The organism is Thermodesulfobacteriota bacterium (genome assembly GCA_035559815.1).
Lineage (GTDB): Bacteria > Desulfobacterota_D > UBA1144 > Nemesobacterales > CSP1-2 > DATMAT01.
Genome location: DATMAT010000029.1, coordinates 1 through 57,671 on the forward strand (window position 1 = coordinate 1; position 57,671 = coordinate 57,671).

57 protein-coding genes, 1 pseudogene and 1 riboswitch (1 of these 59 running past the window's edge) are annotated in these 57,671 nt (G+C 44.8%); of the genes and pseudogenes, 34 read left to right on the plus strand and 24 right to left on the minus strand.

Annotation, left to right across the window (positions count from 1 at the left end; genetic code table 11):
* Positions 1-301: 301 nt before the first annotated feature.
* The 13 genes from VNN20_08255 to VNN20_08315 all read left to right on the plus strand — a co-directional run bounded on the left by VNN20_08255 (position 302) and on the right by VNN20_08315 (position 11,947).
* Complete coding sequence (locus VNN20_08255) at positions 302-1,282, plus strand: aliphatic amidase (protein HWP92172.1); 981 nt, start codon at positions 302-304, stop codon at positions 1,280-1,282.
* A gap of 276 nt (positions 1,283-1,558) precedes the next feature.
* Entirely contained in the window at positions 1,559-2,506 is a 948-nt protein-coding gene (locus VNN20_08260) for an AAA family ATPase (protein ID HWP92173.1), read from the plus strand.
* A gap of 100 nt (positions 2,507-2,606) precedes the next feature.
* Positions 2,607-2,798: a hypothetical protein gene (locus VNN20_08265; protein ID HWP92174.1), complete on the plus strand. Its 192-nt coding sequence runs from the start codon at positions 2,607-2,609 to the stop codon at positions 2,796-2,798.
* A 37-nt stretch (positions 2,799-2,835) separates the two neighbouring features.
* Entirely contained in the window at positions 2,836-3,489 is a 654-nt protein-coding gene (locus VNN20_08270) for a hypothetical protein (protein ID HWP92175.1), read from the plus strand.
* Between the two features lie 47 nt (positions 3,490-3,536).
* Complete coding sequence (locus tag VNN20_08275; GenBank protein HWP92176.1) at positions 3,537-3,854, plus strand: hypothetical protein; 318 nt, start codon at positions 3,537-3,539, stop codon at positions 3,852-3,854.
* Between the two features lie 11 nt (positions 3,855-3,865).
* Entirely contained in the window at positions 3,866-4,468 is a 603-nt protein-coding gene (locus VNN20_08280) for a DsbA family protein (protein HWP92177.1), read from the plus strand.
* Positions 4,468-4,878 (plus strand): biotin/lipoyl-containing protein, encoded by a 411-nt coding sequence (locus VNN20_08285; GenBank protein HWP92178.1) that lies wholly within the window; start codon positions 4,468-4,470, stop codon positions 4,876-4,878. Before VNN20_08280 ends, VNN20_08285 begins: the two co-directional genes overlap by 1 nt.
* 29 nt (positions 4,879-4,907) lie before the next feature.
* The gene (locus tag VNN20_08290) at positions 4,908-5,048 is read left to right on the plus strand and encodes a hypothetical protein (protein ID HWP92179.1); all 141 of its coding nucleotides are present in this window, start codon (positions 4,908-4,910) and stop codon (positions 5,046-5,048) included.
* Between the two features lie 93 nt (positions 5,049-5,141).
* Positions 5,142-5,336: riboswitch (cobalamin riboswitch) on the plus strand.
* 77 nt (positions 5,337-5,413) lie between these two features.
* A complete protein-coding gene (locus VNN20_08295; GenBank protein HWP92180.1) occupies positions 5,414-7,288 on the plus strand; it encodes a TonB-dependent receptor in 1,875 nt (624 codons plus the stop codon).
* A 213-nt stretch (positions 7,289-7,501) separates the two neighbouring features.
* Positions 7,502-8,971: a hypothetical protein gene (locus VNN20_08300; protein HWP92181.1), complete on the plus strand. Its 1,470-nt coding sequence runs from the start codon at positions 7,502-7,504 to the stop codon at positions 8,969-8,971.
* Between the two features lie 254 nt (positions 8,972-9,225).
* The gene (locus tag VNN20_08305; GenBank protein HWP92182.1) at positions 9,226-10,170 is read left to right on the plus strand and encodes a cobalamin-binding protein; all 945 of its coding nucleotides are present in this window, start codon (positions 9,226-9,228) and stop codon (positions 10,168-10,170) included.
* A gap of 133 nt (positions 10,171-10,303) precedes the next feature.
* A complete protein-coding gene (locus VNN20_08310) occupies positions 10,304-10,948 on the plus strand; it encodes a hypothetical protein (protein ID HWP92183.1) in 645 nt (214 codons plus the stop codon).
* A gap of 12 nt (positions 10,949-10,960) precedes the next feature.
* A complete protein-coding gene (locus tag VNN20_08315; GenBank protein ID HWP92184.1) occupies positions 10,961-11,947 on the plus strand; it encodes a DUF1152 domain-containing protein in 987 nt (328 codons plus the stop codon).
* A gap of 31 nt (positions 11,948-11,978) precedes the next feature.
* On the opposite strand, the gene VNN20_08320 is transcribed toward VNN20_08315, so the two are convergent.
* From VNN20_08320 to VNN20_08335, 4 genes and pseudogenes are all read right to left on the minus strand, one after another.
* Complete coding sequence (locus VNN20_08320) at positions 11,979-12,269, minus strand: hypothetical protein (GenBank protein ID HWP92185.1); 291 nt, start codon at positions 12,267-12,269, stop codon at positions 11,979-11,981.
* Positions 12,270-12,525: 256 nt separating this feature from the next.
* Positions 12,526-12,734: pseudogene (locus VNN20_08325) on the minus strand (type II toxin-antitoxin system HicB family antitoxin).
* A 146-nt stretch (positions 12,735-12,880) separates the two neighbouring features.
* The gene (locus VNN20_08330; protein ID HWP92186.1) at positions 12,881-13,786 is read right to left on the minus strand and encodes an AEC family transporter; all 906 of its coding nucleotides are present in this window, start codon (positions 13,784-13,786) and stop codon (positions 12,881-12,883) included.
* A gap of 333 nt (positions 13,787-14,119) precedes the next feature.
* Positions 14,120-14,320 (minus strand): hypothetical protein, encoded by a 201-nt coding sequence (locus VNN20_08335; GenBank protein HWP92187.1) that lies wholly within the window; start codon positions 14,318-14,320, stop codon positions 14,120-14,122.
* Between the two features lie 123 nt (positions 14,321-14,443).
* Between VNN20_08335 and VNN20_08340 the strand changes: the two genes are divergently transcribed.
* The gene (locus VNN20_08340; protein HWP92188.1) at positions 14,444-14,842 is read left to right on the plus strand and encodes a PPOX class F420-dependent oxidoreductase; all 399 of its coding nucleotides are present in this window, start codon (positions 14,444-14,446) and stop codon (positions 14,840-14,842) included.
* A gap of 132 nt (positions 14,843-14,974) precedes the next feature.
* On the opposite strand, the gene VNN20_08345 is transcribed toward VNN20_08340, so the two are convergent.
* Together VNN20_08345 and VNN20_08350 are read right to left on the minus strand one after the other, a co-directional pair.
* Positions 14,975-15,952, minus strand: a complete 978-nt coding sequence (locus tag VNN20_08345) for a beta-ketoacyl-ACP synthase III (GenBank protein ID HWP92189.1) — start codon at positions 15,950-15,952, stop codon at positions 14,975-14,977.
* 65 nt (positions 15,953-16,017) lie between these two features.
* Complete coding sequence (locus VNN20_08350) at positions 16,018-16,485, minus strand: hypothetical protein (GenBank protein ID HWP92190.1); 468 nt, start codon at positions 16,483-16,485, stop codon at positions 16,018-16,020.
* A gap of 209 nt (positions 16,486-16,694) precedes the next feature.
* On the opposite strand from VNN20_08350, the gene VNN20_08355 reads away from it, so the two are divergent.
* The 4 genes from VNN20_08355 to VNN20_08370 all read left to right on the plus strand — a co-directional run bounded on the left by VNN20_08355 (position 16,695) and on the right by VNN20_08370 (position 19,742).
* Positions 16,695-16,877 carry a hypothetical protein gene (locus VNN20_08355; GenBank protein ID HWP92191.1) on the plus strand — a complete coding sequence of 61 codons (183 nt, stop codon included), beginning with the start codon at positions 16,695-16,697 and terminating at the stop codon, positions 16,875-16,877.
* A 434-nt stretch (positions 16,878-17,311) separates the two neighbouring features.
* Positions 17,312-17,827, plus strand: a complete 516-nt coding sequence (locus VNN20_08360) for a hypothetical protein (GenBank protein HWP92192.1) — start codon at positions 17,312-17,314, stop codon at positions 17,825-17,827.
* 168 nt (positions 17,828-17,995) lie between these two features.
* Positions 17,996-18,442, plus strand: a complete 447-nt coding sequence (locus tag VNN20_08365; protein ID HWP92193.1) for a helix-hairpin-helix domain-containing protein — start codon at positions 17,996-17,998, stop codon at positions 18,440-18,442.
* Positions 18,443-18,710: 268 nt separating this feature from the next.
* Positions 18,711-19,742, plus strand: coding sequence for an LLM class flavin-dependent oxidoreductase (locus tag VNN20_08370; protein HWP92194.1), 1,032 nt, complete (start codon positions 18,711-18,713; stop codon positions 19,740-19,742).
* Between the two features lie 367 nt (positions 19,743-20,109).
* Here VNN20_08370 and VNN20_08375 read toward each other — a convergent pair whose 3' ends face one another.
* The 3 genes from VNN20_08375 to VNN20_08385 form a co-directional block, all read right to left on the minus strand.
* Positions 20,110-22,152, minus strand: a complete 2,043-nt coding sequence (locus tag VNN20_08375; GenBank protein HWP92195.1) for an adenylate/guanylate cyclase domain-containing protein — start codon at positions 22,150-22,152, stop codon at positions 20,110-20,112.
* Positions 22,153-22,333: 181 nt separating this feature from the next.
* Positions 22,334-23,044 carry a carboxypeptidase regulatory-like domain-containing protein gene (locus VNN20_08380; GenBank protein HWP92196.1) on the minus strand — a complete coding sequence of 237 codons (711 nt, stop codon included), beginning with the start codon at positions 23,042-23,044 and terminating at the stop codon, positions 22,334-22,336.
* A 205-nt stretch (positions 23,045-23,249) separates the two neighbouring features.
* Entirely contained in the window at positions 23,250-24,734 is a 1,485-nt protein-coding gene (locus tag VNN20_08385) for a porin (GenBank protein ID HWP92197.1), read from the minus strand.
* 107 nt (positions 24,735-24,841) lie between these two features.
* Between VNN20_08385 and VNN20_08390 the strand changes: the two genes are divergently transcribed.
* Positions 24,842-26,158, plus strand: coding sequence for a hypothetical protein (locus VNN20_08390; GenBank protein HWP92198.1), 1,317 nt, complete (start codon positions 24,842-24,844; stop codon positions 26,156-26,158).
* Between the two features lie 163 nt (positions 26,159-26,321).
* Positions 26,322-27,425: a biotin--[acetyl-CoA-carboxylase] ligase gene (locus tag VNN20_08395; protein HWP92199.1), complete on the plus strand. Its 1,104-nt coding sequence runs from the start codon at positions 26,322-26,324 to the stop codon at positions 27,423-27,425.
* 197 nt (positions 27,426-27,622) lie between these two features.
* Here the strand turns inward: VNN20_08395 and VNN20_08400 are convergent, their stop codons facing one another.
* Positions 27,623-28,309, minus strand: coding sequence for a hypothetical protein (locus VNN20_08400; protein ID HWP92200.1), 687 nt, complete (start codon positions 28,307-28,309; stop codon positions 27,623-27,625).
* A gap of 496 nt (positions 28,310-28,805) precedes the next feature.
* On the opposite strand from VNN20_08400, the gene VNN20_08405 reads away from it, so the two are divergent.
* Positions 28,806-28,997, plus strand: coding sequence for a hypothetical protein (locus VNN20_08405; protein HWP92201.1), 192 nt, complete (start codon positions 28,806-28,808; stop codon positions 28,995-28,997).
* A gap of 52 nt (positions 28,998-29,049) precedes the next feature.
* Here VNN20_08405 and VNN20_08410 read toward each other — a convergent pair whose 3' ends face one another.
* Genes VNN20_08410 through VNN20_08420 form a run of 3 tightly spaced genes read right to left on the minus strand, consistent with a single transcriptional unit; the run spans position 29,050 to position 31,008 of the window.
* A complete protein-coding gene (locus VNN20_08410) occupies positions 29,050-29,391 on the minus strand; it encodes a hypothetical protein (GenBank protein HWP92202.1) in 342 nt (113 codons plus the stop codon).
* A 12-nt stretch (positions 29,392-29,403) separates the two neighbouring features.
* Positions 29,404-30,438, minus strand: coding sequence for a tetratricopeptide repeat protein (locus VNN20_08415; GenBank protein ID HWP92203.1), 1,035 nt, complete (start codon positions 30,436-30,438; stop codon positions 29,404-29,406).
* Between the two features lie 42 nt (positions 30,439-30,480).
* The gene (locus tag VNN20_08420; protein ID HWP92204.1) at positions 30,481-31,008 is read right to left on the minus strand and encodes a hypothetical protein; all 528 of its coding nucleotides are present in this window, start codon (positions 31,006-31,008) and stop codon (positions 30,481-30,483) included.
* 894 nt (positions 31,009-31,902) lie between these two features.
* Here VNN20_08420 and VNN20_08425 point away from each other — a divergent pair.
* The 10 genes from VNN20_08425 (at position 31,903) to VNN20_08470 (ending at position 41,650) form a co-directional block, all read left to right on the plus strand.
* Positions 31,903-32,493 carry a prepilin-type N-terminal cleavage/methylation domain-containing protein gene (locus tag VNN20_08425; protein HWP92205.1) on the plus strand — a complete coding sequence of 197 codons (591 nt, stop codon included), beginning with the start codon at positions 31,903-31,905 and terminating at the stop codon, positions 32,491-32,493.
* A 522-nt stretch (positions 32,494-33,015) separates the two neighbouring features.
* On the plus strand, positions 33,016-33,609 hold the full coding sequence (locus tag VNN20_08430) for a prepilin-type N-terminal cleavage/methylation domain-containing protein (protein HWP92206.1): 594 nt from the start codon (positions 33,016-33,018) through the stop codon (positions 33,607-33,609).
* A 167-nt stretch (positions 33,610-33,776) separates the two neighbouring features.
* Positions 33,777-34,706, plus strand: a complete 930-nt coding sequence (locus tag VNN20_08435; protein HWP92207.1) for an ABC transporter ATP-binding protein — start codon at positions 33,777-33,779, stop codon at positions 34,704-34,706.
* Positions 34,703-35,116 (plus strand): GxxExxY protein, encoded by a 414-nt coding sequence (locus VNN20_08440; protein ID HWP92208.1) that lies wholly within the window; start codon positions 34,703-34,705, stop codon positions 35,114-35,116. The genes VNN20_08435 and VNN20_08440 overlap by 4 nt, the downstream gene beginning before the upstream one ends.
* Positions 35,117-35,170: 54 nt before the next feature.
* A complete protein-coding gene (locus VNN20_08445; GenBank protein HWP92209.1) occupies positions 35,171-35,974 on the plus strand; it encodes an ABC transporter permease in 804 nt (267 codons plus the stop codon).
* Positions 35,975-36,292: 318 nt separating this feature from the next.
* Positions 36,293-37,357: a hypothetical protein gene (locus VNN20_08450; protein HWP92210.1), complete on the plus strand. Its 1,065-nt coding sequence runs from the start codon at positions 36,293-36,295 to the stop codon at positions 37,355-37,357.
* A gap of 432 nt (positions 37,358-37,789) precedes the next feature.
* The gene (locus tag VNN20_08455) at positions 37,790-38,503 is read left to right on the plus strand and encodes a lytic transglycosylase domain-containing protein (GenBank protein ID HWP92211.1); all 714 of its coding nucleotides are present in this window, start codon (positions 37,790-37,792) and stop codon (positions 38,501-38,503) included.
* 53 nt (positions 38,504-38,556) lie between these two features.
* The gene (locus VNN20_08460; protein HWP92212.1) at positions 38,557-38,832 is read left to right on the plus strand and encodes a GIY-YIG nuclease family protein; all 276 of its coding nucleotides are present in this window, start codon (positions 38,557-38,559) and stop codon (positions 38,830-38,832) included.
* Between the two features lie 365 nt (positions 38,833-39,197).
* Positions 39,198-40,100, plus strand: coding sequence for an LLM class F420-dependent oxidoreductase (locus tag VNN20_08465; GenBank protein HWP92213.1), 903 nt, complete (start codon positions 39,198-39,200; stop codon positions 40,098-40,100).
* A 470-nt stretch (positions 40,101-40,570) separates the two neighbouring features.
* Complete coding sequence (locus VNN20_08470; protein HWP92214.1) at positions 40,571-41,650, plus strand: carbon-nitrogen hydrolase family protein; 1,080 nt, start codon at positions 40,571-40,573, stop codon at positions 41,648-41,650.
* Between the two features lie 60 nt (positions 41,651-41,710).
* Here VNN20_08470 and VNN20_08475 read toward each other — a convergent pair whose 3' ends face one another.
* The 6 genes from VNN20_08475 to VNN20_08500 form a co-directional block, all read right to left on the minus strand.
* The gene (locus VNN20_08475) at positions 41,711-43,264 is read right to left on the minus strand and encodes a nicotinate phosphoribosyltransferase (GenBank protein ID HWP92215.1); all 1,554 of its coding nucleotides are present in this window, start codon (positions 43,262-43,264) and stop codon (positions 41,711-41,713) included.
* A gap of 219 nt (positions 43,265-43,483) precedes the next feature.
* On the minus strand, positions 43,484-44,269 hold the full coding sequence (locus VNN20_08480) for a hypothetical protein (protein HWP92216.1): 786 nt from the start codon (positions 44,267-44,269) through the stop codon (positions 43,484-43,486).
* Between the two features lie 57 nt (positions 44,270-44,326).
* Entirely contained in the window at positions 44,327-45,217 is an 891-nt protein-coding gene (locus VNN20_08485) for an EamA family transporter (protein ID HWP92217.1), read from the minus strand.
* Between the two features lie 121 nt (positions 45,218-45,338).
* On the minus strand, positions 45,339-45,716 hold the full coding sequence (locus VNN20_08490; protein HWP92218.1) for a hypothetical protein: 378 nt from the start codon (positions 45,714-45,716) through the stop codon (positions 45,339-45,341).
* Between the two features lie 211 nt (positions 45,717-45,927).
* Positions 45,928-46,800, minus strand: coding sequence for a transglycosylase SLT domain-containing protein (locus VNN20_08495; protein ID HWP92219.1), 873 nt, complete (start codon positions 46,798-46,800; stop codon positions 45,928-45,930).
* Positions 46,801-46,885: 85 nt separating this feature from the next.
* Positions 46,886-48,313 carry a response regulator gene (locus VNN20_08500; protein ID HWP92220.1) on the minus strand — a complete coding sequence of 476 codons (1,428 nt, stop codon included), beginning with the start codon at positions 48,311-48,313 and terminating at the stop codon, positions 46,886-46,888.
* A gap of 162 nt (positions 48,314-48,475) precedes the next feature.
* Between VNN20_08500 and VNN20_08505 the strand changes: the two genes are divergently transcribed.
* The 3 genes from VNN20_08505 (at position 48,476) to folD (ending at position 51,600) form a co-directional block, all read left to right on the plus strand.
* Positions 48,476-49,732: a Glu/Leu/Phe/Val dehydrogenase gene (locus VNN20_08505; protein HWP92221.1), complete on the plus strand. Its 1,257-nt coding sequence runs from the start codon at positions 48,476-48,478 to the stop codon at positions 49,730-49,732.
* 93 nt (positions 49,733-49,825) lie between these two features.
* On the plus strand, positions 49,826-50,641 hold the full coding sequence (gene thiD, locus VNN20_08510) for a bifunctional hydroxymethylpyrimidine kinase/phosphomethylpyrimidine kinase (protein HWP92222.1): 816 nt from the start codon (positions 49,826-49,828) through the stop codon (positions 50,639-50,641).
* A 104-nt stretch (positions 50,642-50,745) separates the two neighbouring features.
* A complete protein-coding gene (gene folD, locus VNN20_08515; protein HWP92223.1) occupies positions 50,746-51,600 on the plus strand; it encodes a bifunctional methylenetetrahydrofolate dehydrogenase/methenyltetrahydrofolate cyclohydrolase FolD in 855 nt (284 codons plus the stop codon).
* 430 nt (positions 51,601-52,030) lie between these two features.
* On the opposite strand, the gene VNN20_08520 is transcribed toward folD, so the two are convergent.
* The 5 genes from VNN20_08520 to VNN20_08540 form a co-directional block, all read right to left on the minus strand.
* Positions 52,031-52,789: a fumarylacetoacetate hydrolase family protein gene (locus VNN20_08520; GenBank protein ID HWP92224.1), complete on the minus strand. Its 759-nt coding sequence runs from the start codon at positions 52,787-52,789 to the stop codon at positions 52,031-52,033.
* Positions 52,790-53,575, minus strand: coding sequence for an enoyl-CoA hydratase-related protein (locus VNN20_08525; GenBank protein HWP92225.1), 786 nt, complete (start codon positions 53,573-53,575; stop codon positions 52,790-52,792). It lies immediately after the preceding gene.
* A gap of 721 nt (positions 53,576-54,296) precedes the next feature.
* Complete coding sequence (truA, locus tag VNN20_08530) at positions 54,297-55,034, minus strand: tRNA pseudouridine(38-40) synthase TruA (GenBank protein HWP92226.1); 738 nt, start codon at positions 55,032-55,034, stop codon at positions 54,297-54,299.
* Positions 55,035-55,209: 175 nt separating this feature from the next.
* On the minus strand, positions 55,210-56,139 hold the full coding sequence (locus VNN20_08535; protein HWP92227.1) for an ABC transporter permease: 930 nt from the start codon (positions 56,137-56,139) through the stop codon (positions 55,210-55,212).
* A gap of 18 nt (positions 56,140-56,157) precedes the next feature.
* Positions 56,158-57,671: the 3' portion of an MXAN_5808 family serine peptidase gene (locus VNN20_08540; protein HWP92228.1), read on the minus strand. The gene runs 1,402 nt beyond the window's last position; the window shows 1,514 of its 2,916 coding nt (coding positions 1,403-2,916); the start codon falls outside the window, past its right edge; it ends in the stop codon at positions 56,158-56,160.

Consider the following 57,671-nt stretch of genomic DNA (forward strand, 5'->3'; position numbering starts at 1 on the left):
AACTTCCCAAGACCAGAAGCGGCAAGATAATGAGGAGGCTGCTAAGGGATATAGCCGAGGGGAGAGCGCTGGGGGATACGACGACACTGGCCGACCCGGCGGTGGTTAGACAACTAAAAGATAAGTACGAGGATAAGGAAGGGTGATCATTAAACATACTTCTTTTGTAGGAGGTGATGCAGAGAAACCAAAATATGGTTTTAGTCTAGTGGTGAAGGGGCATCTATGGCTCTTTGATCCTTATTTAGTATTTGGGGACTTATGTCTCTTACTCAAAATTCAAGAAAGGAGGTAAATAACCATGCCTGTAGGAACAATATCATCATCAAAAGATACGGTGGGTGTAGCCGTTATTAACTACCAGGTGCCAATTTGTGAATCCAAAGATGATGTCATTAAGAATTGTAATCGCATGGCGTCGTTTATGGATGGTATTAAAAAAGGCTACCCTGGTTGTGATCTAATCATTTTCCCTGAGTATTCTACTCAAGGATTTCATCCCGTAAAGTGGCGTGATCTTACGACCACAGTTCCTGGACCCGAAACCGAGATATGGGCTGATGCATGCAAAAGAAACAAAGTCTGGGGCGTATTCTCAATCACAGGCGAGGAAAATCCAAAAGGAAATCCTTTCAACACATTTATCCTGATGAACGACAAGGGTGACATCGTGCTTAAATACCACAAGATTCTTCCCTGGGTTCCAATGGAACCTTGGTATCCTGGAGATGAGACAATGGTCGCGGATGGTCCTAAGGGACTAAAGATCGGAGCGATAATTTGCTATGACGGAAACCATCCCGAAATCGTCCGTGATACGGTCATGAAGGGTGCAGAGTTGGTAATCAGGATTCAGGGTTATATGTATCCATCCAAGGAACAGCAGAGAATGATTTCACAGGTTCGTGCATGGGAAAATCTAACATACTTCGCTGTAGCCAATATGGCAGGGCGTGACCTTGTTTATTCATACTTCGGTCATTCAAATATCGTAAACTTTGATGGAACGGTGCTTGCAGAATGTGGAACTGGTCCTGACGAGGTACAGTATGCACTTCTTTCAGTCTCCGCGATTCGCGATGCAAGAAAGAACTGGACTGCAGAAAACCACCTTTTTAATACCCTCCATCGTGGGTATACAGCGTTACCACCCGATGGGGTTGCCGAGTGTCCTTATGACTTCTATAAACTCTGGGTGAAAAACCCTGCTAAGGCAAAAGAACTGGTCGAGTCGCTCACGCGCACCACTGCTATTCCTAAAGAAGAAGCAGCAACGGCATAAAATATAAAGGGAGAAAAGTAGGCTCTAAGAATTAGGACTCGAGGCTGATACTTTTTCCGGGTGTAAGGAAAATCGAGGGGACAAGAGTTGGCTCTTGTCCCCTAAAATGGAGGTGTTATTTTACCTTTAAATGGCGTAGAGTTATAATTATAATTATACTCATTTAAGCTTCTCAAGAATTGAAAGCGAATTATGGATTATAAAAAGGTAATCGAACACTTAAGACAACGGATTATTAGCCAAGACGAAGCTATAAACCGAATAGAAGAAGCATTAATGATCGCAGAAGCGGGGCTCAATGAACCGGATAAAGCTTTATGCGTTCTTCTATTTCTCGGACCAACTGGAGTGGGAAAAACAGAGACCGTGAAGGCTCTTGCCGAAGCAATACATGGGGAATCCAGTGCATATTGCAGAGTCGATATGAGCGGTTTTTCTGAGAGGCACTATGCGGCATCTTTTTCCGGTTCGCCCCCCGGATATATTGGAAGTAGAGAAAATAATACGATACTAGACAAAAATAAAATTGAAGGAAGATTCGGCAAGCCCGGGATTCTTTTATTAGACGAGGTCGAAAAGGCCCATCCTGTGGTTCATCAAACACTTCTTCAGATCTTTGACAATGCGCTTCTTCGTCTTTCTAGCGGCACGGAAGAAATCCGATTCACAAACACAATTGTAATTATGACGAGTAATGCTGGCTCTGAAGCCTTGAAAGCAGTCGCAGACCATCACGAGTCTTTTAACCAAAGAGCTGACCGTGGTGAAAAAAATGTCGGAATTGACTGGGAGCTTTCACGCAAGCAGATTGCTATGGAGGCACTCGAGCGCACGTTCAAGCCCGAATTTATAAACAGGATAGATGGAATTATAGTTTTTAAATGGCTAAGTCACAATGATCTGATGCGGATTCTTGATATTCAAGTACATGAACTAAATAAACGGCTTCGGAGATACCATAGCTTTCATATTGAGCTTACTCTAGGAGCAAAACAATTTCTCATTAAAAAGGGCTTTGATTTAAAATACGGAGCCCGACCACTAAAAAGAGCTTTACGCCATTACCTACACCAGCCCTTAGCCCGTTTAATTATCGAGGAAATTTTACCACGTAACAGTAAAATAGTAGTCGAAAACGCCGGTGATCAACTTGAATTTGAAGTGATTCCTCCAGAGACTACATCTTTAGAATCAGAACCCACCGTCCTAGAGCTTAAAAGATAATTTAAGCACGAATCTGCGAAAACTATCTGTTTTCTAGGAGAGACTAATGCCTATTTGTCCTAGGTGTCAAACATTAATGATTTGTAGCAAGAGAATTTCTGTGGCAGGGATAGAAAACAAAGAGATTGAATGGATCTGTGAATTAGACAAAATCCAAGCAGAAATAAGGCATCCTGTCCAGTATGTTTACATTGTAATAGGTGATGAGGAAGAGATAGAGGGTAAAAGAAAAAGAGTCATTGAAAAGCAAATAAGCGGGGCAGAACTCTTTGTATACTATGAATTTCTTTAGAAGCTAAATTTATTCTCCATATGAAATGGAGGAAATCATGGATAAGAAAGTAAGCCTACCATTAGATGATGAGCGTTATCAACCCTTGAAAGACCAACTTAAAAATATTCTTCGTAGAGACCCAGAGCTCTCGGATGCAAACTTGCTACGAGAGTTTCTGGAAAACTACAAGGATTACTTTGGCACGAGAACCTCTTCGGAAATCTCAACTGGGACAGATAATATGATTCGAAGAACCGTTCACTATATGGTGCTGAGTGCAACGGATCTGCAAAGCTTTCACATTACCAGCCGCAACTGGTTAAAAGAGCAAGGGTATCAACTTCCGCCCTGGGATACCGAATCAAGCCACAAACTGCATCGTGTGATTGAATATAAAGGGCATGCAGCAGCTGTAGTAGAATGGGAGCCGGAAAAAAACATCACTTTAGACCCAAGTCTTGAAGAAAGTGAAAAGAATTGGGTGCTTGCTATGGCAATCGGTGCGGGTGAAAAACCGGAATGGAGTGTAGAAGAACTACGCAGGTTTGCCGCTTATCTCACGATGGGCAGAGCAGAATTCTCGAATGATAGAGAATTGGGTGATCAAGAAATCGCCGAAAAATACGAAGTGCCGATTGAAGAGGTAGCGTACCGCCGTGGGCTGCCTGATGAGATTGGTACCACCGAGGGGGAGAAAAATAAACATTAAGTCTTTAAAAAAATATAAAATTCTTGAAAAACTAGAAGGGAGAAGTTTTGGTCAGGAAAGGCTATCTACTAGTAGGAAACAACTCATACTATGTTGCAGAGAAATACGTCGAACCGAAAGATATAGCTATAGTTGATGCTTTTTACCTCGTTGTAATTATAGATTCCATTTCAGAAGAAGAAAGGAAAAAACTCCTTATTGAGGCAATAAAAGTTGGGCTCGAGACCGTCCCAGTTGAAGTAGAGGTTCCAGAGAAATACAGCTACACACGGTATGGGTTTCAACTTGACCCGGTAATGATTCAAATAAGAAAAGGCATTATGCCACGGGGTACTACTAAAGAACTGGGCTCATCCGAACACTAGATAAAGAAGACATGAAACCTAAACTAATAGTTTTCTCCGACTATATCTGTCCTTTCTGCTTTTTTGCCCTAAAAATGGTAGAGAAATTACAAGCTGAATATGTTATCGAGGTAGAATGGAAAAACTATGAAATTCATCCTGATATACCTAAAAACGGAGCATCAAAATCTTTTCTCGGAGAAAACTACCTAAAGACAGTAGAGGAAAATATGAGGCTACTGGCTGAGTTAGAAAAGCTTGAGGTTAAATCTAATTCATTTATATCCAACTCTCACCTTGCGCTCGAGTCCTCGGAGTTTGCAAAGGAAAAAGGGGTGTTTGGTTCTTTTCACAAAAAGGTTTTTGAAGCTTATTTTATGGAGGGCAGAAACATAGGAGATAAATCGGTGATTTTAGATATTGCTCAAGGACTTAGATTAGATCCTGACGATCTAAGCTCGTCATTGGATGAGCATCGTTACCACGGAAGATTACTAGAAGTTCGAATGGAGAAAACTAGGCTTGGTGTAATCGGTACGCCGACTTTTATCGTAGGTAAAAGACAACTAGCCGGACTCCCAAGCTACGATGTATTGAGACAATTCGTTGAACCCATAATGAAGAGGGGTGAGTGATGTATCCAAGGGACCTAAAATACACGAAAGATCACTGGTGGATAAAAGTTGAAAATGGAAAAGCACGTATAGGGATCACTCAGCGAGTTGCTGATTTCTTGACCCTTATCACCAATGTAGAGTTTGCAAAATTAGGTGATGAAATAAAAGTCGGTGACACTATAGGTATAATAGAATCCCAGAAAACAACGGTAGATCTCTCCTCCCCATTGAGTGGTAAGGTTTTAGAAGTAAACGCTAATCTAATCAATGACCCACTCCCTTTAGTACATGACCCATATAGAGATGGCTGGATGATTGTAATTGAGCTATCTAACCCAAAGGAGATTGATGAACTTATAGATATAGATGAGTACGTGAAGATCGTTGAGTGGGAAAAAGAAACACAAAAAGGAGTTGGGAGAATCTAAAATCCATTCATCTGAGAACAAACTTCCGGATGAAATTTCCTACTGAGTTAGACCTGAAGATATACGGCGAGACCATGATCGGAATCCCCCACATAGAGGCCGGCCCCCTCGTCAGAAGCTCCTACCATGCGCAGAAGCAGGTGATTAAGCTGGGTGGAGATTTTAGTTAGAATTAACTTTTAAACCTGTAGTTAACCCACTCTTAACTCACCTTGACTTTATCAATATTAAGTTTATATTTGAGTTCCAATTCGAAGCTCTTTTAAAAATTAAGGTTCACGGGTGCCTATGAAGGCCTAAGAGGGAAGTCCGGTGAAAATCCGGCGCAGCCCGCTCGCTGCTGTAAGTAGCCCGTAAAGCCCTTTGCACTATGCCACTGGAATTCTTTTCATGCCGGGAAGGCGCAAGGGAGCCAGATGCTACAAGCCAGAAGACCTGCCTGGGGACTGAGTTTGCTTTTCTTCGAGGGGAGAAAGTAAATGACTTCAACCGTAGAACGAACCCCTGTCTTCTTCCCTGAAGACCGGGGGTCCTGATGAAAAATTTGATCCTGCTGTTCCTCTTCTTATTCTCCGCGGATATCCTTGCGGAAGAGGAAGAGACTATTACGCTTGAGCCGGTGGTTGTCGAAGAAGTACCGGTAGAGCCCCCTCTCGATTACCCTTCCGCTTTTTCAACCGTGATCGACCTCGGTGATTTCGGCGGTGAGTACAACACCACGTCTGAGATTCTTTCTTTCTCCCCGGGTGTAGTGGTGAGAGACTTCGGCGGGTTTGGCCAGCTCAAAACCTTGTCTATTCGCGGTTCATCCAATGACCAGGTGGTAATCCTGCTAGACGGCGTGAGGATAAACAGTCCACTGGGGGGAGGGGTGGATTTATCTACCATTCCCATTGATTACGTGGAGAGATTTGAAATCGTAAGAGGCGGCGCATCGGCCCTGGTAGGCTCTGATGCCATAGGCGGAGTGGTAAACATAGTAACCAAAAAAACAGACGACCCCTTCACCAATTTGTCCTTTACATACGGTTCATTCAACACCCTGAGTGCAAACCTCTCCAGGGCTCAGAAATTAGGAAATCTGAGCTACTTCTTCTCTTATACACACGCCCAGAGTGAAGGCGATTTTAAGTTCAAGTCTGTCAATAACCTGACCCTCACCAGGATAAACAACGAGTTCTTCTCCGAAAGCTTTCTGGGGAAGGTTGAATATGAGCTTAACGGCTGGACGATCGGCTTTCTTAACGAATTTTATTACGACGACAAGGGTGTTCCCGGGCTCGGCGAATTTCAGCAGCCCGATGCGAACCAAAAAGACCTGAGAAACTTAACCAGCATTAACATTTCTAAGAGTGGATTTCTTAGGCAGGACATAGATTTTGACTTGGTCCTGTTCAACAGGTTTGACTGGCTCGAATTCAAAAATCCTGAGCCCACGGTTGGAATCCCTATTGACACCCTCAGCAAGACCTTCAGCTTCGGCTTAAATCCGAGGCTCACCTGGTATGCGCCTTACAACCAGATAGTGACCTTCGCCACGGAGGTGAGGGGAGATATTCTAAGGGATGAGGATTTTGATAACCCTAAAAGGTTTACTTTTAGTTCTTTTCTCAGCGATGAAATCAATCTTTTTGACGACCTCCTTCTCATAAGTCCGATAATACGGTTTGACCTTTACCAAACCTCCGCCGAGGAAAGCACGACCGATACCGGATTCTCGCCGAAACTGGGAATTATATTCTCTCCTCTGAAGTATGTTTCTCTAAAAGGTAATGTTGGAAGGTCTTACAGAGCGCCCAGTTTCAGTGAACTCTTCTTTCCCGAAGAGGGTTTCATCGGCGGAAACCCAAACCTCAAGCCGGAAAGCTCTTTTGATTTTGATTTCGGTCTGGTTTTTTCCCATCCGCGAGTCGGTTTTGAGATTACCTACTTCAGGAACGAGGTTGATGACCTCATTCTTTTCGTTTTCGTCAGCGCGCAGAGGATAGAGCCATTAAACGTAGGAAATGCAACCGAGCAGGGAATCGAGACCAGCCTGGTCTTAAGACCGTTTGATTTTATGGAGCTATTTGCCGGATACACCTTCCTTGACGGTGAGCTCGAGGATACCGGGGCGCAGCTTCCGGGAAGGCCCAGAAACAAGTTTGACTTTCGTGGGGTTTTAACATACCGCTCATTCTCGTTCTTCTGGGAGACACATTATGTAGACAAGATTCCACTTAGTCCATTCCCGGACTCGGCTACCACCGATGCCAGAACCACGAGCGATGTGGGAGGAAAAGTGGAGTGGAAGAATATATTCGTTACGCTCGAAGCAAAAAACGTCTTTAACAACCTGGACGTGCAGGACGCCTTAGACTTCCCGCTTCCGGGAAGGACGATTTTTTTTACGGCAGGAATAAAGTTTTGAAAGAACGAAACTTAGCCACTAATTAACACAGATTAACACGAATAAAGATAAGTGAGATACATGATTCATGATATACAATGCAGGATTTATATGAATATTCTTACATGCATCCTGTATCGTGCTTCGTTCGACTGAGCTCACGACGAAGTCTTGCATCCTTTGTCTTTATTTGTGTTCATTCGCGGCTAAAACGAAAAAAAGGAGGATAAAGCAATGAGGTTCCTTATAGTTATTTTCATCCTGGGGATATGGGGATTTATTATCGGCGGGTGTCAGACGAGTGACGGCGGCTCCGGTTTCATCCCTACCGGCCGCATCGTGGCGGTAGCGGAGAGAAGCAGTTCAGACACGGTTCAAGTTGGCGGACCAAGAGGCTCGGCCACTCCGGGAGCATTTGTAGGGATTACCAACTTAGATACCGGTGATTTTAAAACCACCAATGTAAGGGATGACGGAAGTTTCTCCGTAGAGTTCGACGCCTCGACCGAGGACATATTCAGAGTGGTTATAGAAGAAGACGGCATAGATGAGACGATAGGTGTTTCTATTTTGAGGGATGCCGTGGCCAGAAACATAGCTCAACTTGGCAGCGTACCCACGGAAATAGTGATAAGGGAAGAAAAAGCTTACGTGGTGAACGGTTTCTCCGATAACATCCAGGTCTTCGACATCAATCAGAGTCCGCCCGAGCAAATAGGAACGATAGTCTTACCGCCCGGCTCCGACCCGGTGGCTATGGCTTTTTTGGATGACACCCGTGCTTATGTGGCCAATATGATAGGGCAGAGCGTTGCCGTGGTGAACGTGGTAACAGGGCAGTGCGAGGCAATTATAGCTCGTACTGGCGGAGATTTTTCACCCTGCCAGACTGTGTTTATAGCCGTTGGCGCTTTCGAAGACCCGTCGGGAGTGGCTATTGCAAACGGTAAGGTTTATGTAACAAACGCTAACCTAGATGACTTCTTTGACCCTATTGGAAACGGGTTTGTAACTGTGATCAACACTCAGACAAATCAGTTCATAAAACGTATTGATTCTAGTGGACAGGGGACGAATGAAATAACCGAATTAAACGGGAATATTTATTCCGTAAATGTGGGAGATACGGATTTCGACACAGATACAGGGGATTTCTTCTGCGACCCGGCCTCTATTCAAAGCATTGATGTCATTAATACTGAATCTGATGATATTGCAGACTCCATCTTCATTCCTTTAAGCGGTGAAAATCCCTTTGCCTGTAGTCCAAATAAGCTCGAGCCGACACCGGACGGCCGATTCGGATATTTGGGAAGCGGATTGGCCGGGGTACTGTTCAAAGTTGACCTTTTAAATAATACTCTCATTAGGGGCGCGGATAATCCGATAGTAATAACTTCGGCTGACGACCTTGACGCAACTTTTGATGTGGAGATTCGTGATGACGGCCTGGCGTTCATAGCTCTTTTTAACTCGGACCAGATTGCGGTGATGGATACACTGGATGATTCAGTAAACCCCTTCCCTTTCATAGCCCCTTTTCCTGCTGGCCTCAGGGGGGATAATCCAAATTCTCAGTTCTTTGACGGTATACAGGACATTGCCATAAGGGAAGATGGAGAATTCCCGGATGTTTTTTTTATCACCGGAATCAGCAGTCAACTGGGCTCTATAGATACTTCGCTTATACTTCCGCCGGAGTAGGAGTCGATGGGAGCACATATTTAGACTTGGTTCTCTTCCGGAATAGACCGGCTTAGAAAATCCACATTATAAATGTAGAGACGCATGGCCATGCGTCTCTACGATAAACTGCACGGTGGCTTTTTTGTTCCACGGCTACTTTAACTGTATGATCTATCGAACCTTTTTATTATCTTGCATCGAGTACTAAATTAGTTAAAGATATTTAGGAGAGGATAATTTCTTCTCATTAACTTATTGCGGGGGTTTCTGCTATGCGAATCTGCTCCTTCCTTCCAAGCACGACGGAGATTGTTTACGCGCTGGGGCTTGGGGACAACCTGGTAGGGGTGACTCATGAATGCGATTACCCTCCCGAAGCGGCCAGTAAATCCAGGGTAATAATGAGCCTTATCAACCCGGAGGAGCTTTCCAGCCTGGAAATAGACAGATTGGTAAGTGAAAACCATAAAGCCGGAAAGAGCACCTACATCGTGGAAGAAGAGGCTCTTCGGAAGGCTAACCCGGATATAATCCTTACTCAAGGGCTTTGCGATGTTTGTGCCGTCTCCGGGAACGAAGTCATAGAGGCAGTGAAGGTTCTTGGACACAACCCTCAAATAATTTCTCTGGCACCGAGTACCATTGGTGAAATCTTGGAAACAATCTTGATTATCGGAGAAGCGACTCAAAAGAAGGAGCAGGCAAGGGAGTTGGTGGACAAGCTCAAATCCAGGATAGAAAGGGTCAGGTCGTTGCTTGCGGCGGAGAAAGATCGTCCCCGGGTTTTCTGCATGGAATGGCTCGACCCGCCTTATGTGGCCGGGCACTGGGTTCCGGAGATGGTGGAGATTGCCGGCGGTGATTGTGTGGCCGGGAAACCGGGGAAGCCCTCTTTCCGGGTTTCCTGGGAAGAGATTTTAAACCATGCCCCACAGGTCATAGTTCTCATGCCATGCGGTTTTGGTATAGATAAAACCCTCGAGGAGGTGGACGTCTTAACCTCGGTCGATTTCTGGTACAAGATTCCCGCGGTTAGAAAGGGGCACGTTTATTTAGTGGATGCAAACTCCTACTTCTCCAGGTCAGGACCAAGGGTGGTAGATGGGCTGGAGATAATGGCCAGGATACTCCATCCGGAGGTAGTTGATTTTGAAATTCCCAAGGATTCGGTGCTTAACCTAAGAAACCACATTTTCCTTGAGTCTTTTTTGGGATGAAACGTCCAAAGTGGAAATCACTCAACTCATGGGAAAGAATAGAGGTGGGAAGAAGAAGTTTAAAATCTAGACTTCAAAAGAAGCTAGCGCTATATTATAAGACCCGATGGAACGTAATTTTTTAGGAGTTTTGATGAATCATAATCTGAGTGTGCTTTTACTATTTATAGTCATGATAAGCAACTTAGCGTGCAGTCCTAAAATAGTATCTTTTGAGGCAAACCCAATTTTTGTATGTGAAGGGCAAAGTACCCGAGTTTCCTGGAAGGCTAGAGGCAGCACTGTACTTTTATCTAATCCTTTGCTTCCCGGAACGGGGGCAGTGGAACCTGCCGGCTCCGAGAGATTTACTCCGATTGATACTACCATCTTCACAATCAAGGCTATGCGTAACGGCAGAGAAACATTTGTTGAGCAAGAGGTTATTCTTTTGCCTAGTAGAACGGAAAGGGAGATAGTAATCAGTATCAAGCCTAGTGTTGACGGAGATCTGGTTGGTGTTGAAACGATTAAACCGTCGGTTTTAAGAGACTTTAAAAGCATAGAAACCATAAGAGGGGATATTGATAGGCCTATAACCGTTCTGCATGAGGGTCGCGAGGTTATCCTTCAGGCTAATGGCGTCCCATCCGAAGCGATGCGTGGTACAGGGTTCAGCGGATACTGGGAGGTACGTGCAAAACCTCTTCCCGGAGAGGAATTTGACGACCCGGCTCATGCTCCTCCGGATAGCTTTCGTATATTGGTTAGCCTTTCCTGCACTGGTTACAAAAAGTAACACCTTATCAATATGGACATTGCTCAAGCTGAAAATATTATGGTATCGGAAAACCGGTCTTTAGAAAGCATTTTAAAAAAATCAAAAAGGGCGATCATCATAGGAATAGGGGGAGGCGGGGATATCGTGGGAACGATCCCCACGGCCAGGCTACTCGATATGTTCGGGATAGATTGCATCCTCGGCGGTCTTCCCTGGGAAAGGTCTGTTTTTGACCCCATTCCCGGTCCCAGAGTCTTTGGTGAAATCAAAAATCTTCGCCCATTGAATGATACCGTTTGGTTTGCTAATAAAGACACTGTAACCGCCACCGGGGTCAGATTCGCCGAGACGGAAATGGCCGAGATATACGAAAAAGAAATGCTACTGGTTGACATAACGAAAGGGGTTGTGGGTGTGGTAAAGGGGTTAGATAAGGCGATGTCGGAATTGAATGCGGATCTCTTAATCGGCATAGATGTGGGCGGTGATTCAATCGGATTCGGGGATGAAAAAGGACTAGCCAGCCCGCTTGCAGACGCTATAATGACTACCTCCCTTTCCGAGCTGAGCGGAAAATACGACACTCTCCTCGGCCTATTCGGATATGGCAGTGATGGCGAGCTTACTCCGGATGAATTAGAAAGGTCGTTAAGCTTGATTTCAAGAGAGGGGGGATTTCTTGGAGCTTGGGGAATTACCACTGAAATTCTTCGGGAGATGGAGATGGTGATATCAAAAATTCCGACCGAGGCAAGCAGAATTCCGGTTGAATGTGCAAAGGGGGAGAGGGGAGAAAAGTACATCCGCAGTGAGACTAGGAAGGTTTATCTCTCCACAGCATCCACGGTTACGTTTTATTTATCTCCAGTTGTGGTTGTGGAAAAGGTGTCAAAACCGGCGAGACTGGTTTTGGGCTCTAAGTCCTTGGATGAAGCCAACGAAGCCCTTCATTCCATCGGTCTCTTTACGGAGCTGGATTTAGAGAGGGAAAGAGAAAGGTCCGGGGCTAAAAATTGAATTTAAACTAGCTTTTTAAAGTTGTTGGGCTCTATCTTATAAGTTTTGTGATGATATCTTCGGCCAAATTTGTCCTACATAGCAGATTGATTGTCGGAGTCGGCCTGATAGTAATCAAAGAACTACAATGACGGGCAAAGAAAAAGTAACCCCTCTTTAATTCTTCTTCTGTAAGCCTGTCCTGAGCGGAGTCGAAGGGCCTGTCCTGAGCAAAGTCGAAGGGCGGAAGGATGCACTTTATAGGCACTACTAGCTGCATGGCTAGTTTATGAAGTTTTTCTTTTTGCTTGGAATTGCATGGGGTGACTGTGCGTCTCTTCATCTCACGCACATTACACACCACTAAATCCCCTCTCAAGAGGGTACTTGATGTAGAAATTCCCCTCTAGAGAGGGGTGTCCCGAAGGGACGGGGTGTGTCAGTTTAGAGAGGATGTCACGGAGGCGTAGATAAGATATTTTAAAAAATAGGGTTAGGACGGTGCTTGCATAGTAACATAAAAGAGTGGACCTGATTTTTAAAATATGTTTTAGCCATCTAAAGGCTTTGTTTTACGAGAGTGAATTGTTGATTCTTGATTATTTTGGACAGCAGTGATCTTCGGTAGGAATTTTTTCTCGGTGAGCTTTCAAACTTTCTAAGTAGATTTTCATGGTGTCTTTAATATTCCCAACAGCTTCTTCGTAGGTATCACCCTGGGTGTGACAGCCTGGAAGAGCAGGGCAAAAGGCGTGGTAACTGCCGTCTCCTCTCTTTCTAGAATTATCGTGTAGTTATATTCTTTCATTTTTCTTGCCTCCAAACTCTAGCCTTTTCCCATTTAACCTCTACCTTAATTTTAAAGTATTTCAAATTAGTAAGAAAGTACCTACGGAGTTCATGCAGGGCTATTTCCTATCGCCGCTCGGAACTCAGGTTTGTGTTTTATCGAGATCATCTGATTAAATAGGCGATGATAATCGGCGTGGTGACGATGGAGATCAACGTTCCGGCCATTATGATCGAGGCTACGACCTGGGAGTCTTGTTTATACTTCTCGGCCAGGACGAAATTAAAAACAGCCGGGGGCATGGCCGATTGAAGTTTCACCACGCTGGCGATAACCCCGCTAAGGTCGAGCATTTTTACCACTACCAGCCCGAAAATAAACCCGGCTCCCACTCTTAATCCGCCGAAGAGGAACGACCTCTTCAGGTCGGTTAGCCTGACCTCGGACAATTTATACCCTAATGCAAAGGTCATCATGGGAATGCTGGCCTCTCCCAGAAGGTCTATTCCATTATGAATTGCCGTAGGCATGTTCCACTCCATCACGCTGAAAGCGACACCGAGCACTGCTGAATAGATGAGCGGGAGCCGGAACACTTCGAGCGGGCTCTTGCCATAATTCAAGATCATTATCCCCAACGAGTAATGAAGAACGGTGGTAGAAATCATGTAGAGGATTCCGACGTTGAACCCCAAATCGCCAAATGCGAATAGCACCAGGGGAAGCCCCATGTTTCCGGTGTTGGCAAAAAGTACGGTTGGAAGATAAACCTTGGTACGGAGATTTAATATTCTGACTGTCAGAAAGCCTATTACGAGGCATCCCAATATCACTCCGATAACGGAAACAAAGACCTTCACGGCAAGGCTGATTGCAAGCGGCTCCTCGGTGAGCGACGACAGGATGAGGCACGGGGTGGACACGTATATTACGAAGTCGTTGATAGCGGTGAGATTTATCTTTTTTATCTTGCCGAACAGGTATCCGATGAGCGTGATCAGAAAAACCGGGAGTACGATGTTTATGATCTGGATGATAATCTGAGAAACCTCCTTCTCGGAGTCTGCCATAAGCCCCTATCGAGTTGGCTAATCATTTTACCTAACCGATGTGTCGTGACGAGTCTTAAGATAACTAAGTAAGATATTAGAATGTCATTCGAGCTCCTAATCTGGGGATTTCTTCTGGTTTTTTTCCGCTGTTATTTCTAGGAATCCTTCTGTTTTTGATCGTCCCTAGCGTCGCTTAGAGTTTTGGCTTCGTCATTTCCCAGGAAGATAACCTGAAACATTGCAAGATTCCTCACATCCGTTCGGAATGACAAAAGCGGTTTTGCGGTATGGGAAACGCAATGAAGGTTCTGTCATTTCGACTGAAGGGAGAAATCTTAATGATGTAATAGTTCAAGATTCCTCATAAGCTCCTTCGCTGCCGCTCTGGACATGGTTCGGAATGATAACCAGGTTTTCTAACACCGCATGAAAATGTTTGGTGTGGGTTACAAAAGCCCCCACACCGTCCGAACCGGTGACAGTAAATTCCTTCACCCCTTCCAGCGGGGGAAGGTTAGGATGTGGGGGGTAAATGAATCTTTCTTCACACATCGTCTATCTTGAGTCAAATCGAAGGGCTCCTCGCAATTGACACAAGGAGCTTGCTGGTTTACTCATCTGTCGTTTATGAAATTCGGTTAAAATTAAATAGGAATATCTGATTAGGAGGACGCAATGGCTAAATTACCCGAACAAGCTCTTAAGCTCATTAAAGAAGGAAAGAATTTCGCCACTATTGCCACGCTGATGCCGGACGGCTCGCCTCATGCGACGGTTACCTGGATAGACACGGATGGCAAACATGTAATATTCAATACCGCTGAGGGCAGGCTTAAACCCAAAAATCTTAGAAAGGATCCCCGGGTATCAATCTCCATACTCAATTCCGATAACCCGTATCAGCAAGTGGTGATTCAGGGACGGGCTGTCGAAATGACCCATGACGGCGCAGATGAGCACATCGACCGTATGGCCAAAAAATATTTGGGAGTGGATAAGTACCCATATCGTGCACCCGGAGAGAAGAGGGTTATTGTTAAAGTTGCACCGGATAAGGTTAGTGTGATGGGATAGGGGATTGGATTTCTAAGGCTCTTTGGTTTTAAGTGATCTACCGGTCCCTTTGGTAAATTCCAGACATGCTTTGGGTAGACAATGTTGTCTCCTCTTGCAAAAAGATATTGGGTTATACGGGAATATTAGAGACTACCATCTCACCACTGCCGAGCCCCAGGTGAAGCCAGCGCCGAAGGCGGAAAATAAAACCAAATCCCCTTTCTGAAGCCTGCCGCTTTTTACCGCTTCATCGAGGGCGATGGGCACCGAAGCTGACGAGGTATTTCCGTAGCGGTCCACGTTCATGAATACCTTCTCCGGCGGGATATCCAGGCGCCTTCTCACGGCGTCCATGATTCTGTAATTCGCCTGATGAGATATGAATAAATCAATTTCCTCCGGGTCCACACCCGCTTTTTTGATTGCCTCGACTGAAGCCGCCCCCATTGCTTTCACAGCCTCTTTGAACACCTCGTTCCCGTGCATTTTAAGGTAATGAAGCCTGTTTTTCACGCTCTCTTCTGAGGCCGGGTGGCGCGCTCCGCCTCCGGGCATATAGAGAAGGTTCCAGGCATCTCCGTCCGAGCCGAGGCAAATAGATAGAATTCCTGGTGTTTCCGATCTTGCTACTACCGCCGCTCCGGCTCCGTCGCCGAAGAGAATACAGGTGGTCCTGTCCTCGTAATCGGTGATTCTGGATAATGTTTCAGCGCCTACAACCAGGACAGTCTCGGCGTTCCCCGCATCTATGAAGGTTTTAGCTACCTGAAGTGCATATATAAATCCGGTACATCCGGCAAAGACGTCAAAAGCATAAGCTTTTTTGGCTTTCAGTCGGCCTTGAATAAGACAGGAAGTGGAGGGAAATAGATAGTCGGGTGTAACTGTAGACAGGATTATCAAGTCGATATCTTCGGGATTAAGTGAGGCAGCCTCTAATGCTCTAAGCGATGCTTCGTAACCCATATCGGAGGAGGCTATATCCGGATCGGCTATTCTTCTCTCTACTATTCCCGTTCTTGTACGTATCCACTCGTCGGAAGTGTCCACAATTTTCTCAAGGTCAGCGTTTGAAAGTATCCTTTCGGGAATTGACAAGCCCGTACCTATTATTCTCGCATTAGCCAAGACGGTCGCTACTCCGATGGAACGTTTGAAGGGATATTATTAGGTAAATCCCAAATTTTGTCAAACTAACCTCTTGCCTCAGCCGTAACTGATTTTATTTTTTCTTGATCGTCGTTACTTATTTTAACCCTTTTTAAATATTCGATTTTGTCGCTAAAAAAAATCATGTCCAGGTAATCCTGGTCCTTTAGCTTTTCCAGAAGTTCCATATCTTCACCGGATTCGATATTGAAGAAATAATCAAAGCGGTGGGGTTTGCTATTTTTATCTACAAGCGAGAAATACATCTTTACCGATGGGAATTCCGGCCTTTTTATGCATTCGAGGCCAAATAGTATATTTTTTATAACTTTTAGGGAGTCGATTTTCTCTCGAGGCACCTTGAATATAAAGGCCGTTTTGCCATCGATCAGGTGAGGTAGGCATCCCCGGTCTATGAAAGAAAGGGTGGTCATCAATTCTGGGGTAAACTCTACTCTAGGATTGGTTTCTTCATCTTCTGGTGTGAGAGGCTCTTGGTTATGAAAGGCCAATTAATGCTCCTTAAAGCTCAACGATGTGTTTTTTGTATTATCCTGGATAATACTCATTTTGACCAGCGGGTCAAGCGGATCTTAGGGGCGGACTGCAGATTGTTTAAATTTTCATCCTTGACACAGGTCTTTATAATTAATTATTATCGAATTAGGAGGGAGGAACCACCAAACAAGGTCAAGAAGTGTTCTTGAAAAAGGAGGGAGAAATGCCAGTAGCCTTTGTAATAGGTGTGATTATCTTAGTAGTAGTTTTTCTCGCCGTTTACTTTATGCCGGAAAAAACTGAAACCGCTCCACCCCCGCAAGCTGAGAAGAGGGAAGAACCCAAGCCGGCTAAATCGGATGAGACTATTGACCCATTCAAATCTGCAGTACCGCCCAAAGACTGAGGGCGGCACTCTTTATGTTTAGATAGTTATTTGCTCTGCTATCACGGATGAGCAAAGTTAAATTTCAGGGGTTGTAGCCTGAATTTATACGAAGTGAAAACCACTTTGTGTTAAACTTTAAATAACATAATGTAATTTCCGTAACCTTAATTCAGGCTTTATTTTGCCGAGCCTTACAATCTAACGACTGTAAAGGGGATGTTATTTTGATGGACTTGATGCCGAACTTTTCTATCCCTCTTTTAAGCATAATGAGCTAATGGGTCTTGACTGCGAATCGTTGATGGGGCAAGGATTCAAAAGAAGGTGAAACATAAAATACTATGCTAATCATTGAAACGGAAGATGGGTAGGCGCTATTTATTATGATGCTTTACCTATGACTAGGGGACGGTGTAGTAGAGGGTAACCAGGTAAGAGAAAGGTTAGTAGAGATGAGAAATATACTTATGTGCGGTGGAATTTTTATATCCGCTTTAGTCTTATCGGGATGTGTGACAACAGTCGATAAGATTCAGGATATACAGCAGAGGGCCATGATGTCCATGCGAAAGCCCGGCGAGAAGATGGTAGCGCCCCCAGAGGATGCTTCGAGGAGATACTCTTGCTCTACATATATGAAAGACAAGCTGGTTATCGAAGAAATTGACGTGATTCCGGATAGAATTAACGCCGGAGACGAGATAAACCAGAGAATACGTTACGGTTTGTGTCCTAACCCTCCTTCCGGTACTATGAACGGGAAGATTGTTAGAACGGTGCTTTTTAATGGAGAGACACAGTTTGAGGATATCACTTACTATGCATTTAAGCCGGGTACCTGGACCATAGATGCCTTTATCCAGGTACCGCGAGATGTTGACGAAGGCATGTACGATGTTGAGGTCGTGATCACATACGGTTCTAAGACGGTGAGAAGCATGGAGTCGTTCCTGGTTAAAAAGAAATAGACGGTTGAGGCCGTCATTAATTCGAAGGGCTAAGATAGTAAATCAATATATTCGTTATGCTTAAACCGTGGGTTTCTCTCCGTATCTTAATTTATTGTAATTTGAAGTTAGGTTATAATATCCACATCGGATCGACGATGTTAACCAAAAGCTCACAGGGGGCATAAAATGAAAAGGTTCATGTTACTCTTAGTAATTCCTCTTACGGTCTTTGTTTTTGCATCTTATGGGTGTAAAGAAAAGGAACAGGCTAAAGAAGGGGTGGGGGAAGTTAAGAAGGAAGCCAAGGAAGAGGCTAAACCGGTGGCAAAGCCCAAGCCTAAGAAGGCTGAACCGGCCACCAAGGTAAACATAAATACAGCAACGGCTGGAGAGCTTGCTCAGGTACCGGGCATCGGGGAAAAGTTGGCCAGACGGATAGTGAGGTACAGAGAAAAGCGTGGGGATTTTCAAACAATCGAGGATATAAAGAAAGTGAAAGCCAATTGGGATAAAAGGTATAATAAGGCTAAAAACTACATCACTGTGGGTGGGCCTGCGGCGCCTGCACCGGGAGGCGGAGAGACTGCTCCAGGAGGAGCCGAGAGCACACCCGCACCCCAGCCTGCTCAGTAATTTTTAAGTATTAAAAGCTCGTATTTTTATTTTAGATTAAGTTAAAGCTATGAAAATAAGGGGCGGCAGTTAGGACTTATTTAGCTAGCCGCCTTTTTTCGCCCCGATAGTATTATTTCTTGCCACGGGTTAACACTAGTACATTATCATTGCTAACGCGGTGAAGCAATCTCGTTTTTGGATTGCTTCGTCGCTATGCTCCTCGCAATGACAACTGAGACGGTATTATTGTAAGATTAAAGTTTATTAATAGTGGGAGTGACTTATCATGCCCAATCTTAAGTTCGGCATTGTAGCTCCGGCTGGCGAAGAGCCCAAGAAGCTCCTGGAATTCATAAGGCGGGCCGAGGAGTCCGGGTTCGATAGCTTCTGGGCCGGGGATCATATGGTTTTTATGAGACCGGTTGCATACGACGTTTTATCCACTATTGCTGCGGCCAGTGTTTTAACCGATAAGATTTCGATGGGCTCCTTTTCTGATGCTCATAAGTTCCATCCCGCTGTTCTGGCCCAGCGCCTTGTTACGCTCGACCACCTCACGAACGGAAGATTCATACTCGGCCTTGGTTTAGGCGAGGCGATGAACCTCGACCCTTATGGGATAAGGTGGAATAAACCGCTCTCTCGGATGGTGGAGTCAGTTAAATTAATCAGAAAACTTTGGGAAAGCGAGGAACCGTTCGACTATGAAGGTGAGTTCTTTACATTCAAGAAAGCGGTCCTGGGGGCAAAGCCGACTAGGGGAAAGGTTCCAATCTACATTGCCGCACACCGCCCAAAGAGCCTTCGTGTTGCTGCGGAAATGGGAGACGGTTGGATTACTCTCCCTCAGCCCCCATCTCTCTTTGCCAAAAGGTGTAAGCAGGTAGAGGAATGGAGAAAAGGTGTGGGTGGTGATTTGGATGGATTTGAGAAATGCCAGTACCTTTTTACATCGATTGCCAAAGACAAGGATGATGCTTACCGGGCGCTTGAGAATCTGAGGCACACCCTAATCTGGTCTGAGCTTTACGAAGAGGCGTATGTGGTCAAGCTTCCCCAAGAATACGAGGGCTTCGGCTACATGAATGTGATTACGACTGATGAAAGGGAGAAGCAAAGAATAATAGAGCAGGGAAAGCTTTTCCCGAAGGAAGCGGTGTTTGACTTTACCCTCTCCGGTTCAGCGAAGGATTGTATAAAGAGAATAGAGGAGTACATCGATGCCGGGGCGAATCATCTTCTAATCCACAACTTCAGCGCCGACCGAGAGTGGAGTTATAAGGTATTGACCAACCAAGTGATTCCGTATTTTAGGTGAGATAATCTAATACGGATAAAGCCGGGTTGTAATTCTTAAAAATTTGGTTTACGCCGTCCTGAACATATTGACAAAGATAAGAGATAAGAGTTCTATTTCAAAGGCACGTTCCTACCAGCAAATTGGCGAGTTCTGGGATAATCACGACCTTTCCGAATATTGGAACCAGACCCGACCAGTTAAATTTGAGGTTGATATTCAATCTGAGATAACCTACTATCCGTTGGAAAGCTCGTTGTCAGCAAAGGTTCGCTCTATAGCTAAACAAAGAGGTATATCCCCAGAAACTCTTCTAAATCCGTGGGTGCAGGAGAAACTACGGAAACAAAAAGGCTAGTTGGCATAGAGCACGGAATAATAAAAACACCTATTTACCCCTCAGTTCATACACACCGTCCCAATCCGGAGGTGGAGGGAAGTTTTGGTATTCGTTGCAACGCCTGAGGTACTCTTTAGATGGTGTATCACCGGGGTCTAACTCAAGTATTTTTTCAAAAAACTCTCTTGCTTCATTCCACTTACGTTCTCGGTATAAATTAATTCCAGTTTGGAATTTTTCTAAAATCGCACTATTTCTATCATCTAAGTCGCTTTTTAGTGAGACAAGTTCATAGACCTTTACAGGATAAGTTTTTCCGACTACGCGTATAGTATCCAATTCCCTGGCGGCGATTTCTTCATTGGCCAGCCTGTAGGTGTTTTCGGAAATAAGTATCTGAGTGCCGTAAATCTTGTTGGCACCTTCTAGCCTGCTTGCCAGGTTCACTTCATCTCCAATTACCGTATATTCAAACCGGGAGGAGGAGCCGATATTTCCCACTACCGCCTCGCCGGTGTTAATACCGAAGCGGAAAGTCCTTGCCGGTATTCCTTGCTCTATCCATCTTCCTTGCAAGGTTTTAAGAAAATCCCGGCATCTGAGCGCTGCCAGGCAGGCAAGGGCGGAGTGGTTTTCCTGTGGAACAGGCGCTCCCCAGAAAGCTACGATGGCGTCTCCTTGAAACTGATTGATCGTTCCGTTGAATTCGAGGATTGCCGAGCTCATTCCCTCAAAATATTCATTCAGGTGTTTGACCACTTCCTCCGGTGTCAAGGTTTCGGAGAGAGTGGTGAATCCGCCTATGTCTGAGAACATGACGGTGAGCTCTTTCTTGCTTCCTCCAAGGCGCACCAGTTCCGGGTTTTTGATGATTTCAGAGGCAACGGCCTTAGAAACGTAGCGCTCGAAGGTGCTTTTGATAAACTCCCTTTCTTTAAGACCTTTGGTCATATCATTAAATGCGCCACCCAGCTCCTGAAGCTCGTCTCCGGTTTGAATATTTACCCGGGTGTCAAGCTCTCCCTCTCCGATTTTTCTTGCTGCTATTGCTAGGGTTTTGACCGGCTTTGTGACCCCCTCTGCTAAAAAGAAGCTGAGTCCTACGGCTATGAGCAGTATGAGCCCGCCTGCGAGGAGCAGGGTGATCTGTAATTTCTTCAAGAAACTGAGTTCTTCGGTCAGTGATTTGAGGACTAAGAATCCACCCTCTCCTGCCGGAACATCGGGCAGGATCGAGGATTTCATGGCAAGAAATTGTTCTTTACCCAATGATAACTCTTCCACTAAATTTTCGTCGGTATTTGTTCCCGTCGCGGCCTCGAACTGTTTTGATAGCTCTTCTTCTTTTTGAGGCGAAAAGGTGGATGCGTTAATACCAGCTTTGGAATAGAGAATTATATCCACCGATGAAATCTCTTTTATGCTCTCCAGTGTTTTCCTATCAATTCGGCTGCCCCAGACAACAATCCCATGGACCTCATCCCCGAATGCCACCGGTTTTGCCACAATCTGGTATATAGACTCTTTTACTCCGGGCGGGAAAATCTTTATACCCTCGACGTTATCCAAGCGGGAATTCCATATGGTTACTGCTTCCCGCTCTTCAAAAATTCTTCTGAAAAAAGGTAGGCCGCTTAAATCCTGGCCAAATTTCTCCGGGTCCTCTTTCGTGAATAGGAGTTCTCCCTGGGCGTTTGTCACCAGGAAAACATCGCCTTTCTGGTAAATTGAGATAAATGGAAGAAGGGAGTTTAGCCTGAGGTTCGCATCCTTTAAAATCTCATTATGATCTGTAGCCAGACCAAAACCAAAATCCTCCGTCCCTATTGATGCCGTGGACAGTATGGTGCGAAATTGAGCGTTACTCATGGTAAGAGAGTTAATCTCATCTAGGGCGAATTGGGTTCTTAGTTCCTGTAGCTGCCTGAAGGCAAAGATGGTGCTTTCAAATCTGGACCTTATGTTTTCCTTTACCTGATTTTTCGTAGTTTCTTGGAGCACCAGAAGCACCGTTATAATGGAGATGAAAACAACCAGTGCCAAGACAACAAAAATCTTAGTACGGAAGCTGAGGGATGGTCTTGAGAACATTTATGTTAATTAGTTTGCCACAAAGACACTAAGACACGAAGGAAAAATATGAGTTTCAAGAAGAATCCAGAGGTCAGAATACAGAATTTAGAAGTTTTTCCTTTTTACTTCTGACTCCTGGCCCCTGGATTCTATATTCTAACTTAGTGTCCTAATGCCTTAGCGGTTGATAGTTACGATATTACTCCCAGTTATCTTCTTCTTCAGGATAATCGGTGCCGTCTTTTCTCTTGTGGGGCGGTATCTTCTCGATCTCTTTAAGCTCGAAGTCTATGAATAATTCTTGTCCGGGCAGAACCTCGATTTCTTTACTCACCCTTTGGGTTCTGGGTTTCCATACGTTTATGGAGTATCGCCCGGGTGGAACATTGGATATAGTGAACTTACCGTCCTTTCCGGTTTGGGCATAGGCTTTATTCTCCAGGACAAGGACGAAAGAGATCATTTGGGGGTGAATGTTGCAGTAAACTGGCACTAGGCCGGGCTTATCGAATGTAACATCCTTGGGCGGGTCGGTGGACTTGTATTGGCCCAGGTCAAAGGATTTAACCGGAGATACGGAAAAGACATTGTGGTATATATCGTCGTGATTGGGGAAGGTCACGGTTTGTCCGGCAACTATGGGAAGAAGCATGGGATGGAAGGTTTTGTCTTCCTGTACCAAATCATGCACCTCTCTTGGAGGTTCTGATTGGAACCCGGTAAGATAAACGACTACCCCGCTCATATCATCCTTCTCTTTCATTCCCCCCATGAATTTCTTCTCCAGTACGGTCACCTGTCCGGTTATCAGGCCGTAGTTTTTAGTAGAGTTAGAGTTTTGAGAGTGTCCGGATATGGAAAACCCAAGACTGAAAATAGAGCAAATTAGAATTGCAAAACATTTCTTCATGGAGGGTCTCCTTGCATGGAACAAATGTAATTACCTTCCGGTCATTGTGAGAGATACTTTGTTCACACTCAGCACGGGTCCCGTCTTGAAGCAATCTGACAGCAAGTGTCATTCCGAACGTACGTGAGGAATCTCAACGGATTGCTTTGCTAATGCTGGCAATGACAACTTATTAATGCAATTAATATAATCGACATTCCTATCCTTAAAAACTTACCGTAAGTTGCGTCCTGAATCTATTGGTGTCTATATCCAGAAACTCATCCCGTATAAAAGAATAATCAAACTGAAGTTTTAGGCTGTGGTTCTTAAGGAAATAAAAGCTTACTCCGGGTGTGATCTCCCAAATCCGGTCGTCGTCCGAATCATTGTCCAGGTCGATAAGGGCAAATCTTCCCGCCACTTCAAGGGTTCTCGGAACAATGAAAATTCCCGACTGTATTCTTATTCCCTGGGAAAGTAGGCTGTCTATTCCTGCTTCATTCGGATTTATGTTTCTTAGGTCGTATTCCGCCTCTAGTGAGAAGATAAGATACTTTATCGAGAGGTCGGTGGAGAACTGGAAGATATCGCTTTTGACTGAGCCAAGGGAAATGACTCTATCGTTTATAAAAGCATTGTCCGGGCTCTTTTCGGCGGGCTTGAATCCCGGGAGATAGGCAAAGGCGGTGCTTACCGCTATGAGCGGAATTTCCGGGTTATCAAAAGACCCCTGTGAGTAGGTATAATCGCCCGAAACCGGGAATGGATTAATGGAAGAATACCGGGGCTGCCCGGTCGGGGTGAACATAACTCTCCCTACATAAAGTAGGTTGGAGTTATCGGATATGGAATTTCTTCCGTCTCCATTGAATATACCCACTTCATACGTAAGGAATCTACCGACAACCCCACCTATACCTGCGCCTACATCCCGGCCCAGGCTGAATTCTCGATTTACGATAGAGTTATCCACGAGTTGGAGGTTAAAAGGATCGGTCAACTCCTCGCGGTTGAAAGGAACCCGGTACTGTCCTGCTCTCGGAACGGCTTCGGTGAATTTGGCGAAGTCGAGAATATAATCAAGTAGCTCTACATCACCACTTGCCTCCAGTATAACTAAATATTTAAGCCAAGGGAGGAAAGCGTTTCCTCTGAACGATATCCAGAGCCTTCTAATGTCGAAACCGGTTTGCGTATCGCTGTCTTCATCTTCCACGAAGAATTGGAACTGAGAACGGAAGTTTATTTTTAAGGAAAATAAATCGTCCTTAGTTTCCATGAAAAACCCGCTACTGTATCCCACCTCTACATACTTCCACCACTCGGTGACGAATGTTTTTGTTGCCGGTTCATCGACTTCTTCCTGCGGCTTAACTGGCTCGGCGTATTCTTTCTCTTCCTTGCTCTTGGCTTCGAGCTCTTCGATGCGTTTATTCAACTCCTCAATCTCTTTTTCGTGCTGTTTCTGAATCCTCTTTATCTCCAGCTTCAAGTTCTCTATTTCCCTATCCGTTTCGTCATCGGTTGTAAAAGCAGGTAGGGAAAAAGAAAACGGAATGGAGAAGCATAGGACCAGAATCAACATACGTAGGGGCGAATCTTGTGTTCGGCTTTCGGTTTTATTCTTCAGTATCTCTTTTGTAGAGCGGTCGGGGGATTTTTTTTTATCACGAAAGCTGGTGTCAGCCAGCTTTGATAGAAGTTTCATCGCTATGAATATACCATCTCTCTACAAGTTACAGAAAAGAAACTCTAAGTTTCAATCGTTAATCTAATTGTATAAAATCTATATAATAAAATACTAAGGAGTTCAACATGAAAATCCCGGAGGGTCTTAATGTCGCTTTAGATTTTGGTCTTCTCGATGCCATATTCACCAGACGGTCCAGAAGGTTCGGCCTGGGCATGGAGATGAAAGAAGGAACATTGAAATATAAATCCAGGTTCGAGCCGATTCCGCTTACCGAGCTTGAAGAAGCCTTCCTGGTCTGGGCGGGAACAGGTATGACCGGGCTTTCTTTGGGTGACCTTCCCCGAACCGGGATCTCCTGGCTTTTCCAGTGGACCGGGCGTTCCTGGCCCTGTTCCTGCAATTCTCATTCTACAGAGCTCTTCTATACCAACGATAACGGGGTATATATGGTAAAGCTCTTCAACCTCATGCCCGAGCCGGGGGAGACCCTGATTTTTTCGGGCAAATCCGAGGAGGAGAAGTTAGAGAAAGTAATAAGACTTTTCCGGAAGAGCCTGATAAAACTCCAGGATGGAAGAGCGGACTTGCCAAAAGGAGAGCCGGGTTTATTTGATTTCAACGCCTGGAATACGAACAAGCCGGGAACTACTTTTTTCATCCCGGTCACCAATACCACCGTCGAATACATGGTTCTTTTATTTATCTATTTCGGCTCTAAATATGGATTCAACATCATCGACGAGCTTAATGGCGGAAGGTCATGCGGCCTGGATAAATGGATTGAGAAGGGTTATATAAGAAATGACGTAAGAATGTCTCTCTTCGACCTTGAGCTTAGGGTTCTCACCACGCTGAATGTGGAACAGGCTTTTATATGCCAGAATATGAACCTCGCACTCCAGGCGCTCGGGCTTGGAGGATGGGCTTTTACCGGGCTCCTTCCCCATTATGCTTTGGGGGTTAATCCATCATACAAAGGACTAGGATTCAGGTTTATAAGCCCGGAGAAGAGTTTAAGAAGCATCTTGAACCCGGTTCCGGTAGGGCGTGACGGGGTATTTGAAGCGTTGTGCCCACCCTATGTAAAGGACATGGGTGAGGCGGTGGATAAATTTCTCAGGATTAGGGGAGATTTCTGGAAGGAGGGAAATCCCTATCCATACCGGAATCCCCAGGGAGTACTCGATGATGAGTATCATCCTTCTCCGGAGAGAGTACAGATTGTGAAGGATTTTTGCACCTACGTTTATGAGAACTATGGTAGATTCCCGGCATTTCTCGACCCGATGTTTGCGAGGCTGGTTTTCCAGGCCCATCATCTTGACCTGGAATTTTATGATAAACACTACACCGAAGGGGCATACACCGAGGTTCACAAGAATCACTTCAAGCTCTGGCACCCGGAGATTGTGGATTTGGGATTGCGAAATTCGGAGTAAATTAGCCACGAAGGACAGAGAGGGCACGAATGGACATAGACCAGGATCCAGGATACACGATGCATGATGAGTAGTTCATGAGGATTTTATCGGGCATCCTGCATCTTGAATCGTGCATCGGTTTACTCAAGTGACTCTGTGCTCTCTTTGATTATAATAAAGTATGAGAGTAATCTACAAGCGTCTAGTCACTAAAAGCGGGTCCGAGCAGGATGTTCTCTATATCCCCGATAAATGCGTGATAACACATAGTCATTATCTTGATAACTATCTGTACAGTTCGAAGGATGATTGGCTGCGAAAATATGGAAAAGCCAAGGGTATAATGGAGAGGGAAATAGAGGCAGACGAAGCTTCGGTGAATAGACTCGTAGAGATTGGAGAGCTGTACATCGACCCAAGAGGTAGGATTCACGATATTGATAACGAAGAGTTTAGGCTATTATTCAAAACTTTAGCCGGGGGTAGAGTAATGAAAACGTTAACGGCCGAGTCGATAAAAAAAATTCTTAGGGCGAAAACAATCGGGGAGCCAATATATTTATTCGAAGAAGTCGGCTCTACGAATGAAGTAGCGTGTGAGCTGGGGAGGAATGGCGCTATTCATGGCACGGTGGTAATTGCCGACTCTCAAACCAGGGGGAGGGGAAGGCTTCAAAGGAAATGGATCTCACCACCGGGGCTTAATCTCTATATGTCGGTAGTATTTCGTCCGAATATCGACCCAAGCGATGCTCCACTGCTTACTTTTGTTGCCGCCGTTGCCGTGTATGAGGCGGTGAAGGGGCAGGGAGCCAACGCCTCCATAAAATGGCCTAATGATGTGCTTATTGATAACAAGAAGGTAGCAGGCATGTTGACGGAAATGCAGACTAAGGGAGAAAGAGTTGATTTTGTAGCGGTAGGAATAGGAGTGAACCTGAATATGACCAGGGAAATAATGGAGAAAGAGATGGGAGAAGTAGCAGAGATAGCAACTTCTCTTACTGAGGCAACCGGACAGGAAATCGACAGGACCAAGTTCATTGCCACTCTTATCGATGAGCTTGAAATATGGTATCAGAGGTTTATGAGTGAAGGGAAAACTCTAATCATCAAGGAATGGACGGAAAGGTGGGGATCATCTAATCGTAGGGTGCGGGCGATATATGATGAGAATATGGTCGAAGGCATTGCTACCGGAGTAAATGAAAATGGGCATTTGGTTCTGAAAAAGGATGATGGAACGACCGAGGTGATTGTCGCCGGAGATGTGGTTCTTATTTAAGAATTGAGTTGTTCACCCTTCGACTGCGCTCAGGGTGAACGGTTTTTATTCCTTATTTCCAGCGGATGTAAATCCGCTCATGCTGAGTTTAGTCGAAGAATGAATTTAAAATGTAGGGAGTTCATCCTTCGTCAGCGTATTTATGGGCAACACCTGTGCCGACATTGTCTGAAACCTTTAATCCCAACTATTGCATTTTAAATCTTTCCTTTGTACTTATGCATGGTATCCCAGAACATGAGTTCGTAGTCGAGTCCCAGTCGTGCAGCCGTTTTCATTTTCTTTTTGTTCATTTCCGTTCTTGCGTACTCTCCGATTATACTCAATATGTTGCTGTAGAACTCAGAGCCGATGGGATAAAACCCGTCGAGGAACTTTGTATCTTCAGAGGTTAAACCATAATGCTTTTTGAGTCCCTTGCTTACTCTATTACAGTTTTCTCCCCAGACCTCGAAGTCAAGAATTATGGATGAGGCAATTTCTCCGGGCGATCCGTACGCTGCCAGGCGGGTAAAGTAGTTGGTGAAGGCTAACGAGCCGGCGTGAGGCTCTGAATTAACCAGTTCGTTAGTGCTCAGGTCAAGAGCATTTGCCATTCTGAATAGGTTATCCAGGGCGCTTCGCTCTCCACTTATTAAATTTAGGAAAAAATCTCTAATTTTCTGGTTTGGAGAAAAGGCGATGTACAGGGCCAAGTTTCTAAAGTCTCCGCTTACGATGTGAAATTGTTGCTTGAGAAAGAACTGTAGATTCTTTATTGGAGTTTTCCCTCTTTCCACACCGCCAACAAAGGGATGGGTGAGAATCTTTTTTCTTATGAGCTGGAATTCTTTTCTCAAATCATCGAGAAATTTTTCAGGGGCTCCGAGAATTTTCTTCTGCATAGTTTATCACCTCGTAAAATCATTTTTCATCCCCCGTCTCTCCTTAAATTATTAAGGGCTGAGAGGCTGGATATATTTTATCTATGGTCACGCCTTTTGTGAAACGTCTTCACGGCTGGTTCAACGTCATAATTATCCGTAGCTAGTTAAAGACCCATACTTCAACCCTTCGACTACGCTGGACTACGGGATGAGAGGATTTGCATCCGCTGGAAATGAGAAAAAACTCCGTTCATACTGACCTTGTGAGTCTGTCGAACGATCGAAGAATGAATACCTCAAGAAATTCATACTTCGACCCTTCGACGATGCTCAGGACTTCAGTATGAGCGGATTTACATCCGCTAAAATAATTAATGATTAATAAAACCCGTTCGTCCTGAGCCGGGTCGAAGGATGAACACCTTACGTTTCAAATTCATCCTTCGATTGAAACGGATGAGTGATATTATTACCAAAGCATATCTTGTTGGTATAGTATTTTAGGAGAATAAACATGGACAAAGAAGATGAAATCAAAAAGCTTGAGGAGAAGCTCGAGGAAATAAGAAGAGCTAAAAAAGATGTCGAAGAAGCATTTTCCCATTCCCCCGACATCCGAAGGCAAATTCTTCTGAACCTTTATGCTCAGGAGAAGTTTTTGCAAAAGCTAATTGATGAAAAGCAAAAAGAAACGAGTGATACCTGAATCAAAACTTTAATGCTTTAGGTTTTTTCCTGTTAACTTTGAACTCCGAACTCTAAACTTTTAACTCTTCATTTACCATGTTGGTCATCTCTTCCCGGACACTGTACATAAGCTCTGTCCATTGACGAATTACGGCCAGGTCATTTGTAGGCAGCTTTTTCTTGATCACGAGCCCTAGGCCGGTGGGTTCTACCTGGCAATCCTTATACTTGTCCTTAACAATTGCACCGAACCTGTAGAGTATGCGAATAGCCTCTATATCCTTACCCTCGAAGCGGGAAATCAAGACCACTTCTTGGTCAAATCCCTCAAAGACTATATTCCACAGGCTGGCTTGCGATTCTAAGCCGAACTTGAGGTCAATGACATTGGATTGCGTATTGAGTTGCTTCATAGAGTTATGATACTATTTGCCGTTAAGTTTAACCAGGCTTTCCCTAGCGCTGGCAATGTAGTTTGCATATCTCACATGCCCGATAGTGAGGTTTATAAAGGCCTGATAGTTTTTCACCGCTTCGGCGTTGTTGTTTGCTTTTTCATAGGCTATGGCCAGGTAATAATAAGCATCGGGATAGTTTGGGTTCAGCGAAATCGCCTTCTTCTGGCTGGCGATTGACTCCTCGATTCTATTCATATAGAGAAGAGTAATTCCAAGGTCCGTATATACGGATGCGTCGTCCGGGTCGAGCTCGATTGCTCTTTGATACTCGGATAAAGCTTGGCCCAGATAGCCTTGCGTTCTCAGTGAAGTTCCCAGGTACTTGTGCAGTTGCGGAGAGTCAGCCAGCTCGACTGCCCTTTTGTAGTGCTCCGTGGATTTGTTGTAATCCCCTTTCTTGTAAAAATAGGCTTGGGCTAAGCCAACGTGGGCTATGACCAGGTTGGGGTCCAGCTCTAGGGCTTTTTTGATGTTTGGGTTGTTTGGGTCCCGCCCGGTAGAAGCCCAAATTATGTAGTAGCTTTCGGCATCGTTTGGGTCTTGAGAAAGCACCCGTCTGGCTGCTGCTTCCGCTTCCTTGTACCTCCTAAGGTGTAGATAGCTCAATGCCAGCGCCCGCTGGGTCTCTTTGCCGTTAGGGTCTAGCTTGAGTGCTTTAGCTATGTTTTTATAGGAGGTGTTAAAATCTGCCTCGTATTCTTCCCTCACCTCGAATTTGTAAAAACCGGTGAAGGAATATACTTCTCCAAGTCCGGCATAAGGAGGCGCATATTCTGGATTAACCTCGATAGATTTATTGTAGTATTTGACTGCGTCTTCAAATCCGCTCGGTGTAAAAAGGAGGTAGGACTCCCTACCTTTGATATAATACTCAACTTCCTTTGAACCTTTAGCGCTATCCTCTTTCTTAGATTTTTCTTTAGAGCTTGCTGTGTGTAATGGGAAAGAAATGGATATGAGCGAAAATGCGACCACTGATAACATAAAAAATTTTCCCCTCATTTTTACATCCTCCTCATGGAAAGATTTTTTTGGCGTTTTTTTTCAATAGTTTTGGTATATGAATTTTACTATTTCCTCTGCCATTCCTTTATACAGGCCGGCATCGGTAAAACCAAGAGAGTTAAAGCCGTTCACCTCACCGGTGGCGATTTCCTTGCCCGTGTTTTTTTCGACAAGGGCCAGTTGAACGGTTAGGGCAACCTCGCCGAACTTCAACGCGCCGCCCTCATATTTGACGCTTTTCCCGGATTGATAATCGATTATCTCACCTAAAAGGACAAGTGTATTCTCTGCCGGTATATCTTGGATTGTTTCTCGCCCTACCTTTTGAAATCTGGACTTACCGGAAATGAGGAGTTTAGCCGTTTCGTCGGGGATTTTGGTCAGGGCATCACTGGGAACATGCTCGACCTGGGTTTCAAGATTTGTGATTTCTAGCCCGGCGTATTTACCTAGCCTTGTATCGGGCTGGCTAAAATGTGAAGAGGTTGTTATATTTCCACAACCGGTTGCCAAAAGTAGTATCAGTAAGAGAATACAGGCAGGAAATAATATAAATCGGTTTTTCATTCCTTAGCTTTCCTCCCTATGATTGTATATATATAACATCCTGCAATCAAGTGCCTAAAATAATATGTGATATTGCGGGATTTACAAGAAGAGTGGTAACAGCAGAGCCGTGACAAGTAATTAATGCTGATATTCATGCTGGAGCGTTTATTTGGCAAAATCATAAGAGATAGGAATCTTAATGAATAGTTGTTAGTAGATGGTGTTTAGTTTATAGGTTAATGCTCGACGAGTCTAGCTATTCGACAATTCCATGATAGGCCTGATGAAGGATGGAAGGTGAACACAACTCTTGATAAACAAAAGATCATGCTTCGACCCTTCGTCTCTGCTCAGGGCTCAGCATGAGCGTATGCATGCATCCGCTAAATAAGGAGAGATAAAAAACCGTTCACTTTGAGCCGGGCCACCCTGAGTTAGACCGAAGGGTCCAAGGGTGAACACCTCGGGTGTCATATTCGTGAGCAAGAAAAAATGAAAGAGGAGAGTTGGGATTCCTCGGGCGTTATTGCGAGGGAGAGAAACGACCGAAGCAATCCCTTGAAAAAAGAGATTGCTTCTATAAAGCCAATTATCCTCTTGCTCTACCATGGGAAGAGGGAGAATTGTCGAAAATCCGCTCGCCCCGAAAGGAATAAAATCATACAATCCCAAGGATTGACAAAATACGTCTGGAATCAGTCAATTTGACAATTTTTGTCGTAAAAATGGGGTAATTTGCGCAAAATGCTACTTCTGGGAGGGTGGATAAAGGTCGGATTTGTTGCATTTTGGTTAAAGAATATCTTGGCTTTTCAATAGATTGTATTATCATTAAAGAGCGAAACGGCAAGGTTGGCACGGGGATTGCAAAAACATTGGACAATTCAAAATTTTTTATAGGAGGTAGTCGAGATGTTTAAGTCAAGACTAGTTAGTAAGAAGGGCGAAAAGGGTTTTACCCTGATCGAGCTGTTGGTGGTCGCGGCCATCATCGGCATATTGCTTGCGATCGCTATTCCTAACCTTATCAAGGCTAGGATGTCCGCGAACGAGGCGAACGCGAGAAAAGCCATGCAAACTTTAAGGGATGCAGAAGGTGAGTACTTCGAGCAGGACCTGGATAATAATGGAACTAGGGACTACATCGATGAAATAGGTAACCTTACTGGTACTACGCCTTCTTTACGTGACCCTGAAGGCACTGCTGATGAGCAAGATGCGCTTGTAGACAGTAGTTTTGAGGGGGCAAGCGATACTGGGGGTGCTGATTGTAGTGATCCAAAGGCGGGATATTGCATTAGATGGGATGCTGCTGTCGTTGCCAATGCAGCTGGCCTTTTTGACGATTTTGGTTGGCAGTCAACTATGACTAGCTTTAACAAGGTTGGAAGAAGAGACTACGCAGTATACGGGGATGGAGTTATAAGATGTGACGTCAGCACATCAGGAGTCGGCCAACCTGGAACATTTGAAGTTGATCGGACTGACCCTGGTTGTGATTAATAACAACCTAAGACTAAGTACAAAAGGGTGGCTAGAGTATCTTATTCTTGCCACCCTTTTAGTTTTATTAAATCGCTTTAACCAGATTATAAGACACTATCCAATTAAAAAACATTGCTGTTTATTAGAGTTGAGTATACCGTATAAAACAGGCTCGTAACTGACTAAAGGTCAAATATTTCCCTCGAAAAATGTGGGTCTTATATTGTTCTTAATTTTTTGCAAGCTGTTTTAATTTCTAGACTCAGCATTAGAGGTTCTTCGGAGCCTTGTAATGTTAGCATTTTATCGGATTATTAAAACAAATATTGAAGGGTTGTTATAGAGTATGCAGGGAACACACGACAAAAATTGTCATTTCCTGCAAATTTTGTCAAGACATTATAATTACTACTTTCTAAGAAATTAAATTATCAATAAAAACTCTTTGTTCTCAGTGTGTTATATATCCAAAATCAGCCGTTGCTTTCTGGTACAAACATTGCAAGAAAGATTATTAATTAAAAATTAGAGGCGGTTCTAATGTTTAATTTAGGTATAAATACTGAAAAAGGTTTCACCCTTATTGAACTCTTGGTAGTAGCAGCCATCATCGGAATATTACTTGGTATAGCGATTCCAAACCTTATTAAAGCACGTCTTTCGGCTAATGAGTCTAATGCCAGAAAAGCCCTTCAGACTATTAGAGATGCAGAATATGAATATTCCGAACAAGACTTAGATGATAATGGCGCAAGAGATTATACTAACTTTATAGGTTCGTTGGGTGCGTCAGGTACTTTGCGTGATCCTTCCGGTACCAACGACGAACAAAATGCGCTTCTGGATATCACTTTTGAAGGTGCAGTAGTGAATGACGGAAATGCAGCGGCTACCGCCAATTGCACTGACCCAAAGGCAGGATATTGCATTGGATGGAGTGGAGATGTTAACACCGATTCTACTACGCTAGCAGGTGATTTTGGTTGGGAGGCTTCTATGACAGGTGCTGGTAAGACCGGAAGAAAAGATTTTTCTGTTTTTGCCGACAAGGTTATCAAATGTATTGCTACTACCCAATCTAGTGGCAGCGCAGGACAATTTGAATCATCCCGTACCGACCCTGATTGTGATTGATGAAACTATGAAGAACTTAGAGTTAAAATGAAAAAATCTTGACTCTAAGATAACACCGTTCTGATTAAGATCGACTAAATTAACATTATGCTTAACGATATTCTTAGAACTTGTAAGAATCCGTTAAGATACCTATAATTAAAAAAAATAATTCTGATTCCTAAAACATGCTCAAAGTAGAAAATCTCGTAAAGGACTTCGCCACCGGATTTCTGAGAAAGAAGGTTCGGGTGCTCAAAGGTGTGTCTTTCTCAGTGAACAAGGGAGAGATATTCGGTTTTGTCGGGCCCAATGGTGCGGGGAAAACCACGACGTTTAAAGTGGTTCTGGGTTTTGTCCCCATTACAGATGGAAATGTTGAATTGATGGGGAAGCCACTCGGTGATGTGGATGTAAAAAAGCACATAGGCTACCTCCCGGAGAATCCATATTTCTATGATTACCTTACGGGCGAGGAGCTTCTTCGATATATGGGAGAGTTGCATGGGCTAAATGGAAAAGGTCTCTCCGCAAGAATCGATGAGCTTCTGGAGAAGGTAAAAATGTCTCATGCCCGAAAGGTGCAGTTGAGAAAATATTCAAAAGGTATGCTTCAGAGGGTGGGTGTTGCTCAGGCCCTTATAAATGACCCTGATTTTCTTATCCTTGACGAGCCTATGACCGGGCTTGACCCTATCGGACAAAGAGAAATAAAGGACCTGATTCTAGAGGAAAAAAAGAGGGGAAAAACCATACTTCTCAGTTCCCACATGCTCTCCGATGTCGAGGCTTTATGCGATAGGGTGGGGGTGGTTATGAACGGGAAAGTAGTCAAGATTGGCGAGCTGGGGAAGCTGTTTGAAGAGATTCATACGGATTATGAGATGCTTCTCAAGGGTGTTGATGAAAGGATTATGAACAGCCTTAGCGACCTTAAAGTTTCAGTCGAAAAAAGAGCAGGATTTACTGTTCTCAGGTTCGACGAAGATATTAAGACCAGGGTATTCCAGGTCGTCTCTGATTCCGGTGCGGATATCGTCTCGCTTCATCCTTTAAGAAAATCTCTCGAAGGACTCTTCGTTGAGGAAGCGAAGAAGGATGTTCATCTTGAATCATGAACCGGTTTAGCCACGAATCTACACAGATGAACACGAATGAAAAAGATATTTTATATAAAGAGCTTTCTTATAAAATAATTGGATTAGATATGGAAGTGCATAATAAACTGGGTTATGGATTCTTAGAAAAAGTCTATGAAAACGCTCTACTGATATTGTTACCGCGTAAAGATATCGAAGCAAAACAACAAGCACCGATAAAGGTATATTTCGAGGGGGAGGTTGTGGGAAATTACTTCGCTGATATTTTAGTTGAGGATAAAATTATATTGGAAATTAAAGCTTTAGACAAAATAATAGATGTCTACATTGCGCAGACGTTGAACTACTTAAAAGCAACTGGATTACAGTTAGCAATCATCTTAAATTTTGGTAAGAAGAGATTAGAGTACGAAAGAATCGTTAACTAGACAAATTTTTATTCGTGTAAATTCGTGTTTATTTGTGGCTAAGTAATTGGAATCATGAGCAGAGTCTGGAGCGTTGCACATAATACATTCATAGAAGCGGTCAGAGACAGGGTTCTCTACAGCTTAATCCTGTTTGCATTTTTGATGATTCTGAGTTCTCTTATCCTAGCCAGTATATCCGGGGAGCAATATAACAAGATTGTTAAGGACCTCGGATTTACCGTTATTTCGCTCATCGGGGTCATGATTTCGGTATTTCTGGGCATGGGGCTTGTCTATAAGGAAATTGAGAAGAAAACCGTTTATAACATCTTTTCAAAACCGATACACCGGTATGAGTTTGTCTTCGGCAAATATCTGGGCCTTGCTTTTACCCTCCTAGTAAACACTGCGGCCATGGCTGTTATTCTTTTCCTGCTGGTGCTGTACACGGAGTTAAGGCATGGAGATTTTATAAAGTTTTACTATGGCGGACCATATTACGCCGAGTTTTTCAAAGCAGTTTATTTTATTTACCTTGAGTTTCTTATAATCATCGGGGTTGCTTTGGTATTTTCGAGCTTTACAACCCCGGTAATGACGGTGCTCTTTACGTTTCTGGTAATTGCAATCGGAAGGTTTTCGAGTGATGTGAAGCTTTTTGCCGAACAGGTCAAAAATCCTGTGACTGGATTTTTCACCGAGGTCATTTATAGGGTTATGCCAAATTTGGAAAAGTTTGATGTAAGGCGCGAGGCCGTGTATGGAGGGAATGTAAGTTGGGAGCTTATTCTTAATACCACTGCCTATGCCTTGCTTTACACCTTAGCGCTGCTGTTACTTTCTATAATAATATTCCAGAAGAGGGAATTTAAATAAACATTATGCAAGATGCAAGAACAGCTTGTGAGTAATGTAATTGTCTTTACTTAGACCGTATTTGGTCAAAAATTTAAGAAATCAAATACGCCCTTCGACAAGCTCAGGGCGAACGGTTATGGAGGTAGGCCGCTTATGCTGAGCCCTTTGTCCGATCTTCCCAGCGTGTCGAAGGATGAACGCTCAGGGCAAGCCTGTCGAAAGAAGTATGACTATTATGTATGGGGACCTATGCTGAAAATCATACGGTCTTTATAGGCAAATGGATATTACTTCCACAAATCATGAATCCTGCATCCTGCATCATTTGTAGTGGCTATGCTTGATACACTTGCAAAAAGACCAATCCTAGGACTTCTAGTTGTGTTTGCGCTGATTGTCGTCTCTATCCCTTTTCAGAAAAGGGTTGACGATATAAGAGGTAATTTCAGAGCCATAGAGGAGACCCTCTACCTGACCTCATCCGCGCTTAAGAAAATCTCCTTTGGATACAAAGAAATAGTTGCAGACATCTATTGGCTAAGGGCAATTCAATACTTCGGCGGTAAAAAGATTAAAGAGCAAGATCCGGACCTTCTTTATAAATATTTCGATATACTTACCGATCTGGACCCGCAGTTCGTGAATGCATACAGGTTTGGCGGTACGTTTCTGGCTGAACCGCCGCCTTATGGTTTAGGCGATATCGAGAAGGGGACAAAGCTATTCGATAAAGGAAGGGAAAACAACCCGGACAACTTTAGAATCCCTCTTGAAGAGGCGTTTGTATATTATCTTTATGCTAAGGACTATGAGAAAGCGGCAGAGCTATTTGACGAAGCATCGGAAAAACCCGGTCTCTCGCCTTTTCGCCGGGCATCGATAAAGGGAATGGCAGCATCTGCTCATACTTATGGCGGCAATAGAGAACTGTCTAAAAAAATATGGAGAGAAATCTATGAAACCACGCCAAATGAAGGAAGAAAGAATTTTGCTTTCAGAAATCTACAAGAGCTAAATACCATGGATATGGAAGACCGCTTGACCGAGGCTTTGAGGGAGTATGTCGAGCGTTATAACGAGCTACCGAAAAACCTGGAAGCCCTAAAAGACGCGGGCATCGTCAAACAAATACCCAAGGAGCCACTCGGAGGAAAGTTTATCATAGCTAGTAAACTGAAAGCGGTAAAAAGCTCTACATTGGTGGGTCAACAATTAAACCAAAACCTGGCATTTTTATCATCTAGAATCCAAAAATTTAAGAAAGAGCATGGTCGGTATCCGAAAGATTTAAATGAGTTAAAAGAGTTTATAGAAAAAGATAGTACAGCACAATTCCCAACAAATCCTTTGGGAGAAGATTATGTCTATAATCCGGAGAACGGTGTTATAGCCTCTAATTGAGATAATATCAAAAACCTTTTCTAATCAACTTCAAGCCAAAACCTTCGATTAATAAAATATAGAAGTTTCCTTATTTAATGAACACCAGAGGGATGCCCTACGCATGAGTGTGTACCTAGGTCATTTGTGAAAGTAGTAATCCAATGTAGAGGCGCAAAATTTTGCGTCTCTACCCGTGGGTGCCTGGTTGCTTCTCCGATTAATCGGGTGAGTACACGGTTGTTATGCGAAAAGAGACAAATTGTTTCGGTATGGGCTATGTCATAGGTATTAAATTAACCAATTGTCTTAAGCCTTTTTTTCAGACTTAAATATAACTAAAGTCCAATTGATGAACCCCGGAAAGGAGGGTTTTGTCTATTGGTCTCAGGCAGAACCGCAAGCACCCCATAAAAGTAATAAGCCCACCGTTAACAATGTGAGGTGAAATCAATGTTAAGAAAGATATATGATATTTTTATGTTCACTGCCTATGGCTTTCTCAAAACATCCTTATTTTTGTCTCTTTTTTGTCTTTCTATTTCTTTCTTCCTGAAATCCAAGAATATTTTTCATATAGAGGTAAAGAGTATAGAACCCTTGGGGGCGCTGGTGACCCCGACAGGTGGAACAAAACGGCTAGGTTCAACAAATGCTGAAAGTATGGGCCTCAAAACGGATGAGGCCGATATTTTTAAATTTATTCTCAGGTTTTCCGACCGAATATCCACTGCAGATGCAAAAAAACTGGCCAAACTTATTGACGAGGAATGCGAAATTTACGGTCTAGACCCATTTCTTATTCTGGCTATGATTTATGTCGAGAGTAAATTTGACCCGGTCGCAGTATCAAATAAGGGAGCCATCGGTTTGATGCAGGTCATGCCTGTAACCGGTGAATTTATAGCCGGGAAATTGGGTATTCCTTTCAATGGAGATAAATCTCTTTTTGACCCGGTCGTCAACGTGAGGTTAGGCATATATTATTTTTCATCACTGATCAATCGCTTTGAGAGTATAGACCAGGCGCTTATTGCCTATAACGCCGGTCCAACCAGGTTCTTAAATACTGCAAGTTTGAGGAATGGAAAATCTACATACTTAACTAGAGTTTTACATTTTAGAAGTCTCCTGGAAGACGAAGGCATAATAACCGAGGAGAGCTAGGGGCAACAAATGCTAAAGACTATGATAGTGCCTTCCTTCGTTCGTGATACCTCATGTTCTGTCATTGCGAGGAGTTAAACGACGAAGCAATCCCAGGCATTGCTATAATCGATCAACAATACTATGTATATATAATGACCAACAAAAACAATACTGTGCTCTACACGGGTGTTACAAACGATTTAAAAAGAAGAGTTTATCAACATAGAGAAAAGTTAATAGATGGATTTACTAAAAGATATAATATCAATAAGTTGATATACTACGAGGTATTTGAGGACATACATAGTGCGATTTCAAGGGAAAAACAGATTAAGGCCGGTTCATGACAGAAAAAGATCGATCTCATTAATCGTATGAATAAAGGATGGAAAGACTTATACAGGGAATTATGATGTTTTAAAGATAATAAACAGAAGCCAGAAGGTAATTTCAAGGGATTGCTTCACTACGTTCGCAATGACAGAATTGGAAGATCTATTGTTAGTGCCCTTCGGCAGGGTTTTAACAATAAGTCGGAGTGTTCGGAATACAATCTATGACCGAAGCAATCTACTTAGATTCCTCACGTTCTCCTTCGTCTTCGCTCAGGACTTGGTTCGGAATGACGACTTGTGTCAGATTGCCACGCTGCCAAAAGAAAGTGGCTTGCAATGACAGGTAGAATAGGTCATTCCAAGGATGGTAAGCCGAGATGAAATTCGGGGTGTCGCTGCCTAACTTCGGAAAGTATGCAGAGAGAGACTATATAATCGAGATTGCCAGAACAGCCGAGGACCTCGGCTTTGATTCACTCTGGGTTAGCGATCACATTATTATTCCTCATTCACATAAAGGTTTTGGTGAGGTATTTTATGAACCGCTTGTCACCTTAGCCTACATAGCCTCCCATACAAACAAAATTCATCTGGGAACGAGCGTAATAATTCTTCCCTACAGGAATCCCATAGTGCTCGCAAAGACAATCTCAACCTTGGACGTGCTTTCTGGAGGAAGAGTAATATTTGGCATGGGTGCAGGATGGCTCAAGGAGGAATTTCTGGCTCTAGGTGCGTCTTATGAAGAAAGAGGTTCTATCACCGACGAGTGGATAGAAGTCTTAAAGCTACTCTGGACTGAGGAGAGGCCGGTTTTTAAAGGCCGGTATCACGAATTCTCGGATATTAGCTTTCTACCAAGACCTATTCAAAAACCACATCCGCCAATATGGGTAGGTGGTAATAGCAGGAAAGCAGTCGAGCGGGCGGTTAGTTGCGGAGACGGTTGGCATCCTGTGGGTCTCATTCCGGAGGAGATAGCGGAGAAAGCCGACTATCTTGATGAAATGTTAGCCGCGAAAATGAAAAAAAGGTCCGAGTTTGTGATTTCCCTTAGGAAAAACCTTCAAGTCTTCACCGGGAGGAAGCTCGATGTTGATGTTAAGGACGAAAGAGAAACACTCCGTGGCACCCGTGAGAAGATAATCAAGGGTTTAGAGCAATACGGGAGAGCGGGTGTATCGCACCTGGTTTTTCAGGTTTTGAGTGGGGATTTAAAAGGGATAGTGGAAACAATGAAAATTTTTTCAAAAGATATTGGTCCCGCGTTTAAACCCTAGATTTGTACTCTTTAGTTTTTCTCCATGTTGACAAGAAGCCATTTCTGTAGAGATAATGAAGTTAGGTGGGTTTTATCAGGAATGAAAATTGAACTGCTTTTTAGTGTTTTTTTAATGAGTTCGCCCTTCGACTACTTCACCCTTCATCTTCGCTCAGTGTGAAGTAGTGTTAGAATGAGCTTTCCCTAGCTTCATGGTGAGGGCTTTGGCAAGCTCAGCATAAACTACGTCGAACCATGAGCCATTCGACTCGGCCCTTCTTCAAACGCAGGACAGGCTCAGGGCGAACGGAGTTTCATTTTATTAGTCATTTTAGCGGATAAGTATCCGCTCATGCTTGTCGAAGTATGATTTCTTGGGTGTTCATTCTTCCCCTGGTTAAACCGAGGGACTTAGCTCAGAATGAACGAAGATCTATAAGACAAAACTGTTATGATTATTTATGAAGTAACTCACAGGAGGTTAAGAGCATGGTAGAGAACAGCCAGAGATTCGTAGCCGCTGCGGTGCAAACCGCACCGGTTTTCTTGAACAAGGTGGAAACGATTGGAAAGGTATGCGGTTTGATCGAGGAGGCCAGTGAAAATGGAGCTGACCTAATCGTGTTCCCGGAGGCCTTGATCCCTACTTATCCCTACTGGCCTAAGGACTTGGGATCCGGGCCGGAAAGGAAACTCGTTCTCGATGCCTATACAGAGTTATACAAAAACTCGGTTGAAGTTCCCAGCAAAGACACTGATAAACTCTCGGAAGCGGCTCGAAAAGCAGGAGCCCATGTAATCATCGGTATCAACGAAAGGGACGGAGGCACTCTTTATAACACCATTCTGTTTATAGATAAAAGCGGTAGGATTCTGGGCAAACACAGAAAGCTCATGTCCATAGACAGCGAAAAGTGCATATGGGGAATGGGGAGGGCGGAGGACCTCCGGGTGTTTGACACCGATTTAGGAAAGGTCGGAGGGTTCTTCTGCTACGAGCACCATATGACCTTGGCCAAATACGCCATGTTTATGAAAGGAGAGGAAATACACGCAGGGCTATGGGCGGGGCACGGCTTTGTTAAACCCACTATGGATTTCGCCAGCCGGCAATATGCTTTTGAGGGACAGGTATTTGTGATTGCCGCTTCACTATACATCAATGAAGATATGGTTCCGGATTCTTTTCCTCTTAAAAAATACACCAAATGGGATTTTCCCGGCGGGAGCGGAATAATAAACCCCCGGGGAGAATATTTAGCCGGCCCGCTTTATGACCAAGAGGGAATTCTGTATGCCGAGATTGATAAGGACATGATTATCCGGGCTAAGGCGGTTATAGATTCGGTGGGGCATTTTTCCCGGCCGGACATCTTGACCCTGAGTATTAACGAACCTGGTCATTCCTATAAACTCGATAGAGATAGTATTCGGAACGACTCAGCGGCTGAGTATAACGATATCATCGGAGCCATAGGTGAGCTCAGGCAAAGACAGGAGAGACTTGAGGGAAAGCTAGATGAGCTTATTAACGCCTTGTCCTCGGATAAAAAGCGGGTCCGGAAATAATAGGTTATACAGATTAGATCTTGTCGACCGATGTTCTGTGCTTCATAGCCAAGCCTATAATCAATGGGTCTTCTTCTTAATCGACCCGATTAATTCCTGTTTGAGGTCCCAAAGCCTCTCCGTCAGAGAGACGTGGTAAATATGAGGGTTCATTATACGCTTTACCCCAGCGTCTAACCGCTCAATGTCTGACCGGCGGAGTTTGCGCATATCCTCGATCGAAGGTAAATCGTATGCAAGTTTTCCTTCATTTAGCACCTCTACCAGAAGTGGCTCGACCTCGGTGAATTGGCTTCGGTCCAATACCCTATATTTCGTATGGTCCGAAGGATGGCGCAAGATGATTCTGTCCATCTTCCGCGGGTCTTCCTCATCCAGGCTCAAGAGGTCGGCTGTGGCCTTACCCCTTTGGTCATATATGCGCCAGACGCGCTTATGGCCGGGATTGGGGGTTTTATCCAGGGATTCGGAAATCTTTATGGCCGGCTTCCACCTGTTTTCGTCATAAACGGCAACCAACTTGTATACCCCGCCGAGAGCCGATTCTCCGCGTGAGGTAATCAGCCTTGTCCCTACACCGTACACCAGCCTCCGGATGAGACGATCGGGGTCGACACCGTAGCGCGGTGCCTCCTCGATTATTTGAGTAATGATCTGCCATATGACCAGCTCGTCCAGTTCATTAGATAGGACGATGTGAGTATCGGAAAAGCCAGCCTGGTCCAGCATCTTGGAGGCCTGGATGCTCAGGTGAGCGAGGTCTCCAGAGTCGAGCCTGATTCCAACCGGTTTGTGCCCTTTTTGTCTAAGTTCTTCGAATACCCTTATGGCATTAGGAATCCCGCTCTCCAGGGTATTTATCGTATCTACTAACAACAAACAATCGTCGGGGTACATCTCTGCAAAAGCGCGAAAGGCGCCGAGTTCGCCCTCTCCCAATGCCATAAAAAGTTGAACCATGCTGTGAGCGTGGGTTCCCTTGGGCTGATATCCAAGGACATGAGATATGCCAACGTTTGAAGTAAAATCCGCACCGCCTATAAGCGCTGCTCTGGCGCCGGCATTTGCGCCTTTGTCATGGGCCCGCCGCATTCCAAATTCGAGGAGTAGCTGTCCTCGTCCGCTCTCTCGAACCCGCGCGGCCTTAGTAGCTATTAGAGTTTGGTAGTTGAGTTGGTTAAGAAGGGGCGATTCTAGAATCTGGGCCATAGCCAGGGGGCCTTGCACAACGGCGATAGGAACGTTCGGATGAACCACACGGCCTTCCGGTATGGCATAAAGGGTTAGACTGCTAAAGTTACCGTTTTCCCTGAGCCAATTCAGGAAATCATCTTGAAACACCCGCTCCCCGGTTCGGCCAGTCTGAGTACGAAGGCAATAAATGTCTTCTTCGTCGAAACGGGCATCATTCATCCAGTCTAGCAGCCATTCCAGGCCAGCGTTGACACAATAGCCGGCCTGATGAGTTCCGTAATCGGGGTATTTACGAAAGAAGTAATCAAATTGAACCTTTTTCTCGTGTAAACCCATTCTGTAATATAGCTGAGCCATAGTGAGCTGATACTGATCGGTGAACAAAATACCCTCGGCAATATTCTGCTCTGATTTTTTCACCTACGTGACCTCATACTCTATAATTCTCTTCTTGGAGAAAGTTTATTTACTTTAACACTCATTAAAACTAATTTAATCAAGGTTAATTTTGTAGATACGACCGCGGGTCGTGTCTACTTTTTACAATCGGTATTTGCTTTTTGCTATAGCGTCTTAAAGAGCGATGAGACATTAAATAAATCTATAGAAGTTGATAAGATAGCCAAACCCGCTGGATTTTTATTGTATGGTAAATTTCTCGGAGCTTCCAGAGGCTTTCCTTCTTATAATCTCCCATTTCTCGAAGGTCACCGACATAACGGATATGGCCTCCGCCATTTGTCCGTCCTTCACATACGAAAGTAGGTCCCAGATTTCCTTCACCGATCGTTCATTTTGCATGGCCTGAGGATTGATCAAACCATTTAATTCTCCGTAGTCAAGAATTACATATCCCGACTGGTCAAATCCTCCGAGCCAAGTTTGTAGGTTTGCTACCCCAGTTCGTAACTGCTTTAGCCTCGGAAAAAGAGAAAACGACTGAGAATCAGGTCCTTTATAATTCTTCAAAACATCATTCAAGGTTAAATACGCTGCTTCCAGCCTCTCCCGGCTGCGGTTAACTTTCGAGTCGTAATATATCCCATCACATTGTATGGCCCCGAATCCGGTATGGGTATAGAGAAACTTTCTTTCCTCATCTTTAAAAAGCAGGAACCATTCCATGGGTATGTGGTTCTCCGAAATCAATAGGTGAGGGGTAATTGTCGAACCGATGGGTGCGAGATAATGACTGCCCCTTTCATCCCTGATGAAGAAACAGTCCTCGATTAGTTCAGGGTCAACGTCCAACTGTATGGCCAGGGATTCCCTAAACTCATCGTACTCTCTGCCAAACCAGACCCCACGGGGAGATGACGGGCTATCCCAGTACTGCTCATAAAAGGATATATAAGTACTCCAATAGTTCTGTTTATCCCTGAATCTATCCAGGGGCTCATAGATGATGAGTGTGCTTCTGGCCATATGTGAATTGATAAACCAAATTGATATTAAAGTCAAACCGTAAACGTGAGAAGTATTCTATTTGGACTCACGGATTACCAGATAATTGGAGAGCAGTATTAGACCTCCTCCCCAGATCACATTCAAACCTATCGGCTGGCCGAATGTAATTTTTGCCAGCAAGGTCGCGCTGACCGGCTCCAGAAGGAGTATTATGCCGGCGATAGAAGCTTGCACATTTTTCATCCCTCGGTAAAAGAGTAAATGGGGTATGACTCCGGCTACAAACCCAAAAATAAGGAAATTAACCCAATGGTCTGAAAGGGAGTGTAAAGAGAACTCGACTATACTCGGCTCCTGGATGAATAGTGCCGTAATCGGCCAAAGTAACAATAGCCAAACAACTGAAAACCCCGACCAACCGATTGTGGTAGTAAGGTAATGTTGGTTATTCATTCCGCTTTTTCTACCCCATATTATCCATAACGATAGAAAAATACCCCCCAACAAAGCGCATGTAACGCCGGCCATCGAGTCAAACGATTTTATATCCCATGATTTAAGAAGAACGGCCAGACCGAGGAGGGCTATTACCACTGATAAGATTTTTCTTACGGTGATTTTTTCATCTAACATCAGCCTGGCCAGAGGAACCGTCCAGACCGGTTGGCTATAGAGAAGGAATACCACAATTGCTACGGGCACCCCTAGGGCAATCCCGGCAAATTGGGTCAATTCTAAGAAGGCGCCTATCAGCCCGTAGACCGTGAAAAAATAAATCGCCTCTCTTTTTATGAGATATTGCCTTTTGACTAGAACTACGGGAAGCAATATAAGGCTGATAAGAAGCACCCGGTATAACGAAACTTCAAAGAGGGATAAGCCTGAATTGATGAAGAATTGTCCGCCTGCAGCGATTGTACCGTACAACAAAGCCGCAGTGGTGACAAACCAGTATTCCCTGGACATAGAGTTATATTACATACCGGGCATTTATGAAGAGAAGAAATTAAAACTTAGAAAAACCTGAAGTGAGTATACCCTACCTCAGTAGATAGTTTTAGAGTTCAGGCAATATCTCTTTTATTGATTATCCCGTTTTTTCTACACCTTTTGCCTTAATCACGTTTTTAAACTTGAAAATAGCGTAGCGCTTTTCTTTGTTGAATTTCCCCATGACCCTTACCTTGCTGCCCTCAGAAATCTGGATGCGACCCTTGGTGTAAACACCAACGGTGCTCTCGTCCCCGTCGTGAAGTTTAAAAAGGGTGTAAGGGTCACCAGAGATCGAGGTTGTATATTTTATCTTTTTGACCTCTCCCTCTACTACCACCTCTTTGCCATCATAACTTATTGGGTTCGATACGATTCTCTCGATTGCGCTTTCCTGGTCATCAGCTTTGGCGAAGCCTGGCCAGAGTAAGAGGAAAGTGGCTATAGCTATCAGAGCTAAAAATCTCTTGGTCATTCTTCTATCTCCCTTCTAGATATTCGAAGTTTAAGTTGTGGAACATAAGACCGTAATAATATAAGCAACGATTTCCCGATTTCCACAATTTTTCGTGTTTTTTAAATTTTGGATGTTAGCTACAAGGAAAAGGATTCACGCGGGTGATTACGGCTCTAAGGTTTTTTAAGCGGTAATGAACCGATTTAAACTTCATAAATAACTCGTATTTTTAATATCGATCCAATTTAAGAAGACTGTAGTACCCTAATACCTTGTCTACATAATCTATGGTTTCTGAGTATGGTGGGATTTGAAAACCGTGCCTTATCACCGAACCCTTGCCGGCGTTGTAAGCGGCCAGTGCTAGCCTGAGGTCGCCGCCGAAGTAATTTATCAGGTCTTTCAGGAACCTTATACCCCCGTCTATATTCTCCTCGGGGTCGAAAGGGTTTCTAACCCCATAGTCTTTTGCCGTCTCCGGTATGAGCTGCATCATTCCCATTGCTTTCTTGGGCGAAACTGCAAGTGGGTTGAAATTAGATTCAGCTTTAATTACCGCTTTGACCAGATAAGGGTCAATACCGTGTCTATTACTTGCGATAATAATTTCACTTTCGTAGTCATATTTGGCTTTTTCGAGTCCATTCCTGTTTTCTTTCGACCTGCTCACCACTTTGTATTTGGAGAGCGGGAAAAACGCCCTATAAATTGCGGCCTCGCTCATGTATCCATCATGCTCCTGCTCTCCTGAGTTACCCATATCGCAGCTCAATGTTTCGTATCGGTCTTCTCTTTTGATCATGACCACACAATCTGAGATCTGGGCCAGTACCACCTCTTCGGTGTAAACGAGGTCGATCCTTTCTCCTTCTGCGTATGTCTTGAGCTTGCCGGTATTCAGGTTTTTTATTATTGCTGTCCCGGTATCTTCTTTAACAATCGTACCGAGAAGGGATAGTTCCAAGTTGGATTTGGTGAGGTCCGCTGATAGCAGGTCTTTTCTAATATTTGCCTTTTCTATTTCTAAGCCTTGAGAGCCGTAAGGGTAAACAAATAAAATCCCCAAAAGGATGTTCAATATTATCGGAATATATCTCTTCATGAGTTCTTTATCGAAAAAAAGCTAGATTAACATAATGAATCCTGGGAAAAAGTAAATAACTCCTTAAATACCCCGAAAGAATGGGCTAAAAAACGTGCTTTATCAGTTGTAGTCTATTGGTAATGCCGTATTTGCTGAATATATTCGCCAGGTGGGTCTTTACCGTGTTTTCGCTTATGAAGAGGGTATTGGAGATTTGCTTATTGCTGTAACCTAAAACAATAAGGTTCACAATCTCCTCCTCCCTTCTGGTTAGCTTGGGCTGCAAGCCAGACTTACTTTTCCTCACAGGTATGAGCCGGGTTAAGACATTGGTTATGGAGCTCATCTCCATCCAAATCGAATCTTTGCTTACCGTCCTGATTGCTTGGATTAGATGCTCCTTGTTAGATACATCGGTTAAACACCCGCGCACTCCGGAGGAGATATTCTTTATAACCTCGTCTTCATCGATGGTATGTAGCAATAGAAGCACCTTGGTTTCGGGGCTCTTTTCCCGGATTGAATTCATGAGTTCAGCGATATCCGAGTTGCATATCGCTGCATCGATAAGGAGGACATTGGGCCGGCTCTGCTCGATAGACGGAATAATCTCTTGGTCCGAGGAGGCCTCCGCTATAATCTCAATATCCCTCTCTGGTTCCAGGATCTTACGTATTCCCTCTCGGAATATGGTTGAACAGATTATTATTAGTTTAATTTTTTCAGTTGGTTCCGGTTGCTGAAATTTTTTAGTCCTAGTTTCTAAGAGACCGTTCAACTTTCGAAATGCTAATACCACGCCGGATATATTACCGATGTCATCCCGGATCGGGGCTGCACTCTTTTCGATGAGCACTTCTTTTCCATTCTTGGAAATGAGTATCACCTGATGGCCTCTTATTGGGCTGTTATTCAGCACATTCTTGACCGGGTTTGGCAGGGGGGAACGAGTTTCCTCCGTTATTATTTTGAACACATCGGATATATTTTTACCTAAGGCCTCTTCTTTTTCCCATGCAGTTAAGGATTCAGCCACTGGATTCATGAAAGTTATTACCCCTTCGGTATCGGTGGTAATAACCCCATCGCCTATACTCTTAAGTGTTAGAGCAAGCCACTTCTTTTTCTCTTTTAGTTTTTTATCCACATGATGTTTGTGAAGGGCTATTTCGATGCTTGAACGCATTTCCTTGATTTCGAAGGGTTTATGAATGTAACCGAACGGTTCTGTCATCTTGACCCGTCTTAGTGTCTCTTTATCGGAGTAAGCAGTAAGATATATCACCGGGATGTCGAATCTTGTGTATATTTCCTTGGCTGCCTTGACGCCGTCTATCTTGCCTTTTAGGACAATATCCATTAAAACTAAGTCTGGTCTTATCTCTTCTGCTTTTTGAATAGCCTCCTCTCCTGAAGAGACGATAGCCGGTACGGTGTAGCCTAGGTTTCGGAGCCGGTTTTTTATGTCTCTTGCTACGATTTTTTCATCCTCGACAACGAGTATTCTAGCACTGTCCGCACTTGCCTCCATGCTAAAACTCCTCCAGTGTGGGAATAACCAGCCTAATATACTACAAATTCGATTAAGAATATAGTGGTGTAGGTTCTACAAGTTATTAGCCGCTTCTGTTGAGTATGAACGCTTTTATGATAGACTAGCTCCACCTAAAATAACTTATTAGAGGGCTTATAGATGTTCGACCTATTTAGATCTCCAGCTTTTGATAACGCCGTAGTGTATTACGACCGAGCTTGTGAGCTACTGGGGTTAGAAGACTGGCTCAGAGAAAGGCTCCGCTTTCCCCAAAGAACCCTGGTTGTAAGCTGTCCTATACGCATGGACGAGGGAGAAATAAGGGTATTCACCGGATACCGGGTGCAGCATAATTTAACCCTCGGCCCCTGCAAGGGCGGGGTTCGATACCATCCGGATGTGGACATGGGAGAAGTAGCATCTCTGGCCATGGGTATGAGCTGGAAATGCGGCCTGGCGGAGTTACCATTTGGGGGGGCAAAAGGTGGGGTTTCTGTGGACCCCATGGAACTCTCCTTGGGCGAACTAGAACGCCTTACCCGGAGATATACGGCTGAAATCCTGCCCATAATAGGCCCGAACAAAGATATTCCGGCACCGGATATGGGAACAAACCCACAAACCATGGCTTGGATGATGGATACCTACAGTATGACCGAGGGTTACACGACGCCCGCTGTGGTCACCGGTAAGCCGGTTATTATCGGAGGGTCTCTGGGAAGAGAAGAGGCAACCGGGTTTGGAGTAGCTTACATAGTCGAGGATGCTTTAAGGCATTTTAAGAAAAGCCTACCCGGGGCAAAGGTGGCTATCCAGGGTTTTGGGAATGTGGGAACGTACACTGCACAGAAGCTATCGGAAATGGGCTGCTCCGTCGTTGCGGTAAGCGATATGTATGGGGGAATTTATAATTCATCGGGCCTGCCTGTTCATGAACTGTTAGACCTGGTGAGGCACAAGGGAAGGGTGCAAGAATTTAAACAGTCCGACAAGATAACAAACGATGAACTAATAACCCTCGACTGCGACGTTCTTATTCCGGCGGCCGTAGGAAGGGTAATCACAAAAGAGAACGCCAATAAGCTTAGATGTAAGATGGTTGTGGAAGGGGCGAATGGCCCCACCACTGCCGATGCTGACGACATCCTGGCGGAAAGAGGGATCCCGGTGGTCCCGGATATTCTGGCCAATGCCGGGGGGGTAATCGTTTCATACTACGAATGGGTGCAGGGTCTTCAGGAATATTACTGGTCTAAGGATATGGTCTTTACCGAGCTTCAGAAGCGGATGCGGGGAATGTTTAATAAGGTATCCCATTTTGCCCTGGAAAAAGCGGTTTCACTCCGTATGGCCGCACTCATGTTTGGCATTAACCAGGTCGCTCAAGCAAAGAAGCTCCGTGGTCTTTATCCGTAAATTTCTGAATGTTCGATTCTTAGGTAGGGGCACGCTGCAGCGTGCCCCTAGATTTGTTTGTCAGTAATTCAAAACAACTGTAGAATAACCTCGATGATCCAAAAGATTCCGCGGGCGCTGACGATTGCCGGCTCGGACTCCGGCGGAGGAGCCGGAATTCAGGCCGATTTAAAGACTTTTACAGCACTCCGGGTTTACGGACTCTCGGTGCTTACCTCGATAACCGCTCAAAATACCTTGTCTGTTCTCGGTATCAACGATATACCGCCTGAATTTGTGGAACTGCAGATCGATGCCGTTCTTAGCGACATAGGGGCTGATGCTGTTAAGACTGGGATGCTGTCGAATGAGGGGATAATCCTAGCGGTAACTAAAAAGATTAAACGGTATGGCGTTGAAAACCTGGTTGTAGACCCGGTCATGAGGGCAAAGAGCGGGGATGCGCTTTTGGACCCGGGAGCGGAGGAAGCATTGAAACGAGAGCTTCTTCCCCTAGCCTTGGTCGTTACTCCTAATATTCCGGAAGCGCAGGCTCTTTCAGGGGTAGCAATTTCTTCCTTCGACGATATGAGAGAAGCGGCTGAAAAAATAAAGTCCTTCGGACCTCGGTATGTTTTGATAAAAGGGGGGCACCTTGAATGGGCCAAAGAGGCAGTAGATATTATGTATGATGGAAAAGGATTTGACCTGTTCCAAGCCCCCAGGGTTGAAACCAAGAATACACATGGCACGGGATGCACTTACTCTTCGGCCATTTGCGCAGGGCTGGCGAAGGGGCTCGATGTGCCGGAAGCGGTTAGGCAGGCTAAGCAGTATGTCACCGAGGCTATAATAAGGTCTTTTGGCCTGGGCAAAGGGCATGGGCCATTGAATCACTTTTGGAAGTTCGAACAAGAGAGCCAAAGATGAATACGGTAAAGGAATTGCCACGGAGGTCACAGAGAAAGGGAAGAAAATCTATGCAAAAACTCGGTGTTATCTGTGGCTAGATAATTCTCAAGGAAGGAGTTAACATGGCACATATCATAGACGGCAAAGAGGTCTCACAACACATAAGAAAGGAAGTCGCAAACGAGGTATTAAAACTAAAAGGGGAAAGGGGAATAACCCCTGGGCTGGCGGCAGTTCTGGTGGGGGATAATCCGGCATCGCAAATCTATGTGCGGAACAAGAGAAAAGCTTGTGAGGAGGCTGGAATATATTCAGAGGAGTATAGACTGGCGGAAGAAACTACCGAGGACGAGCTCCTTTCACTTATAATGAGGCTTAACGAAGATAAAAGAATCCATGGAATACTGGTGCAGCTACCCCTTCCCAAGCAGATAAACGAGACCAAAATCCTGCGGTCGGTATCTCCGTTAAAGGATATCGACGGGTTTCATCCGGAAAATGTAGGGTTTCTGGTAGAGGGCAATCCCCGGTTTATTCCCTGCACCCCACACGGCATAATCAAGCTTTTAGACTATTATAAGATTGAAATACAGGGTAAAGAGGCTGTCGTAGTGGGGAGGAGCAATATCGTGGGGAAACCGGTATCGCTTCTTCTGCTACACCGTCATGCCACGGTTACCATTTGCCATTCACGGACTAGACCCCTCGAAGAGGTTACGCGGCGAGCAGACATATTGGTAGCGGCTATGGGGCGTGCTAAATTTATAACCGGAAATATGGTCAAGGAAGGCGTGGCGGTAATAGATGTGGGAATTAATCGACTTGACGATGGGAAGCTGGTGGGGGATGTTGATTTCGAAAGCGTCCGGGAGAAGGCCTCTTATATAACCCCCGTCCCGGGCGGGGTTGGGCCTATGACCATAGCCATGCTTCTCTGGAATACGTTGTCGTCAGCCAGGGATTTTCATGAACTATAGATTTACACCGTTTTCATTTTTTATCGCCTGCAAAAATAACACCCAAGGTGTTCACCCTTCGAACGGGTGAGCGGTTTTTATCCCTCTTTTTATTCAGCGGATGCGTGCGTCCGCTCATGCAGAGCCTGTCGAAGCATGGTGTATCTTAAGGCGTTCGTCCTTCGACTGGGCTCAGGACGACCGGGTTGATTCTTAGAAGAGGTGATTAACATACTGGAACGAGCGTGAAGAATCTTGAATCGTAATGTAGCAATAATCCTTAATTCATATCTACTAATCACTAACAACTATCCGGTAAGATTTCTCCCCATGAGATATGAAATTATCTCACGGTTTCGAAATGACAAAAGGCCGTTTATTCCTGCGATTAACCCTGAACTTGTTGCGATTTAGTCGCCGCTAGAAACCGTTCCTGCTTTAATTTAGATCATCACTCCACATAGTTCCTCAGAACTCCAATTCCCTCGATTTCTACCTCAACTTTATCCCCACTTTTCATGGGACCTATTCCGGCGGGGGTACCGGTGGCGATAATATCCCCGGGTAAAAGGGTCATAACGTGAGAGATAAAGCTTAGGAGCCTTGGCACGCTGAATATGAGATTTGAAGTACTGGAGTGTTGCCTTATTTCTCCGTTGAGGATGGTCGTGATTTTGAGGTTAGCAGGATCAACTTCGGTTTCTATAACCGGGCCGATGGGGGCAAATGTGTCAAAACCCTTTGCCCGTGTATACTGCACGTCTTTTGCCTGAAGATCACGCGCCGTCACATCGTTTATACAGGTGTATCCGAAAACGTATTGATAAGCCTCCCTTTCCTTCACCCAACTTGCTTTCCTCCCAATCACAACGGCCAGTTCTCCCTCGTAGTCAACCCGGGAGGACATGTGTTTTGGATAGATAATCTTATCCTCATGGCCGATAACCGAGGTGCTCGGCTTCATGAAGAGCATCGGTTCTTCCGGGGGGTCTTTTTTCATTTCCTCGGCATGGTCTTTGTAGTTGAGCCCTACTGCTACGATTTTAGTGGGCAGGCACGGAGGGAGTAGTTTTATCTTATCTAGTCGGTGTTCAGCCTTGGCTATCCTGTACTCCCCGAAAATATTACCCTCGACCTCGATAACGCTCTTTCCCTCGAGTAGGCCGAACCCGGTTTTTCCTTCTTCACTTTTAAACCTAAGAAATCGCATTTATCTGCCGCTAAAAGAGGGTTCCCGTTTTTCGAGGAAAGCCCTCATGCCTTCCACTCTGTCCTCAGAGTCAAAACATAGGGATACCAGGGTCTTTTCGAGTAGTAAGGCCTTCTGTAAATCCATCTCCGAGCCAGCGTTTATGGCTGTCTTGGCCATTCTGACTGCTCTCGGTCCTCTCTTGGAAATAATAAGGGCAAGATTCCTGGCCTCTTCCATTACCTTTTCGTGGGGTACGACTTTCTCCACAAGCCCAATTCTCAGTGCCTCTTGGGCGTCTATCATCTCACCGGTGAAAACCAGCTCCTTGGTTTTTCCCAGACCCAAAATCCTGGTCACCCTTTGAGTGCCGCCCCATCCGGGGAATATACCCAGCTTCACCTCTGGAAACCCCAGCTTGGCCCTCTCCGAAGCTATCCTGATGTCACAGGAAAGGGCCAGTTCACATCCCCCTCCTAGCGCATATCCGTTAATTGCGGCTAGGCAAGGGCTTGGGTCATTCTCTATAAGATGATAAACCTTGTGTGCAAGGTCTACGTATTCCTGAAACTCGGTGTCCTTCATCTGGTTCATCTCTGAGATGTCGGCCCCGGCGACAAAGGCTTTATCCCCTGCTCCGGTTATAATCAGGGCCTTAAGGCCTTCTTTAGGAAGGATGTCTTCGAGGAAAAACCGGAGTTCCTTAAGGGTCATCCAGCTTAGCGCATTGAGTACCTTCGGGCGATTTATGGTCAGGATACCTATGTCGTTGGGCTCTCTTTCATAAGTGATAAATTCAAATTCCATGATTCCCCTCCTCAATTATTCGCTTAGCCTATGGTAAGTTATCCAGCCTTAAAAAAGCTTGTCAAATGCATTCAGTATCAAACTTGTCCAAATAGTAGATTGCTTTGCAATGACACCTTCTGTCTTGTCAATGCGAGAGACCCTTCGACGGAGTTTACACTGAGTTTATCGAATGTGCTCCGGGCAGGCCTTGCTTAAAACGTGTGAGTATAAGGTTAAGTGGGAATACACCGATCTGTCATTCCCGCGGAAGCGGGAATCCAATCTTTAATTATAGATTCCCGATTAAAAGATTTCGGGAATGACAAAGTGGATGGATCCCCGATTAATCCAGTCCCCAAATGTTTTTATTGGTGAACATTCGGGAATGACAACCAGGATGGATCTCTGATTCAGCTTGTCCCCGCGTATGCGGAGAACAGGAATCCACCGATCTGTCATTCCCGCGGAAGCGGGAATCCAGTATTGTAATTCCGGAGCCCCGATCGATCCCCCGGTTTGCCCTGGAGACCTGGCTCAGGACTGGCGGGTTTTGTTTTTAAAGCTTTTACTGCAGATATACATCCGCTCATTCTGAGCATCGTCGAAGGATGAATTAAGAGTGAATTAAAGCGAGAGGGGTTCATTCTTCGACTCGCCTGTAGTGAGCATGTCGAACTACTCAGAATGAACGGGTTTTGTTTCATAAAGCCTTTTGAGCGAATAGGCTACAGGTACACTCTCAATACTTTACCTCTTTGAGGAAAAGTCCCCAAGGCGGAGCAGAGCGCACGAAATGTGTCTTCTCGCCCGTTTCCAGAATTCTCTTAAAATCCTGGATATCGATTTTACCTTTTCCCACGTGTACAAGTGTTCCTACTATTAAACGAACCATACCCTTGAGAAACCCGTTAGCCTCTATGTGAAACTCGATAATGGAATCGTGTTTTTCATCCAGGCCTACGGTCAAGACCGTGCGTACCTTGGTTTTTACATTAGTTTTGGATAACGCGAAGGCACTAAAATCGTGCCGGCCTAAGAGCATCTGGGCGGCTTTTTTCATTTTGGATTTATCTAGCTTAACCGGGATAAACCAGGCTCTTTGTCTTTCTAGTGCCGATGGGAAGGGGCTATTCAAGATTCTATAAGCATATACCTTGCTTTTTGCGTCTAGCTGGGCGTGGAAGTGGATGTCCACCTCTTCGGCTTCCTTAATCACTATATCTTTTGGTAAGGAAGAGTTAAGCGCTTTCTGGAATTGAGAAGGGGTCATTTTAGTCTCGGTCTTGAAATTTGCCACTTGCGCCAGTGCATGTACCCCGGAATCTGTCCTGCCCGAGCCGATAACATTTATTTTCTCCTTGGTGATCTTTTCCAGGGCCTTTTCTATGCACTCTTGTATCGTCTGGCCTTGGGGTTGTCTCTGCCATCCTAAATAATTCGTGCCGTCGTATTCTATGATGAGTTTTATGTTGCGCATTTCCGTAAATTCGTGGAAATTTGACCGCAAATCAGCACGATTAGAAAAATGGGTTTCAGTTTCGAGTTGACGAGTTTGCGGGTTGACGGGTTAAACTTCTAACCAGCAAACCTGATAGCAAGTAAACAATAACAACACATTTGTGTCCATTCGTGCTAATTCGTGGCTGTATAACCTAATTTTTTCTTTTCTCAAACTTTATCCTCGGGTCGAGGAGGGTATAGCAGATATCCACGATTAAATTGGCTAGGACGAGTATTAACGTGTAAACAATGGTTATTCCCATGACCAGCGGGTAGTCCCTGTTTGAAACCGCAAATACGAAAAATCTTCCCATTCCCGGGATCGCAAATATATGCTCTACCACGAATGACCCGGTGACCAGATAAGCGGTGATCGGCCCCAACACGGTTACTACTGGAATAAGTGCATTTCTCAGGATGTGCTTTACCACCACCTTTACTTCACCCAGTCCTTTAGCCCTGGCCGTTTTTACGAATGGCGCTTGGGAGGTTTCCAGCATACTGGCCCTTATCAAGCGGGTAAGATAGGCGGTGGGCCCCGCCGCTAGGGTCAACCCGGGGAGTACAAGGTGTTCCAGCCTTCCCCATAGGGCGGCCGGGAACAAGCCCAGTTTCACCGAGAATAGGTATATTAGAATGGCGCCCACTACGAAGTTGGGGACGGAGACCAGTGCGGTTGCTACGGAGAAGGAAAGAAAATCCAAGAACCCTCTAGGCCGGGTTGACGAGAGTATCCCCAGGGTCGTCCCCACTCCTATCGTGATTAAAAGCGCGACAATCCCCAGGGTGACCGAGACGGGGAGGGTCTCTTTAATGATCTCGTTCACCGAGCGGTCGACGTATTTGTAGGAAGGACCTAAGTCCCCTCGAACCAGGTTTTTCAGGTAAATTCCATATTGCTTTAATATTGGTTCGTTAAGCCTATATTTTTCTTCTATGTTTTTTTGAATTTGGGGAGGAAGCTTCTTTTCCGTGTCGAAGGGGCCGCCGGGCAGGGCCCTTAATAGAAAGAAGGTGAATGTGGCTACTACGAAAACAACTGAAGACCCGGTAAAGGCGCGACTAAGTATGAATTTGAACATTCATCGAAAAAGCCCTTTTTAAGCTCCCTTCCTCACCACGAAGGTTCTCTTCGAGAATACATCCTTGGCGTTCTTTGCATAAACCGTTACCGAATTAATCCCATCGGCTAGCTTTACCGGTATGGAGATGGGCACATCCTTTCCCTGGGACGGCAGCAATTCCACCTTATCGTCCCCCACGAAGATTGAGACCAGTTGAATTCCGTACTCATCCCTTATAGCTCCGCTCAGGTTTATTTGGTCGGAATTGGTATGAAGCGGGGGGTTGGCTAAATTTATAGTAGGTGGCTTTTGAAAAACCTCGGTAAAACCGGAGTCGCTGGGGAGTACCTGGGAATCCGCGAAGACGACGTCGTCCTTACTCACCCAGCCGGTTAGTTTTTCGCCAAGTTTGAGTTTTAGCCAGCCTTCGCTCTCTACCGTGCTCGTAAAAACCGAGCCTTTTTCGGATACAGCGATAATCGGAGCTTCGATAAAGCTTCCTCCTCTTATCGGCGCCTTATCCCTGGAGACTATGACTACCCGTGAGCTGGCCGGGAACCGTACTTGGCCGCTTTTTTCGGGGATTTGTACCTTACTGGTTAGCCCTTCCCTCAAAACTTCATCCAACATCTGAAGCTCCATGTTAATTAAGCTGTCCGGCTTTTTAGCGCTGAATGTTAAGACCTCCTCTTTTATTTCGCCGGGGTTAAGGTTCTTAAACTGTACCCTGCCCCTTTTCAGGAACGCTTTATCACCGGAGAGATTTTTAAGCGATAAAACCCCCTCCTCTGCCGTTCCCTTTCCAATGTTTTTTATCCTGACTAAAAGCGCTATGGTCTCTCCCACCTCCGGGATTCCGTCTCCGTTTCCCTCGGAGCCGTGCCTTCCGTCGTCTATGACCTGGTAATTGAAGGCAAAGATTGGCCTGGGAAGCTCCTCTATTACCGCCTCAAACTTGGAATCGGGAAAGGCAGTATTGTATGCATCCTTGAACTCAAGGGTGATTTCGGCTTCCCTGGTCAGAACCCACCTGGGGATTTCAAATGTTACGCTCCACTTTCTTTTCTCTCCAGGATTTAGTCTCCCAAAGGTAAACTCCTTGCCGTTGAATATCTCGTCCTCGGATTTGGTTATGGCGTTTAGCCGGTAAATAGTCGCCGGCCCGGTATTTTCCACCTCGGCTGTAACCGTAAGCTGGTCCCCCGCCTTAGCCCTAAGAACGCCTGGCTCCAGTTTGACGTCGAGGGTAGAAGCCCCTGGAAATGCCCCGTCCAGTGACCAGTCCACCCCTATCTCCTGCCACATTTCCTCTATCTTTCTTTCTTCATCCTTGGAGATTCGGTGTATTTTATCCTGCGCCTCCCCGAGCATCTTTTCCCTGGCTACCGAGTCGGAGGAGCGGATAATTTCTTTGGCCAGGGTTACATAGAAATCGTTCTCGATTTTTTTCCTTCTCTCTTGGCGGCTGAGGGCTTCTTCCGGAGTCTCCTCGTCCGGGTCAGTAACCGGCTCCTGGGTCTCCAGGTAGCTGATTGTGTAGACTGGTTTAT

Bases quoted from the DNA above. Each gene is read 5' to 3' on its own strand.
- VNN20_08255 (HWP92172.1), top strand. From the start codon at position 302: ATGCCTGTAGGAACAATATCATCATCAAAAGATACGGTGGGTGTAGCC.
- VNN20_08260 (HWP92173.1), top strand. From the start codon at position 1,559: ATGATCGCAGAAGCGGGGCTCAATGAACCGGATAAAGCTTTATGCGTT.
- VNN20_08270 (HWP92175.1), top strand. From the start codon at position 2,836: ATGGATAAGAAAGTAAGCCTACCATTAGATGATGAGCGTTATCAACCC.
- VNN20_08280 (HWP92177.1), top strand. From the start codon at position 3,866: ATGAAACCTAAACTAATAGTTTTCTCCGACTATATCTGTCCTTTCTGC.
- VNN20_08285 (HWP92178.1), top strand. From the start codon at position 4,468: ATGTATCCAAGGGACCTAAAATACACGAAAGATCACTGGTGGATAAAA.
- VNN20_08290 (HWP92179.1), top strand. From the start codon at position 4,908: ATGAAATTTCCTACTGAGTTAGACCTGAAGATATACGGCGAGACCATG.
- VNN20_08295 (HWP92180.1), top strand. From the start codon at position 5,414: ATGAAAAATTTGATCCTGCTGTTCCTCTTCTTATTCTCCGCGGATATC.
- VNN20_08300 (HWP92181.1), top strand. From the start codon at position 7,502: ATGAGGTTCCTTATAGTTATTTTCATCCTGGGGATATGGGGATTTATT.
- VNN20_08305 (HWP92182.1), top strand. From the start codon at position 9,226: ATGCGAATCTGCTCCTTCCTTCCAAGCACGACGGAGATTGTTTACGCG.
- VNN20_08310 (HWP92183.1), top strand. From the start codon at position 10,304: ATGAATCATAATCTGAGTGTGCTTTTACTATTTATAGTCATGATAAGC.
- VNN20_08315 (HWP92184.1), top strand. From the start codon at position 10,961: ATGGACATTGCTCAAGCTGAAAATATTATGGTATCGGAAAACCGGTCT.
- VNN20_08320 (HWP92185.1), bottom strand. From the start codon at position 12,269: ATGAAGAGACGCACAGTCACCCCATGCAATTCCAAGCAAAAAGAAAAA.
- VNN20_08330 (HWP92186.1), bottom strand. From the start codon at position 13,786: ATGGCAGACTCCGAGAAGGAGGTTTCTCAGATTATCATCCAGATCATA.
- VNN20_08335 (HWP92187.1), bottom strand. From the start codon at position 14,320: ATGTGTGAAGAAAGATTCATTTACCCCCCACATCCTAACCTTCCCCCG.
- VNN20_08340 (HWP92188.1), top strand. From the start codon at position 14,444: ATGGCTAAATTACCCGAACAAGCTCTTAAGCTCATTAAAGAAGGAAAG.
- VNN20_08355 (HWP92191.1), top strand. From the start codon at position 16,695: ATGCCAGTAGCCTTTGTAATAGGTGTGATTATCTTAGTAGTAGTTTTT.
- VNN20_08360 (HWP92192.1), top strand. From the start codon at position 17,312: ATGAGAAATATACTTATGTGCGGTGGAATTTTTATATCCGCTTTAGTC.
- VNN20_08365 (HWP92193.1), top strand. From the start codon at position 17,996: ATGAAAAGGTTCATGTTACTCTTAGTAATTCCTCTTACGGTCTTTGTT.
- VNN20_08370 (HWP92194.1), top strand. From the start codon at position 18,711: ATGCCCAATCTTAAGTTCGGCATTGTAGCTCCGGCTGGCGAAGAGCCC.
- VNN20_08375 (HWP92195.1), bottom strand. From the start codon at position 22,152: ATGTTCTCAAGACCATCCCTCAGCTTCCGTACTAAGATTTTTGTTGTC.
- VNN20_08380 (HWP92196.1), bottom strand. From the start codon at position 23,044: ATGAAGAAATGTTTTGCAATTCTAATTTGCTCTATTTTCAGTCTTGGG.
- VNN20_08385 (HWP92197.1), bottom strand. From the start codon at position 24,734: ATGAAACTTCTATCAAAGCTGGCTGACACCAGCTTTCGTGATAAAAAA.
- VNN20_08390 (HWP92198.1), top strand. From the start codon at position 24,842: ATGAAAATCCCGGAGGGTCTTAATGTCGCTTTAGATTTTGGTCTTCTC.
- VNN20_08395 (HWP92199.1), top strand. From the start codon at position 26,322: ATGAGAGTAATCTACAAGCGTCTAGTCACTAAAAGCGGGTCCGAGCAG.
- VNN20_08400 (HWP92200.1), bottom strand. From the start codon at position 28,309: ATGCAGAAGAAAATTCTCGGAGCCCCTGAAAAATTTCTCGATGATTTG.
- VNN20_08405 (HWP92201.1), top strand. From the start codon at position 28,806: ATGGACAAAGAAGATGAAATCAAAAAGCTTGAGGAGAAGCTCGAGGAA.
- VNN20_08410 (HWP92202.1), bottom strand. From the start codon at position 29,391: ATGAAGCAACTCAATACGCAATCCAATGTCATTGACCTCAAGTTCGGC.
- VNN20_08415 (HWP92203.1), bottom strand. From the start codon at position 30,438: ATGAGGGGAAAATTTTTTATGTTATCAGTGGTCGCATTTTCGCTCATA.
- VNN20_08420 (HWP92204.1), bottom strand. From the start codon at position 31,008: ATGAAAAACCGATTTATATTATTTCCTGCCTGTATTCTCTTACTGATA.
- VNN20_08425 (HWP92205.1), top strand. From the start codon at position 31,903: ATGTTTAAGTCAAGACTAGTTAGTAAGAAGGGCGAAAAGGGTTTTACC.
- VNN20_08430 (HWP92206.1), top strand. From the start codon at position 33,016: ATGTTTAATTTAGGTATAAATACTGAAAAAGGTTTCACCCTTATTGAA.
- VNN20_08435 (HWP92207.1), top strand. From the start codon at position 33,777: ATGCTCAAAGTAGAAAATCTCGTAAAGGACTTCGCCACCGGATTTCTG.
- VNN20_08440 (HWP92208.1), top strand. From the start codon at position 34,703: ATGAACCGGTTTAGCCACGAATCTACACAGATGAACACGAATGAAAAA.
- VNN20_08445 (HWP92209.1), top strand. From the start codon at position 35,171: ATGAGCAGAGTCTGGAGCGTTGCACATAATACATTCATAGAAGCGGTC.
- VNN20_08450 (HWP92210.1), top strand. From the start codon at position 36,293: ATGCTTGATACACTTGCAAAAAGACCAATCCTAGGACTTCTAGTTGTG.
- VNN20_08455 (HWP92211.1), top strand. From the start codon at position 37,790: ATGTTAAGAAAGATATATGATATTTTTATGTTCACTGCCTATGGCTTT.
- VNN20_08460 (HWP92212.1), top strand. From the start codon at position 38,557: ATGTTCTGTCATTGCGAGGAGTTAAACGACGAAGCAATCCCAGGCATT.
- VNN20_08465 (HWP92213.1), top strand. From the start codon at position 39,198: ATGAAATTCGGGGTGTCGCTGCCTAACTTCGGAAAGTATGCAGAGAGA.
- VNN20_08470 (HWP92214.1), top strand. From the start codon at position 40,571: ATGGTAGAGAACAGCCAGAGATTCGTAGCCGCTGCGGTGCAAACCGCA.
- VNN20_08480 (HWP92216.1), bottom strand. From the start codon at position 44,269: ATGGCCAGAAGCACACTCATCATCTATGAGCCCCTGGATAGATTCAGG.
- VNN20_08485 (HWP92217.1), bottom strand. From the start codon at position 45,217: ATGTCCAGGGAATACTGGTTTGTCACCACTGCGGCTTTGTTGTACGGT.
- VNN20_08490 (HWP92218.1), bottom strand. From the start codon at position 45,716: ATGACCAAGAGATTTTTAGCTCTGATAGCTATAGCCACTTTCCTCTTA.
- VNN20_08495 (HWP92219.1), bottom strand. From the start codon at position 46,800: ATGAAGAGATATATTCCGATAATATTGAACATCCTTTTGGGGATTTTA.
- VNN20_08500 (HWP92220.1), bottom strand. From the start codon at position 48,313: ATGGAGGCAAGTGCGGACAGTGCTAGAATACTCGTTGTCGAGGATGAA.
- VNN20_08505 (HWP92221.1), top strand. From the start codon at position 48,476: ATGTTCGACCTATTTAGATCTCCAGCTTTTGATAACGCCGTAGTGTAT.
- thiD (HWP92222.1), top strand. From the start codon at position 49,826: ATGATCCAAAAGATTCCGCGGGCGCTGACGATTGCCGGCTCGGACTCC.
- folD (HWP92223.1), top strand. From the start codon at position 50,746: ATGGCACATATCATAGACGGCAAAGAGGTCTCACAACACATAAGAAAG.
- VNN20_08520 (HWP92224.1), bottom strand. From the start codon at position 52,789: ATGCGATTTCTTAGGTTTAAAAGTGAAGAAGGAAAAACCGGGTTCGGC.
- VNN20_08525 (HWP92225.1), bottom strand. From the start codon at position 53,575: ATGGAATTTGAATTTATCACTTATGAAAGAGAGCCCAACGACATAGGT.
- truA (HWP92226.1), bottom strand. From the start codon at position 55,034: ATGCGCAACATAAAACTCATCATAGAATACGACGGCACGAATTATTTA.
- VNN20_08535 (HWP92227.1), bottom strand. From the start codon at position 56,139: ATGTTCAAATTCATACTTAGTCGCGCCTTTACCGGGTCTTCAGTTGTT.